The organism is Winogradskyella helgolandensis (assembly GCF_013404085.1).
Classification (GTDB): Bacteria; Bacteroidota; Bacteroidia; order Flavobacteriales; family Flavobacteriaceae; genus Winogradskyella; species Winogradskyella helgolandensis.
In genome coordinates this window covers 3,415,148-3,472,818 of record NZ_JABFHO010000001.1, presented here as the reverse complement: position 1 = coordinate 3,472,818, position 57,671 = coordinate 3,415,148, and the positions used below count along the sequence as shown (strand labels likewise).

Here is a 57,671-nt window from a genome sequence, read left to right as displayed (position 1 = left end):
GCCGTTCTTATCTTTAAGTTCTATTCCAATAATCCAAGCTCCATAAACATCAACACCTTCAACTCTAAAAACATCAAAAGAAAGTCCGTTTTTATCCAATTTTCCTTCCGTAATTTCAAGTTTAGGTTTTACAGATTTGTTGTGCAAAGTTCCCCAAAGTCCACCATGAAACACTTGATTTGTATAGAGGGTTAGTCCTAATATAAAAAATGAACCCACAATTACAACTTTACCAAATAGATTGTCTTTAATAGGATGTAAGCCAGAACCTAACCAAGCAAACCATTTCTTTTTAGTGAAAGCGACATTCTTATTCATTAAATAATTATCTAAAGAAAATCGTCCGCTTCCTGTTAGGAATAAAACAAAACCAGTGGCTATACCAAGCACTCCAATTTGCCATTCATCTAAGCACGTTGTGCCAATCCAACCCGAACCTAAAAGGATTCCCATGGCCAATCCAAAGACTCCAATACTCATTAATCTGGTGAATAATCCGAATATGATAAACAAACCAACAATACCTTCAATTATAGTAAAAGCCACCATATTATAATAGAGTATATCTGGATTTTCTACCAAATATTGAATAATAGGTTTTATGCCTAAAGCGTTGGGGAGGAAATGGTTAAATTTTTCTCCAATATAACCAGGTAATTCTGGATCTAATTTGTTGGCTAAAATGGTGCGTCTAAAAAATGCAGAAAAATACGTCCAACCAATGACCATTCTGACTGCAAGGGCTAAGAAACCCGAATCGTTTTTAATATGTAAATTCATGTTGTATATCTATAATTTGAGTAATAATTTTCTACTAGCTAGAATGCTAGACTTAGGTGTGAAGAAAATTAGTTATAGATATGCTTTATTATTTTGAAAGAGAATATAGTAAGGAGCTAAAGGCGGAATTTCGGCTCTAGCATTGTAATATTGTGTTATAGGTCTATCAGCAAGTGAAGCCGTTTTAATATTAAATTGCTTGTGCTTTATTAAAATAGCTTTCGAAAGTTGAAGGCTCTGATTAGCTGTTGAAATTATCGTTTCTGTATCTGTAGAAATATCACAACTGCCATTTTTTAGAGACGATATGCTTTTGTTTGAAACTTCTGTTTTGGGAGTTTCAAAAACCTCTTGAATAGAATTTCGGACTTTACAAGGGGAAAAAATCAATAGGACAACCAACCCAATTATGGATAGGATAGAGGTCAGCTGTTTTATGTAGTTTGAAATTTTCACTTCGCAAATATGCTATTTACAATTTTACAATTTTTAAAAAAAATGTTAATTGTTGGAAAAAGGGTATCAAGGTTCTCGATACAAATTTCTTTTGTACCTCTTGAAATTAACTCGAACTGACATAAGGTACTATTTAAACTATTGTTTAGGTAAATAAGCTTCAGGAATAGGAACTTCTTTAGATTCTTGTTTCCAATATAAATTAATAATCCACCAACGCGTGCCATCATTAAATAATTGAATACTATTAATACCGCGCATAAATGGTTGTTCGTCGTCTTTGTTTTTGTAAGATTCGTAAGTACTAAAAACGTGTGCAAAGTCTCCAAAAGTTTGTGTTTCTCGTTTTATTTCAACTTCATGAAAGCCATTATCGACTAACCATTGTCCAGAAGTTTTAATATAATCTTCTGTAGACATGTAACGCACCGTTATTTTTTTATCTTTTTTTCCTATTGGAATAAGTTTAGCATCTTCTCTGAATAAATGCTTAAATAGGTCCCAATTTCGCGCTTCTCCTTTGTTCCCGGAAATTACGGAGTATAAGGTCGCTATGGTACTATCTATGGTGGTGACTTTGCTAGAATAATCTATCTTTTCTTGAGCTGAAATACTTACCGTGATAAGAAATAAAAGTAGTGTGGTTTTTGTTTTCATATTAATTTTTTAGATTGGCTTATTTATTAATTTAGTCCCCAAGTTGCTCTTTTTGTACTAAATACCATTTTCCGTTTTTGCCTTCAAAATAGTATTTGGAATCACCTCCTGTTTCAACCCCATACCAATGAATAACACGTTCGTTTGTCGGTCGTAAAATTAAATCAAAGTTATCATATATTTGGGTTCTTTCACTAGCTGTATTTATATAAAATGAATTGTATTTCCATTTGTTTTTAGGTAATGATAGAGTATCAATAGGTCCACCTAAATCATCTTTCCATGTTATATAAGTGAGTGGAAACTTTATTCGATTCATTTGAAAAGTGGAGTCAGTCATAAAACTCCAAAAGAAAGAATCAAAATTTTCATTATTGTATTTAGGTTCTATTATTTTGTTAGCTTCTCCTTTAAGTGAATTTATAATATTATTAGCGTTTAAAAGTTCTACTTTAAGACTGTCTATTGTGTGATTTAAATTAGTCCTTTCATTAGTTGTTTTAGATTCGCAATTAAATATACAAATAACAAAAATTAGAAATAGGGATTTTTTCATCGCATTTTATTTCTTATAAAATTAAAAGAATTTCAAACCAAACACAATAGCATCACTCTGAAATCCGCTTTGGTAAGAGCGCAAATAATCAACTCTTAAGAATCTCCATTTTCCCCAACCGATATTATCAATACCAACGGAATATTCCTGATGCGGTTTAAAATCTGGTGTGGCTAATACATGTGCGCCAATGACTAAGTTAAAATTCAACTTATTTAATAATGGCATTTTCCCGAGTAAAAAGCCGTTAAAATCGTGTTCTACATGTGCTTCAAAATAGGAATCATTGGTGCTCGCCGCATAATAATCTAAATTGTTGAATACATTGGTATAATTCCCTACTGTGCTAACGTGCGTTTGGTTACCATTAAAATGTTGGTAATCCATAAAGGCCATATCATCGGCATTAAAAAAGGTGCCGGCCTTTAGATTGTACATCAATCGACCTTTGTCTTTTACATTAAACGATTGTATAAGGCTTGCTTTAATTTTATCAAAATTATAATCGCTATTGGTGGCGCCAAATCCTTTTTCGTAACCTAAGTACAGGGTTGGGTAATCGTCGTTACCAACATTGTATTTAGCATCAGGATAACTCAAATATTCTTGCCCAAAATTGATTCTGGCATCAATATTCGCTTTAATAATATTATGGGTTTGAAAAGGGGCAATTCCAAAAGCAGTTTCATCTAGTGGATTGTTACTCGTATATACATCGTTCTCTTCATTAATAAATGTTTGGTCTGTAGTGTTGAAAAGTGCTTTTCGTCTTTCGTAACTTACACCTGTATATAATCTGAAGCCGTTAAATAGTTCTTCCGAATAATTTAAAGCAACATAACTCTTGTCATATAGCTTCATGTAATTATCTTCAAAAAAGAGTGTGCTTACGGAGTTGATTAATGGAGAAATAGGATTGGATGGATTAAATTGTTCTGCAGAAACTCCACCAGAGACCCTTAAAAAGGAATTACTAATACTGTTGAATTTATACAATAACGCAACTGTTGCACGTAAACGTTCATCAGAAAATCCATATTGAATATTTCCACTAGCTCTAAAAAAGCGTTTAAAATCGTCATAATTCTTTGTGTAAAACACATTGGCATTAGCCGTATAACCTTGAACGGTATTAAATTGCACTCCTAGCAATGGAATGTCATAACCTAAGCGATAATCTTTATGAGAATTTTGATAGGTATAGCCTAAGATACTTCCTAGTTTGAATTTGTTTCTTACAGCATCTATAGAATCTAAGTATGGTTTAGACTCGCGTAGAATTTGAATACTATCTTTTTTTATATAATCGGTACGTTCCTCAGCAGTTAAAGGCACAGGTCTAATAGCATTCCAGAATATAGAATCTTTCTTGTTGGCTTCTTTTTCGAAAGCCACAATTTCGCGACTAAAATCTTTTCTAGTAAGGCCAGTATTAAATTCGTAATTACTGTAAACTGCCGTAAAACGACCTTCACCTTTAATGCCGAAAAGTGCATATTTAAAATTGATACTTTGCGAAATTTGAGCCCAGATATCATCTGATTCAGAATACGAAAAACTCTGTTGCAGAGAAATGACATCTACCATAGGAATACGTGCTTGAACACCAGTAATATCTAATTCAATAGCAAAAATATCCCACTGATCTTCCACAATATAAATGAAGCCAGAAAATACAGGGTCATTTTTACGTTTGGGTATAACTTTTACTTTGTTTATGAGGTTTCCTCTGTCGTCGTAAAAAATACCTTCAAGCTTGTAGCGGTAATAATTAAAAGCATTATTAGCAATAGGAGAAACAATTTCATTACCAAAACGAATGGTGTTATTATAAAAATTAAAGTCTACATCTAAAGCACTATTAAAGCTAAAGCCGTTGCTATCTCCACTAATTTTTGATGCTGTAATGTTTTCTTTAAGCTTATCAGGATTCAGAAACTGAATTTTAGAAATGGTTTCCGATAAATAGATGATTCCGCTTCTTGTGGAATCTAAGCCACCTCCTAAATCACCAACATCTTGACCCATTATTTTTTCGGGTGCATCCTTAATTTTAATTAAGCCTCTAGAATAGAAATCGGCCTTAAATGAATTAATCTTTTCAAGATTGGCTTTTCGTTGTTCAATGGCTTGGCGCATTATGGCTATTGCTGGATCGTTTTCAGAGTCGATTACAACTTCGTTGAGCGATACTGATTCTTCTACTAAAATGATATCTAATTCAAACGGGAATTTTTCTATCGTAATGGTCTTTTTTACCGTTTTATAGCCGAGATAACTATATACAATAGTATAAGTTTTTGGTGTTGAAATATTGAGTTCATAATAACCGTCATCATTGCTCGTAGTACCTTTGTAAGTATTCTCGATTAAGATATTTACAAATGGAAGCGGTTCGTTGTTATGGTCTGTAATATTTCCTTTGATTTGTGCAGAAACTAGCGTAGTGAAAACAATTAGGAAGATACTGAGTAGTTTTTTAGTCATATTGATTTGATTGATGATATATAAAGGCATAGATTCCAAAGATTAAATGAATCAAAAATAAAACGAATATTAATCGTTATTATTTATTTAGAAGCAAATAAAAATGAAATGGTTGCCTAGCTCATGTCAAACTTAGACTAAAATTTGTTGTAGAAAAGTTATAGCAATCTTAAAGTTATCGGAAATCTTTTTTGATACGATCTAAGTTTCGCTTATTGTCACGATCTTTAATGGTCTCGCGTTTATCGTAGAGTTTTTTACCTTTCCCTAATCCAATAATAAGCTTAGCCAAACCTCTGTCGTTAAGAAATAATTTTAAAGGAATGATAGCATTACCTTTTACATCCATTTCTTTCTTCAGTTTTTTAAGCTCTTTTTTATTAAGTAAAAGTTTACGTTCGGCTTTTGGTCTGTGGTTGTAATAGGTACCATATTTGTATTCTTCAACCGTCATATTAATAACAAACAATTCACCCTTGTCATTAAATTCACAAAAACTTTCAGCAATAGATGCTTGGCTAGATCTTATGGATTTAATCTCAGTTCCTGTAAGTACAATTCCAGCCGTATATTTATCTAATATTTCGTACTGAAATTTGGCCTTCTTGTTTAATATGTTAACCTTTTTTTGCATGGGAGGCAAAGATAACAAAGTAAGATAGAAGTTTGAGGGTCGAAGTACACAAAAAAGTTTAATGCTTATAGAACGCAGCACAACTATTGTATGTTTCGTTATACAGAGGCCATTTTAAGAAAGGGCATACGTGCGTAACGAAACATTTAATTTCTAAAAATAAATTGTATTTATTTGGAGAAGCTTATCCTTCAGCAGGAACAAACTTCAACGCATCTCCATTAATGCAATGACGTTTGCCTGTGGTTTCTCTTGGGCCATCATTAAATACATGTCCTAAATGTCCTCCACAAGTTGCACAGTGTTCTTCATCTCTAGTATAACCAATTTTGGTATCTGTTCCAAAGGCAACATTACCCTCAATTACACGGTCAAAACTTGGCCAACCTGTGCCAGAATCAAATTTGTGCTCACTTTTAAAAAGCGGTGTGTCGCAAGCGGCACAATGGTAAACACCTTTTTCGTAATTTTTATCTAAAGGGCTAGAAAAAGGACGTTCAGTTCCCGCTTCTCTTAAAACATGATATTGTTCTGCTGAGAGTTGCGCTTTCCATTCGGCTTCCGTTTTTGTAATATCAAAGGTTTCTTTAGTTTTAGTTTCCGTTTTTTGAGCTGAACTATTACAGCTGAAAAACAAACTAATAATCATTATTAATGCTATCTTTTTCAAAATCTAATTTTTTTAAATTATTCTTTATGGGTTTAGTCGATATGATGTATAATTCATTACAATGTATTGTCAATGTTATTTTTAAATTACATCCAAAATAATGCGTGAATTTATTTTAATTATTGTTAAATTTAACAGCAACAACAATAAGTTTATAAATGTCAATGAAAATATTTCATATAAGTGCAGAATGTTACCCAATTGCTAAAGTAGGTGGTTTGGCTGATGTTGTAGGCGCTTTACCTAAGTACCAAAATGAAATTGGTGCTAATAGTGCTGTGATAATGCCTTTTTATAACAATAAGTTTACGCAATCACATAAATTCACATCCGTTTACGAATCTAATTTGAGATTGGGTAATCAAGAATTACATTATAATATTTTAAAAATTGAAGATTCTAATATTTTAGAATTCGATATTTTCTTTATTCATATTGGTGATTTACTTTATACGGAAAGTGTTTACACTGATAATGATACTAATCGCTTTTTAGCATTTCAAATAGCCGTTTTAGATTGGATACTAACTTTGGAAGAGAAACCTAACTTTATTCATTGTCATGACCATCACACAGGCTTAATTCCGTTTATGGCTCAAGAAAGTTATAAGTACGAGTCTTTAAATAAAATTCCTGTTATTACGACTATTCATAATGCACAATATCAAGGATGGATGGCGTATGATAACTTGTATAAGATTCCACAATTTAATATTGAAAAGGTAGGCCTATTAATGTGGGAAGGTATGATTAACCCATTAGCAGCAGCTATAAAATGTGCTTGGCGTGTGACTACGGTTTCCCCAAGTTACATGGAAGAATTAAAATATAGCGCTAATGGACTAGAGTCATTGTTGTCTCATGAAAATTTTAAGGCTGTAGGTATTTTAAATGGTATAGATTCTGAAGTATGGAATCCAGAGACTGATAAATATATTATAAAGAATTATAAAAAAGCAACAGTTGAAGTTGGTAAAAAAGCGAATAAAAAATGGTTATGCTCACAATTTAATTTAGATGAAAGTAAACCTTTATTTGCCTTTATTGGGCGTTTAGTAGGTGAAAAAGGAGCCGAGCTTTTGCCTTATGCACTAGACTATGCGTTGCGTTCTAAAGATGTGTCAGTCATTGTTTTAGGATCTGGATCTAAGGATACAGAGCGCCAATTGTTTGAACTTATACCAAGGCATAGCGGACATTATAATGCCTACATCGGTTATGATGAAAAGCTTTCACATATCATTTATGCAGGAGCAGACTTTTTATTAATGCCATCGCGTGTAGAGCCGTGCGGACTAAACCAAATGTATTCTCTAAGATACGGAACAGTGCCTGTCGTAAGACGCATTGGAGGTTTAAAAGACACGGTAATAGATATAGGTGATCATGGTTTTGGTATTTGTCATAATGAAGTATCTATTCAAGATATTGTGTATTCAATAAATAGAGGAAAAGAGTTCTATAATAATCAAAAAGATTTTAAAGCCAACCGAAAACATATTATGAGTATCGACCACTCTTGGAAGGTCTCAGCGAAAGCCTATATTGACTTATATAATTCAATAACCTAAATAACTAAATAAAACGAAGCTAATTTTAATTAAACAAGAACTATGATAAACGATAAAGTATTGTCAATTATACTAGGAGGAGGCCAAGGGTCTCGATTATATCCATTAACAGAAAAACGTTCCAAACCTGCAGTGCCAATAGCTGGTAAATATAGATTAGTAGATATACCAATTTCAAACTGTATAAATTCTGATATGAAGCGTATGTATGTCTTAACGCAGTTTAATTCTGCCTCTCTAAATAGACATATTAAAAACACGTATCATTTTAGTTTTTTTAGTTCTGCATTTGTAGATGTACTTGCTGCGGAGCAAACTATTAAAAGTGATAAGTGGTTTCAAGGTACAGCTGATGCAGTGAGACAAAGTATGGATCATTTTCTGCAACACGAATTTGAATATGCCCTAATTTTATCCGGAGATCAATTGTATCAAATGGATTATAATGACATTATTCAAAAGCATATAGAAAGTAATGCAGATATTTCTGTGGCAACATATCCTGTAAACGCCAAAGATGCAACGTCATTTGGAATTTTAAAATCTAATGAGGAAAACGTCATCACGTCGTTTATTGAAAAACCATCTTCGGATTTATTAGTTGATTGGAAATCTGATGTTGGTGAAGAAATGCGAAATCAAGGTCGAGAATATTTAGGATCGATGGGCATATACGTTTTCAATAGAGAGTTGCTAATTAAGCTTATGGCAGATGAAAGCACTGTGGATTTTGGAAAAGAAATTATTCCACAGTCTATCTCTAAATATAAAACGGTGAGTTATCCGTTTGAAGGGTATTGGACAGATATTGGAAATATAGATTCATTTTTTGAAGCAAACATCGGTCTAACTGACGATATACCTCAATTCAATCTTTACGATTCTAAGCAACGTGTATATACAAATGCGCGTATACTTCCTACCTCTAAGATTTCAGGGACTAGTTTAGATAAAGCCGTAGTATCAGAAGGCTGTATAATTGGAGCAGCTAAAATAGAGAAATCTGTGATTGGTATTCGTTCTCGAATCGGTAAAGATTCTACGATTATTAATACCTATATGATGGGTAATGATGATTATGAATCATTAGAAGGTATCAATAAAAATAATACTGAAATTCTTGTAGGAATAGGTGAACGCTGCTTCATTAAAAATACCATTATCGATAAAAATGTTAGAATTGGAGATGATGTAAGAATCAATGGAGGTCCTCATCTTGAAGATACAGAAACAGAAAATTATGTTATTAAAGAAGGTATTGTAGTTATTAAAAAAGGTGCAGTTATTCCTAAAGGGTTTGTACTTTAATATATGGCAGAAGTTATAGCATATAGTCGTTTCACAGATTTTGATGTAGATCTTTTTAAGTCTGGAAAGCACTATCGTTTATATGAGAAATTTGGATCTCACATTACTACTATAGATGGAGTAGAAGGTGTTTACTTTGCTGTTTGGGCACCAAGTGCAAAAATGGTATCTGTAATTGGGGATTTTAATTATTGGACTGAAGGCGAGCATAAATTAAATGTTCGCTGGGATTCTAGCGGAATTTGGGAAGGTTTTATTCCTGGTGCAGGAAAAGGCAGCAAGTACAAGTACAAGATTCTTAGTAGCAACAATGATATAAAAACTGAAAAAGCAGATCCTTACGCAAGACGTGCAGAACATAATCCACAAACAGCATCAATTGTTTGGGATGATCACTATAAATGGAAGGATACCAAATGGATGAAAAAGCGTAAAAAGAACAACGCTTTAGACGCACCATTTTCTGTTTATGAAGTGCATTTAGGTTCTTGGAAAAAACAGGTTGAAGAGAATCGATTTATGTCTTATGTAGAGTTGGCTGATGACTTGGTCAATTATGTAAAAGAGATGAATTTTACGCATGTAGAGTTAATGCCAATTATGGAATTTCCTTATGATCCTTCTTGGGGTTACCAGGTGACGGGTTACTTTGCACCAACATCACGTTTTGGCTATCCTGAAGAATTCAAACTATTAGTCGATAAATTACACCAGAACGATATAGGGATTATTCTCGATTGGGTACCATCACATTTCCCTGAAGACGCACATGGACTTGGTTATTTTGATGGTTCTGCGCTTTACGAACATCCAGATAGAAGAAAAGGCTACCACCAAGATTGGAAGAGTTTAATTTTTAATTATGGACGTAACGAAGTCAAATCATTTTTAATCAGTAATGCCATTTTTTGGTTAGATCAATATCATGCTGATGGTTTCAGAGTAGATGCTGTGGCATCCATGTTATTTTTAGATTACAGTAGAGAAGAAGGAGAATGGGAGCCAAACATGTTTGGTGGACGAGAAAATCTGGAAGCCATGTCATTTTTAAGAGAAATGAATGAAGCTGTGTATTCGGCCTTTCCAGATGTACAAACTATTGCAGAAGAATCAACAGCATTTCCTCTAGTGTCTAAGCCTGTTTTTATGGGAGGTTTAGGATTCGGAATGAAATGGATGATGGGTTGGATGCATGATACACTAGATTATTTTAGTAAAGAACCAGTGTATAGGCAATTCCATCAAAATGATTTAACGTTCTCAATGACTTATGCGTTTACAGAGAATTTTATGTTGCCACTAAGTCATGATGAAGTTGTATACGGAAAAGCTTCTATCTTAGGAAAAATGCCAGGTGATGAATGGCAGCGTTTTGCTAACTTAAGATTGTTGTATAGTTATATGTTTACGCATCCTGGGACCAATTTATTGTTTCAAGGTTCTGAGTTTGGACAAAGTAGTGAGTGGAATTTTAAAACTAGTCTCGATTGGCATTTACTGCAATACGACCCACATAAAGGAGTACAAGAATTAGTTAAAGATTTGAATACACTTTATAAAAACGAACCAGCATTGTATGAAAAGCAGTTTGAAGCAGAAGGTTTTGAATGGATAGATTATGGTGATTCTCAGAATTCTGTTTTTACCTATATTAGAAAAGGAAATGATGAGAAGGACGATGTGATTATTGCTTGTAATATGACACCAAACCCTAAAGAAAATTACAAATTAGGTGTACCAAGAAAAGGGAAGCTTAAAGAAGTTTTTAATAGTGATTTAAAGAAATACTATGGATCTGGAGATTACAAGAATAAATTAAAAACCACGAAAGCTGAAGCTTGGCATTATAGAGATCATTCGGTAGATATTAATATTCCACCATTAGGAATGGTTGCTTTTAGGTATAATAAGGCAGTAAAACCTAAGACAAAAACGAAATCCGATACAAAAACAATTAAAACAAGAAAGACCAAGACAAGTTAGATTATCGTTGTCATATGAATACTTAGACCTGTTATTTTTTTTTAAAATTTATCAGGTCTTTTTTGTCGCTCAGTATCAGTATTTTAATACAAAATCAATAATATAATTGATTAAAGATTTCTATAATCGTAAAAACTGAACCCGAAAACGTAATAGTTAACAACAATTGTTATTATAGATGACTAACCCTTTCAAAAGTTTAAATTTTTCCGTTTTTTTGCGGGTAATTTTTGCTTAAAAATTAACTTATGATTATAAATACTGAATTAGAAAATAAAGGAAATTTATTTCCTTCAAAAATAATAGACTTTAAAAAAGATGTAGATAAACTGTATTTTACAGCAGACAATGATGTCATTTTAGAGTTGACAGTTGTTAGAGATAGTTTGTTACGCTTTAGATATACTACAGTTGGTAATTTTGATAATGATTTCTCTTATGCAATTACTAAATACGCTAGTATAGGATATAATAAGCTAGAAATAGAAGATAAAGAAGAGTATTATGAAGTCATTACAACTAAATTAGTTTGTAAGATTTTAAAGGAAGATATGAGAATATCAATCTATGATGCCATTGATGGAGTACTTATTAACCAAGATGAAGGTGGATTTCATTGGGAAGAAAGCTACGAATATGGTGGAAACATAGTTAAAATGAGTAAAGTCTCTAATGATGGAGAAAGTTACTATGGTCTTGGAGATAAACCAAATCATTTAAATCTTAAAGGTAAGCGTTATAATAATTGGGTAACTGATTCTTATGCATATGGAAAAGATACAGATCCTATTTATAAAACGATTCCATTTTACACAGGTTTACATCATGGAAAAGCCTATGGTATTTTCTTTGATAATACATTTAAATCATCTTTCGATTTTGCTCACGAACGAAGAAACGTTACTAGTTTCTGGTCTCAAGGGGGTGAAATGAATTATTACTTTTTCTACGGTCCTAAAATGAATGATGTTGTAGAGAGTTATACGGATTTAACAGGGAAACCACATCATTTACCACCACTTTGGGCCTTAGGTTTTCACCAATGTAAATGGAGTTATTATCCAGAAAGCAAAGTAAAGGAGATTACGTCAACTTTTAGAAAACTTCAGATTCCTTGTGATGCTATTTATTTAGATATCGATTACATGGAAGGGTTTCGTTGTTTCACTTGGAACAAAGAATATTTTCCAGATCCTAAACGAATGGTTAAGGAATTATTAGACGATGGGTTTAAAACCGTTGCGATTATAGATCCAGGTATTAAAATTGACAAAGAGTATTCTGTATTTAAAGAGGCTTTAGAAAAAGATTATTTCTGTAAACGTGCAGATGGTGATTATATGAAAGGTAAAGTATGGCCTGGTGAATGTTATTTTCCGGATTTTACAAATCCTGAAGTGAGAGATTGGTGGTCTGGATTATTTCAAGAACTTATTGAAGATATTGGCATCAAAGGTGTTTGGAATGACATGAATGAGCCAGCCGTTATGGAAGTGCCAAACAAAACATTTCCAGATGATGTACGTCACGATTATGATGGTAATCCTTGTAGCCACAGAAAAGCCCATAATATTTATGGTATGCAGATGGCAAGAGCAACGTACCAAGGTCTGAAAAAATATTCATATCCAAAACGTCCCTTTGTTATTACACGAGCCGCTTATTCTGGTACGCAGCGTTACACGTCTACTTGGACAGGAGATAACGTAGCAACGTGGGAGCACTTATGGATTGCAAATATCCAGGCTCAACGTATGGCTATGTCTGGTTTCTCTTTTGCTGGTAGTGATATCGGTGGATTTGCAGAACAACCACAAGGGGAATTATTTACACGATGGATTCAGTTAGGGATTTTTCATCCATTTTTTAGAGTCCATTCTTCAGGTGATCATGGAGACCAAGAACCTTGGGCTTTTGATGAAGATGTAACGGCAATAGTAAAGAAATTTATAGAAATTAGATATCAATTATTACCTTATTTATACACGGCTTTTTGGAATTATGTAGATCACGGAACACCATTATTAAAATCATTGGTGCTATACGATCAAGCAGATGTACAAACACATTACAGAACAGACGAGTTTATTTTTGGAGAGCAAATTTTAGCTTGTCCTGTATTAGAGCCAAATGCTAAAGGTCGTAGAATGTATATTCCTCAAGGGAATTGGTATAATTTCTGGACCGATGAGGTTGTAAAAGGAGGTAAAGAAATGTGGGTAGATGCTGATATTGATAGTGTACCATTTTTCGTAAAAGAAGGGGCTATTATTCCTAAATACCCAATCCAACAATATGTAGGTGAAAAGGAAATTACTGAAATTACGTTAGATGTTTATTATAAAGATGGTAAAGAAGAAAGCGAACTTTATAGTGATGCTAATGATGGCTTTGATTATACAAAAGGTCGTTACAGTTTAAGAAATTTTAAACTCACAGGAAAAGCTAACGAACTAATCATCAATCAACATAAAGAAGGGAAATTTACAACACCTTATGAAACTTTTAATATTCAATTCCATGGTCTACCTTTCGATATTGTTGAGGTTCAATTAGATAATGAAAAAATAATTCATAAAAGTTTAATAGCGAACGGAATAGAATCTATTGTTGTGGATAAGAATTTTTCTGAGTTACATATAAAAGGAATTAAGTCAAAGGCATAGTGACCATTTGCTTATTTTAGTGTCATATTATTTAGAAATGAAGATTTTCATTTCAATAATTTTAATTTATTATTACTTATGAAATTTAATAAAATAACCTTGAGTTTTTTAATTGTTGCTGTCATAGTTTCATGTGCAACAAATCCTTTCACAGGAAAAAAAACGATGGCATTTGTTGGTAACGACCAATTATTTCCATCTGCATTTGCTCAGTACGATCAAGTATTAGCTGAAAGTAAAGTCATTACTGGTACATCTGATGCCGAAATGATTAAGCGTGTTGGCGAACGTATATCAGTTGCTGCAGAGCGTTGGTTAGTGGCTAATGGTCATCATGGCTATTTAGATGATTACAAATGGGAATATAACCTTATAGAGTCAGAACAAGTTAATGCATGGTGTATGCCAGGCGGAAAAATTGCTTTTTATACAGGTATTTTACCAATTGCAGAAAATGAAACTGCGATAGCAGCTATTATGGGCCATGAGGTTGTACATGCGTTAGCTAATCATGGACAACAACGAATGAGTGCAGCTTATGTACAACAGGGATTAGCTGTTGTTGGGAATGTTGCTTTATCTAATGATGAGCAATCATTAGGGATTTTTAATCAATCTTTTGGTATTGCTTCTAATGTTGTTGGAATGTTACCATTTAGTAGAGCTCATGAAACTGAAGCAGATAAAGTAGGTATAATTATTATGGCAATAGCAGGATATAATCCCGATGAGGCAGCCGAATTATGGAAACGTATGGAAGCGAACAGTGGTGGGCAATCTACACCAGAATTTTTGAGTTCTCACCCAGCTAATGATACAAGGATTCAGAATTTACAAGCGATGGCACCAGAAGCAAAAGCTGAAGCGAAAAAGTTTGGAGTGACATCATTTAGACCAATAAACTAAGATTATAAATATATTTGTTTACTTTAGAAGCTGCTCAATTTGAGCAGCTTTTTTTATGAATTTTTATATATATATACGAGATAACTAATCAGCATTTATGAGTGAAATTAAAAAAGGAAGTAAAAAACTTCTCAACGCATGGGCATTTTATGATTGGGCAAATTCAGTGTATACCTTAACGATTGCTTCGTCCATATTTCCTCTGTTTTATTCTTCATTATTTGACTCTAAAGAGACATTAGTGTCTGCCTTTGGATTTACAATGAAACAAGAAACATTAATTACAATTGTTACAGCTTTTACGTTTTTAGTGGTTGCAGTATTATCTCCAATTCTTTCTGGTATTGCGGATTATGTTGGTAACAAAAAGAACTTCATGAAGTTCTTTTGTTATGTAGGGTCAATTGGCTGTATTGGATTATATTGGTTTAATCTAAGTTTTATTCACTTCAGTTTATTGTTCTATTTTATGGGGCTGATAGGCTATTGGGGAAGTTTAGTTTTTTATAATTCTTACCTTCCAGATATTGCCTTTGAGGATCAGCAAGACAGTATTAGTGCCAAAGGATTTTCAATGGGATATATAGGAAGTGTTCTTTTACTAATTGCAAATTTAATTATGGTAATGACCCAAGAAGAAGATGCTGATAAAATTGAAATGATGCGTTATTCGTTTATTACTGTAGGAATATGGTGGGCATTATTTAGTCAATACACATTTAGAATTTTACCAAATGGAGTGTCTTCTGGTCATAAAGTTACAAAAGATATTGTATTTAATGGTTTTAAAGAATTAAAGGCTGTTTGGGTTCAGTTGAAGCAAAATTTAAGATTAAAACGCTACTTAAATGCCTTTTTTGTGTTTAGCATGGCTGTGCAAACCATTATGTTAATGGCAGTTTATTTTGGGGAAAAAGAAATTAATTGGGCTTCGGATGGTGAAAAAACTATTGGACTAATTGTTAGTATTTTAGTTATTCAGTTGGTTGCTATTCTTGGAGCTATTTTAACATCTCGAGCAGCTTCAAAATTCGGTAATATAAATTCACTTATTGTAATTAATTTTATGTGGATGTGTCTTTGTGTATATGCCTATTTTATGGTCTCTCCAATGCAATTTTATATAGCAGCTGGTTTAGTTGGTTTGGTAATGGGAGGGGTTCAGTCTTTGGGCCGTTCTACCTATTCTAAATATTTGCCTGAAACAGACGATACAACTTCTTACTTTAGTTTTTATGATGTAGCAGAAAAAATAGGCATTGTTATCGGTATGTTTATTTTTGCTTTTGTTTCTGAATATTCCTCAATGCGATATGCTATTTTATTCTTATTTGTTTTCTTTTTAATAGGTATTATCCTTCTCTTTAGAGTGCCAAAAGAAGAATAGGTGATGTTGTCTTCAATCGTTTGATGCGTTATGATTATAAATCATTTCAATAATCAATTATATTATGCGTCTTGTTTTTATTACATAACATTAGAATATTAATTACAGTCACTTAAGAAAGGAAGTCATTAGATCATTTGTAAGAATGAATTATAAAAAAAAGGACAAGCAAATTGCTCGTCCTTTTCTTAGATATATGTAATTATAAAATTTAATTACTAACACTGCCAGAACCTGAAATCTTAGTGTCTTTATGAATTGGTTTTCCTGAGTATTTAACATCTCCAGAACCTGAAATTCTTACTTTTAATTCACCGCTACAATGCACACTAATATCTCCTGAGCCAGAAATTGTAGCATCGACATTAGTGCTCTTTAAATCATCTCCATCAAAATCACCAGATCCTGCGATTGTCGTTTTTAAGTTTGTTGTTTTTCCTTTTAGTTCAATATCGCCAGAGCCAGCAATGCTACTCTCTATTGATTTAGATTCAATTTGTAAATCAATATCGCCAGAGCCAGCTAACGTTACTTTAAAATGATTGGCCTTTATAGTGCCCGTGTTTTCTACATCACCAGATCCTGCAAGAGATACTACGTTTATGGATTCATAAGGAATCGTTATTACAATGGTTTGTGTAGGCTTTAAATTGTAACCCTTTTTTATTTTGACTAATAAGGTGTTGTCCTTTACTTCTGTAACAATGTAAGACATTAGATTAGAGTCTCCTTTAATTGAAATGTCCCCTTCTTTGCCTTTAATAAGTCTAAAGTCCATAGAGCCAGCAGTACTTATAGCGTCGTAATCTGTTGTGGAGATGGTTGTAGTTGTAATATGACCATCACCTTTAATCTTTTTAGACTTTCCCCATTGCGCAGATACTAATGTTGTGCTTAAAAGAAAAATTAATACTGTAATTGATTTTAATAGTTTCATGTTTTTGATTTTAATTGATTGATTTAATTATTTTTAAAAGTGATGCTTCCATATTCCGACTTTATAAACACAAGATTGTCTGAATTTGGCTGACCATGATAACCTATGTATTTCTTTCCAAAATTATCTATGTTTTTTTCTGTAAAATGAAACCCATCAGATTCTCTTAAGGATCCAAAGTCAATATCGATATTAAAATCAAAGTTGTATTCATTATCAATTCCGATAGTGATACCAACAAATTCAGTATCAATATCTAATTTTTTAGTGTTTGGAGCTAAACGATCAATTTTTATCGAGCCATAATCGGCTTTTATAGTTGCAGTTTTAAAAATTGTACCAAGCCGTAGCGCTAAATAATCGCCTTCTCCATCTAAATTATTCACATTGTCTATTTTGAGTGAACCGTAATCACATTCATACACTACATTTTCAGCAATTTCAATTACAGAGGTTGTATAATCGGCTTCTACGTTCAAATCTTTGGCTTTAGCGACAGTAAATTCGCTATAATCGGCTTCAATTGTACCGTTGTTGATGTATTCAAAATAACTGTTTCTAGTATAATCTAATCGTAGTGTGTTAGATTTGCCCATAAGCTCTTTGGTAGTCACTTTGCCATAATCACATTTGATATAGGCATTGCCTTCTAGCTTATCTAAATTGATATAACCATAATCATTAAATAACCGTACATTATTTGTAATGGGCATTTTTACGACATAATTGACTTCCATTTTTATAGTGTTACCTATTTTTTTATTCCACCAAGAAGTATCCGAACTATTACCATCAATGGCAGTAATTGCTGAAACTTTAGAAGGTGATGCTTGGAAAGCAACATCTAATTCGTTTAGTTTTTCGTTTACCTTATTTTCACTATTACCTTCAACTTTTATAGTGACTTCGATGTCAATACGGTTTTCATTCCATGTGATGATATCAATATTTCCGTAGCGATTGGTAATATTAAATGTAGCATCAGCATTTACATTAAAGGATTTTTTAATGGTTTTCTTTTTTTCGTGTTTTGGGATTTCAGGCTTCTCATTGGATGCTAGCATAGGCACTGGCATCATTATTAAGAAGAAACACACTTTATAAAATATTTTCATTTGAGTTGGATTTGAATTGTTTAACAGTTTCAATTTGTTCTAAAACCGTATTTAAAATATCTATTCTAGTTTGAAAGTTGGTAATCATCGCATAAATAACGCGTTGGTTTTTTCCGCTTTCGGTTAAATCTGTTTTTAATTTTTGGTAATCGGTTTCTAAAAGTTGAATTTGAATTAAAGCATCCGAAATAATTTGTTCTGTTAAAGGGGAACGTTCTTTATTCAGTTTCTTCAGTTCATTTTCAATAGTTACGGTAAAAAAGTTTTGTGTTTCTGACATTTCAGCTGATACACTTGCTAAATCGAATTCTTCAGGCGGTTGTTGTAATGTTGTAAACAACCCAAAACAAATTACTATAGTCGCTGCAATTGCTAAATAAGGTTTCCAGTTAAAACCAGATTGCTTTTTAATTTTGGTGGAAGTGGTATCATTTGCTTTCAGCTTTTCTAAAAAGCGTTGCTCATGATTATTTTGAGGTGTTTCAACATCAAATTGATCCTTCAAATTATCAAATAAGCTTTCTAAACTATCTTTTTTCATAATTAATTCAATACTAGTTTCTTACGTAAACTCTCTTTTGCTCGTGAAATTAACGTTCTGCAATTGGCATAAGACAAATTCATAATTTCACCGATTTCTTCATAATCGTAACCTTCAATTAAATGTAATGATAAGCTTAAACTATAGTTGGGTTTTAAGGTTTTCATGGCGTCTAAAATCAGTTTTACTTTTTCACTGTGTTGCTCTGTTTCATTAATGCCGTTGTCGTCTTCAACTTTATAGATAACGTTATCTAAAGGGACTTCATTTTGCTTCACCGCTTTGTTATAATACCCAATGCTGTTATTCACAACAATACGTTTTAACCATGCGCCAAATAAATTGGTGTCTTGTAGCGTGTTCAATTTTGTAAAAGCCGTTAAAAAAGACTCTTGCATAATGTCTTCAGCCTTAAAAGAATCTTTTACAATTCTAATGGCTGTGTTATACATGGCTTTGTTATATCTGTTGTAAATTTCCAACTGTGCACGTTGGTTTCCAGACTGACAAAGCTGTAATAACTGTTCGATATTTTGATTGGTTGATGTCAAAAAAACAATTGCTTTTACTTATAGAGTGCTACTTTTTTAAAGTGTTACAGTTTATTTAGATAAAAAATGTTTTAAAAATTGAAAACCTTTTCTGTCAATCAAAGGTAATGGCATAACAATTGAAATTACAGTAGTGTGAATAACTTTGAATATCTTATAACGTTTTGATATTCAGTATGAAGTTAATTATTAATACATTTAAAATAATATTGTTCTGTTGTAGTTAATGACAGAATGGCTCAAATATATATATGGCAAAATCAAATTTTTTAAACTTAGACAATCTGTCATTTCAGGATTTTGATGAGAATTCAGAATTAATTCCATTAATGACACCTGAAGATGAAGAATTAATAAACAACGAATCTTTACCAGAATCGTTACCAATTTTACCGTTGCGAAATACGGTTTTATTTCCTGGCGTCGTCATTCCGATTACAGCGGGTAGAGATGCTTCAATTAAGCTGATTAATGATGCTAACAAAGGCGGAAAAGTAATTGGTGTTGTGTCTCAAAAGGACGAAGCAGTAGAAAATCCAACAGCTAAAGATATTTACAAAACAGGTACTGTTGCACGAATCTTAAAAGTGCTTAAAATGCCAGATGGTAACACAACGGTTGTTATTCAGGGTAAAAAGCGTTTTGCAATTAACGAAGTGATTACAGAAAAGCCTTATTTAACGGCTACAATTTCTGATATTCCTGAAGCTAAACCGGCAAAAGAGAATGAAGAATTCAGAGCTATTATAGACTCTATTAAGGATTTGTCTTTAGACATTATTAAAGAAAGTCCAAACATTCCATCTGAAGCGAGTTTTGCGATTAAGAATATTGAAAGTGATTCATTCTTAGTGAACTTTGTGTCGTCTAACATGAATCTTAAAGTAGAGGAGAAGCAAGAATTGTTGAAGATTAATGATCTTAAAGAACGAGCGCTTCAAACCTTGAAATTTATGAATCTCGAGTTTCAAAAGCTTGAGCTTAAAAATGATATTCAGAGTAAGGTTCAAAGTGATATGAACCAACAGCAACGTGAGTATTTCTTACACCAACAAATGAAAACCATTCAGGAAGAATTGGGTGGCGGTGTCTCTTCTGGTGAGGAAATAGAAGACATGAAAGCACGTGCTAAGAAAAAGAAATGGGACGATAAAGTAAAAGAACATTTTGAGAAAGAATTAGCTAAAATGCAACGAATGAATCCTCAGGTAGCTGAGTATTCTATTCAACGTAACTATTTAGATCTATTTTTAGATTTACCATGGAATGAATTTAGCAAGGATAAATTCGATCTAAAACGTGCAGTGAAAATCTTAGATCGTGATCATTTTGGATTGGAAGATGTAAAGAAACGAATCATAGAATACTTAGCAGTTTTAAAGCTTCGTAATGATATGAAGTCACCAATCTTGTGTCTTTACGGACCTCCTGGAGTTGGTAAAACATCTTTAGGAAAATCTATTGCTGAAGCTTTAGGTAGAGAATATGTTCGAATTTCATTAGGTGGTTTACGTGACGAGGCGGAAATCCGTGGTCATAGAAAAACTTATATTGGGGCGATGCCTGGACGAATTATTCAGAGTTTAAAGAAAGCCGGCTCGTCAAACCCTGTATTTGTATTAGATGAAATAGATAAATTGTCAACAGGCAATCAAGGTGATCCATCTTCTGCAATGCTTGAGGTCTTAGATCCAGAGCAAAACAATGAATTTTACGATAATTTCCTAGAAATGGGATATGATTTATCTAAAGTAATGTTTATTGCAACGTCTAACAGTATGAATACTATTCAGCCAGCATTAAGAGACCGAATGGAAATCATTAATGTTACGGGTTATACTATTGAAGAAAAAGTAGAAATTGCTAAGCGTCATTTGTTGCCAAAGCAACTAAAAGAACATGGTTTAGATGATAAAGCTTTAAAAATAGCAAAACCTCAATTAGAAAAAATTGTTGAAGGTTATACACGAGAATCTGGAGTTAGAGGCTTAGAAAAACAAATTGCAAAAATGGTGCGTTATGCTGCCAAGAATATTGCAATGGAAGAAGCGTATAATATTAAGGTTTCTAATGATGATGTGATTGAAATTCTAGGAAGTCCTAGAATGGAACGCGATAAATACGAAAACAATGATGTTGCAGGAGTCGTTACAGGTTTAGCATGGACGAGTGTAGGAGGTGATATTTTGTTTATTGAATCTATTTTATCTAAAGGAAAAGGGACTTTATCTATTACTGGTAACTTAGGAAAAGTAATGAAGGAATCTGCCACTATTGCTATGGAATACATTAAGGCAAATGCAGATGAATTTGGTATTGATCCAGAAGTTTTTGGAAAATATAATGTACACATTCACGTGCCAGAAGGAGCAACACCAAAAGATGGTCCAAGTGCAGGTGTTACTATGTTAACATCTTTAGTATCTTTGTTTACACAACGTAAAGTTAAAAAGAGCTTAGCGATGACAGGTGAAATTACGTTAAGAGGTAAAGTGTTACCTGTAGGTGGTATCAAAGAAAAAATCTTAGCAGCCAAGCGTGCTCGTATTAAAGAGATTTTACTTTGTGAAGATAACCGCAGAGATATTGAGGAAATTAAACCAGAATATTTAAAAGGTTTAACCTTCCATTATGTGAAAGATATGAGTGATGTTTTAAAACTAGCACTGACAAAGCAAAAAGTAAATAATGCAAAAAAGCTTTAAACTAATATTGACATTTTTAATAAGTTTTACTTCGTTCATGGGTATCAATGCTCAAGACGAAGTAAAATTTAAAGATGTTATATTAGATGGAAAGCCTGCTAAATTAAATATAGTTACAGGGGAAATTACCCTTGTGAAATTAAAAGATAAAGTTGTTGAGACCAAAATAGATTCAGTCGAAACAAAACCGATATTAGTAACTGATTCTAACGTTATTAATGCGTCAACTAATACAGAGGTTAGTACGGATTATAGTTCCGATTTTCATATTGTGAAGGAAGGTGACAATTTATTCAAATTATCCGTAAAGTATAAGGCGAGTTTAGGTGAATTAAAAAAAGCGAATAATTTAGAGACCACACTTATAAAAACAGGACAAAAATTAAGAGTGCGAAACTTTGATAAGGTTAGTGAAGATGAAAACGCTTTAGTTTGGGTTGTAAAAAAAGGTGATAATTTATATAGAATTGCTCTAGAAAAAGGAACAACAGTCAAGGAACTTAAACGTATTAACGGTTTAAAGTCTGATGTCATTAAAATTGGTCAAAAATTACAATTGAAATAAAAAAAACAAAATTCAAAAAAGCATTGAATATTTAAAAATATTTTATGAATTACACTTTTAAGGTAAGGACAGAAGTAATGAAATAAATTAAAATGTTTAACGGAATAAAAAATAAAAAAATCATATCCTCGTTTTAAGATAGATTTAGTTATTTTGCAAAATCTATGATTAAGAGGATTACTACCTTATTTTTAATGCTTTTGACACTGCCATTGTTTGCACAATTGGGTGGTGAGGCGACCTATCAGTTTTTGAATTTAGTATCTTCTCCAAGACAAGCTGCTTTAGGAGGAAAAATAATTACCAACTTTGATCATGATGTAACGGAAGCGCTTTATAATCCTGCGTCTATAAATTACAAAATGGGCAATCAATTAGCCGTAAATTATTCTAGCTATTTAGGCGGTATCAGCTACGGAACTGCTGCTTATGCTTATACTTGGGATAGACATGTGCAAACCTTTCATTTTGGAGTCACCTATATAAATTATGGATCATTTGATGGTTATGATTTAAGTGGAAACTCCACAGGAACTTTTACAGGTAATGAAACCGCTATATCTGCGGGTTATAATTATAAAATCCCATACACTGATTTTTATGTTGGAGCTAATGTTAAAGTCATTACATCGGCATTAGAACAATACAATTCCATAGGTGGAGCATTAGATTTTGGTGCGATGTATATTAATGAAAAACTCGATTTTCATGCTGCATTAACGATTAGAAATCTAGGAACACAGTTTTCAACTTACGCAGGACAAAAAGAGCCATTACCGCTCGAGGTTAATTTTGGAATGTCCCAAACTCTAGAAAACGTGCCATTACGTTGGCATGTCACTTTAGAGAACTTACAAAAATGGCCAATAGGAGTATCCAATCCAGCAAGAGCTACAACGGATTTAGATGGAAACCAAACCGAAGAAAAAGTTAGTTTTTTTAATAAAGGATTACGTCATTTAATTTTAGGAGCAGAATTATTTCCCGAAGGCGGTTTTAATGTACGATTTGGTTATAATTTTAGACGTGCCGAAGAATTAAGAATAGAGGATCAAAGAAACTTTTCTGGACTCTCTGTTGGTATCGGAATTAAATTAAATAAGATGCGTTTTAATTATACACATGCGAGATATACGGGAGCTTCTAATACTAGTTTTTTCGGAATTCAAATAGACTTAGAAGGTCGAAGACGATAAATGTTTAGAACTGAATATTTAAAGTCAATTAAAAAAAAATCCCATTTTTACAGTAATAGTTACTGAATTAAATTCAGCATAAAATGAATAAAATAATCATTGCCATAGATGGATTTTCATCAACAGGAAAAAGTACAGTAGCGAAACAACTCGCCAAAAACCTAAACTATATTTATGTAGATACAGGTGCGATGTATAGAGCTGTGGCGTATTTTGCTTTGGAACACGATTTAATAGGTGATGATTTTTTTAAAGAAGAAGCCTTAGTAAATCGACTTGAAGATATTAGTATCAATTTCAAGTTTAATAAAGAAGCTGGTTTTGCGGAAGTGTACTTAAACGGAGAAAATATTGAATCTGCTATTAGAACCCTTAGAGTTTCAAAGTTTGTGAGTCCTGTGGCAACCTTATCAGCAGTACGCCGAAAATTAGTTGAGCAACAACAACTCATGGGAAAAGACAAAGGCATTGTAATGGATGGTCGCGATATTGGGACTGTTGTTTTTCCTGATGCTGAATTAAAAATCTTTATGACTGCTTCTGCAGAAACGAGAGCTAAACGTCGTTACAAAGAATTGATAGATCGTGGGCATAATCTCAGTTATGATGATGTCTTAGAAAATGTAACGACACGAGATCACATAGATTCTACACGAGAAGATTCTCCGTTAGTAAAAGCAGAGGATGCTATTGAAATTGATAATTCAGATTTGACGATAGAGGAGCAGTTGGAAACTATTGTTGGTTTGGCTGAAGATCTTATTTTGAATTAGTTAGTAGTAATTAGTTGAAAGTAGAATTGCTTTTTGAATTAATTATTGGTAGTTTACTAAGGCAACAAAATGAATAGAATTCTACATCAAAAACATAATAAACAGACCTTTTATTACAGTTTATCAAGATTGTTTGAAAGAGCATCTTATTATGGATTGCGTACACTTCTCATCATATATATGACAGGTGAAATTCTGAAAATGGATAGAGATGAAGCTTTATCCATTTATGGGTGGTTTATTTTGGGATTCACTATATTTCAGATTATAGGTGCATTACTTGGCGATTTAGTTATCGGAAATAGAAAAACCATAATCATTGGAGGCGTACTTCAAGCCATTGGATCATTTACTCTTTGTTTACCTTCTGCAATGGGATTATATGTTGGATTGGCTCTGGTTGTTTTAGGTAGTGGGTTTTATTCTCCAAATATGGTTTCAAATTTTGGAAAATTATATTTGAATAAAACCAAACTATTAGATTCAGGATTTACCTTATTATATTTAGCTGTGAATTTAGGTTCGTTTTTAGGTATTTTATTGATAGGTTATTTGGGTGAAAAATTCGGTTATAATATTGGGTTTATTACAGCAGGTCTACTTATGTTAATCTCTATAATTCCCATAGTAATATCAAAAGAAGAAGTTACTATTATAACCTCAAATAGTGAATGGTCTCTAAATAAGAGAATCTTAAAAATTTCTATAGTCTTTATATTAGTAGGTCTATATTGGGGTATTTACCAAATTACTGGCTTTCGACATTATGATTTACAACATGATTTTCGTGAAATGACCATATTAAATATGTCAGATAATATTTGGTCTTCAATTAATACCATTTTCATTTTACCTATTGGTATAATCGCTGTAATTGTATGGACGTATTTCTATAGCTCGCAATACTTTAAGCTCATGATAGGTTTTATTTCAGGAGCTATTTCATTTGGTATTTTATACCTAATACCAGAAATACCTACCGAAAAGCATGTAACACTTTATTTCTTGTTCTTATTTTTTCTTGGAATAGCTGAAATACATATTGCTCCAATAATACATTCAAAACTTACAAAATATTCTAACCCAAAATATCTATCAATTTTAGTGAGTCTCATTTTTTTACCTACAGGGTTGATTTCGTTATTTTTTGGTTGGTTTAATGAGCGATTTTATGACCATCCTATTTATGGTTTAAAGTTCGGAATTATTGCCATGGCAATTTTAAGTATTGTACTTGTTGGATTGGTTTTATGGAATAAAAAAACTTTTAATAAAGAAGTCGCTAATTAATCGCTAGCGCGTAATCTTGTTTAGATAATAACTTCAAAGTAGAAAACAAAAAAAGCGATAAACATAATGTTTATCGCTTTAATAATTTTAGAAGTCTTTTGAGTCATTTAAGAAGTCACTCTTTATGACATCTAATATAATTAAAATTTCCTAATTACAAATTAGGAATAATTAATTCCTGACCAGGATGAATTACATCCGGATTCTTTAAGATATCAGTATTTGCTTGGAAGATTTTCTGATATTTACCAGGCTCTCCATAATACTGCTTAGCAATTTTTCCCAAAGTTTCACCAGAAGCAACGGTATGTCTTGCATACACAGATTCGTCTGCTACTTTAATGTCTGCCATAATATCAGAAGGTGAATCACCACCTGCTTCTTTAATCTTATCCCAGATTAGGTTTTTATCATATTGTGTAGCAGCAGTACCTTTTACTTGTAGCACTCCATCTTTTTCACTTACTTCACCATTCTGAATGTTTAATTGTTCTCCTAAGTCAAGAACATCTTGATATTTTGCTTTTACCATAATTGTATAATTTAAATTGTTAATAGTTTATTGTAAAGATACCAAATAATGTACTATTGTTTATGACTCAAAGCATCAAATTGTTACCCTATTATATAAGACACTAAAATAAAAGTAAAGTCACATTATTTAGTGTTTGGTTATCAGAATAATATATAGTACTTTTGCACTCCTTTTTAGCGACGTTAAGAAAGTAGAAAAGGAAGAAAAACAAATTTAATAATAACTTCTGTAGATTTTTCGCTAATCTTTCATAAAATACAGAATACAAATTTTAATTCAGCACATGTCTGAAAAAGAAACAAATCAAGCTGAAGTTGAAGCAACTGAAGCAGTAACAGTAGAAGCTCCTGTAGTATCTGAAGCTCAAGCAAATCCAGAAAAATTCTTAGCAGAGTTCGATTGGCACAATTACGAAGAAGGAATTGAGCAAGTTGCAGACACTAAATTAGAAGAGTTCGAAAAATTAGTATCAGAAAATTTCGTTGACACTTTAGATGACGAAGTTGTAGAAGGTACTGTTATCACAATCACAGATCGTGATGCAATTATTGACATTAACGCAAAGTCTGAAGGTGTAATTTCTCTTAATGAGTTCCGTTACAACCCTAACTTAGCTGTTGGTGACAAAGTTGAAGTATTAATTGATGTGCGTGAAGATGCAACTGGTCAATTAGTATTATCTCACAGAAAAGCGAGAGTAATCAAAGCATGGGATCGTGTAAACAATGCACATGATACTGGCGAAATCGTTAACGGTTTTGTAAAATGTAGAACTAAAGGTGGTATGATCGTAGATGTATTTGGTATAGAAGCTTTCTTACCAGGTTCTCAAATCGATGTGAAACCTATTAGAGATTACGATCAGTATGTAAATAAAACTATGGAATTTAAAGTTGTGAAAATCAACCACGAATTCAAAAACATAGTTGTTTCTCATAAAGCTTTAATTGAAGCTGATATCGAAGAACAAAAGAAAGAAATCATTGGTCAACTAGAAAAAGGACAAGTATTAGAAGGTATTGTAAAAAATATTACTTCTTATGGTGTGTTTATCGATTTAGGTGGTGTAGATGGTTTAGTTCACATTACAGATTTATCTTGGTCACGTATCAACCATCCAAATGAGATTGTTGAGTTAGATCAGAAATTAAATGTTGTAATCCTTGATTTTGATGAAAACAAATCAAGAATCCAATTAGGTCTTAAACAATTATCTAAGCATCCTTGGGAAGCTTTAGGTGAAACTGTAAAAGTTGGAGATAAAGTAAAAGGTAAAGTAGTAGTTATCGCTGATTACGGTGCTTTTGTTGAAGTAGAAGAAGGTGTAGAAGGCTTAGTTCACGTAAGTGAAATGTCTTGGTCAACACATTTACGTTCAGCTCAAGATTTCGTATCTGTAGGAGATGAAATCGATGCTGTTATCTTAACTTTAGATAGAGAAGATAGAAAAATGTCTCTTGGTATTAAGCAATTAACGCCAGATCCATGGACTGATATCACAACGAAGTATCCAGTAGGTTCTAAACATTCTGGTATTGTACGTAACTTTACAAACTTTGGTGTTTTTGTTGAATTAGAAGAAGGAATTGATGGATTAATTTACATCTCAGATTTATCTTGGACTAAGAAAATTAAGCATCCATCTGAGTTCTGTAACGTAGGTGATACTTTAGATGTCGTAGTATTAGAATTAGATGTTGAAGGTCGTAAATTATCTTTAGGTCATAAACAAACTACTGATAACCCTTGGGATAAGTACGAAACTGAATTCGCTTTAGGTACAGTGCACAAAGCTGCTATTACTGAAATGGTAGATAAAGGAGCAACAATTGATTTTAACGAAGATATCGTTGCCTTTGTACCAGCACGTCATTTAGAAAAAGAAGATGGTTCTAAAGTCGCTAAAGGTGAAGAAGCAGAATTCAAGATCATTGAATTTAATAAAGAATTCAAACGTGTTGTAGCATCTCATACAGCAGTATTTAGAGAAGAAGAAGCGAAAATCGTTAAGCAAGCTGTTAGAAAACAGGAAGCTCAAGCGGCAGAAGCTAAACCAACTTTAGGTGATGCAAATGATGCTTTACAAGCGCTTAAAGATAAAATGGACGGGAAGAAATAATTTCCTTTATTCCTGCGGAAGCAGGAATTTCATTAATCTATAATATAAAGCCTCTCGATTTTCGAGAGGCTTTTTTTTATTCAATATTTGATTTTATGAAAGCAGTATTTTCTTTAATGGTTACAATAGTGTTATTCAAAAAGTAAGCTTTTAAACTTAGTTTTTATGATTGAGATTATTCAAGCCCAGTTTAGTCATAACATTTCTCTTCATAGTTTTCTTATCGTATTTCCATCTTCAATTTCATAAATAATATAATGCTGTAGTTGTGTTTTAATCATGATATTGATGAAACTAAGAAAGGCTTCCGTTATGGAAACCTTTATATGTTTACGATCAAGAACTCGTTTTTAAATCATCAGTAAATGATGGGAAGTCTTACTTAATATTTCGCTGATTTCCCTTTAGAAAGTGAATTGGCAATAAATTCACGTAAATCGTCATTAGCTTTAATTAAGTCTTCATTTCTTAAGTACATCATGTGGCCACTTCTGTAACCTTTAAATGAAAAGCGATCTTTCATTTTACCACTAGGATCAACTTGCCATTGCGAATATTTTGCAGAAAAATAGGTCGTTGCACCATCATAATAACCAGATTGGGTCAATACTTTTAAATAGGGGTTTTGAGCCATAGCTTGACGTAAATCGTCTCTGGTCGTATCATTAGAATCATCCCAACGTCCTGTGTTACCAAAAACGTTATATTTTACATCGGTTTTAAAGCCTAATTCATTCTGAATATAATAATTAATAGCAGGAGTAAAGGAATGTAACCAAGAGGTGAGCTCTGCACTATAATCCGGACTTGACCCTGTTTCAACTTTATCTATGCCGATATATCTTGAATCTAATCGTCCTATAGTTTCACCCGTTTTATCGCGCAATAATTCTTTCCAGAAAAAACGTGTAGGGACATTTAGATTTTGTTGTAAAATTACGTTTTCAGATAAACCAGAATAGTAACTTACCTGCTTTGCAATCGCATTCTTTTCGGCATCTAAAATAAAACCACCTTTAGCCATGGCTGGCATTAAATCGTTGACTGCAAAATGTTCTACTTCTGGTAATATGTCTAATAAATCTTTGTCTTGAAGTGCAGGTGGAAGCATTTTATGATACCACGCAGCAGCTGTAAAGTAAGGTAAATTCAAACTTGAAGCCAATGGACCACCAACACGAAGCACTTTATAATCTGCAGGTGATACCATAATAACACCATTAAGATACATCCATTGGCTATTTTGAAGTTCTAAGGATAATCCCATAACACGTGTGCCACCATAACTTTCTCCAATAATATATTTTGGTGATTGCCATTTATTATGTCTAGTGGTAAACGTATTCATCCAACTAGCGAGGTATTTAATGTCAGCATTAACGCCAAAGAATAATTTATCGTCTGGCATTTTTCCATCTTTATCAGCTACTTTTTTAGAATAGCCTGTGTTTACTGGATTTATAAATACAATATCAGCAACATCTAAAATAGAATTTGGATTGTCTTTTACACCATAAGGTTGCGTTGGATAACCTTCATCATCAATATTTAGAACCTTTGGTCCAGTATAAGCAATATGCATCCAAAGGGATGCTGAACCTGGTCCACCATTAAAAGAATAGACAATTGGTCTGTTGTTGTCTTTGGTATCGTTAGTGCGTTTATAATAGGTATAATAAAGTGAAGCAATCATTTTACCTTCAGCATCCCAAACCGGTTGAAATCCAGTTTCAGCTTTGTAATTAATTTGTTTGCCTTTAATGGTCACAGAATGATTGGTGACATAAGCTGTATCAACAGGAATTTTTAAATCTTGAGAAAAACTAAAGGTAAAACTAAGACACAAAAGAATAATAAGTCGATTTTTCATATGGATTGGATTTTGTTTGAAAAACTTAAAGATACTAAAATGAAATCTGAATTTAGCTACCATAAAAAGGCCTAAATTAACAGTATATATTGATTGTCAATTTTATACCACAACCACATTAACCATTATAAACCTGATTTTCTTGTTCAGCCACACGAATAAACGTTGTGCGTTTGGTTAATTCTTTTAAACGTGCTGCACCAACATACGTACATGTACTTCGTAAACCGCCTAAAATATCTTGTAATGTGTTTCTAACATCACCTTTGTATGGTACATCAACAGTTTTGCCTTCACTAGCTCTGTATTCTGCAACACCACCTACATATTTATCCATAGCAGTAGCAGAGCTCATGCCGTAAAATTGTTTGTATTGTTCTCCATCTCGTGTTATAAGTTCTCCTCCACTTTCTGTGTGCCCAGCAAACATGCCACCAAGCATTACAAAGTCTGCTCCGGCACCAAAGGCTTTAGCCACATCACCTGGAGTAGAACAACCACCATCACTAATAATTTGTCCACCTAAGCCATGAGCTGCATCCGCACATTCTATTATAGCGGATAATTGTGGATAACCTACACCAGTTTTTACGCGTGTTGTACAAACACTACCAGGACCAATACCAACTTTTACGATGTCTGCACCAGAGAGCAATAATTGTTCTACCATTTCTCCTGTAACCACATTGCCGGCGATGATAACCTTATCTGGATATTGTGCTCGTGTTTGTTGCAAAAATTCTACAAAATGTTCAGAGTAGCCATTAGCAACATCAATACAGATAAATTTCAATTCAGGATGACTTTTAAAAACAGCTTTAAGTTTTTCTGAATCTTCCGTTCCTGTACCACTACTAATAGCAATATAGTTTATAACATCTTTTGGTGCTGTATTTAAAAAGGTGTTCCATTGTTCGGTAGAATAGTGCTTATGAATGGCTGTAAATAGTTTCTGTTGTGATAAAACTAACGCCATTTCAAAAGTACCAACAGTATCCATATTGGCAGCCATTATTGGTATACCTGTCCAAGTTGCTGTACTATTTAAAAACGTAAAATTACGTTCTAAAGTCACTTGAGATCTGCTTTTTAGTGTCGACCGTTTTGGACGAATCATGACATCTTTAAAGCCTAATTTTATTTCATGTTCTATATACATCTTTGGAGTGAATTTGGTGTTATCCAAAAATACAAGTTCTTTGAAAGAAGGATGTTTACAATTGCATTTGTCTTAAAATGTTTTATTAACAATTGTTTATAGTTGAATTCCGAAACAACCATAAAGTTAAGTGTGAGTTGTTTTGTGAATTTATTATAGAATGTCGATGTGGTTAATTTGTGTTAAATGAATACTGATGATTAACAAGAGAGATGAACATAAAGTTGATGTATTGAAAAAAACATTCCGCATCATGACTACAAATTTATGATGCGGAATGGTTGAATGTGCTTATTATGTAATAGTAATTAGCGTATAAAATAAACGTTTTGGCTATTTTGAGGTTTATTACTTTCTGCTCGAAAATAAGCAGCTGCAATTTGTTTTATGGCCTCAATTCTTGATAATTCTATTTCCTTTTTATTGTTTCTTATTTCATTTCGTTCTGCAATTCTTTGTTTTATAGCTTGCTGTTTGTCATCATAATCTCGTTGTTCAATTCTAGAAATTTCTTTATCAATTTCAGAAATTAAAACTTCTGCGTTTGTAAAACATTTTGATTCACTGTCTACATTTGTTAATGTATTTAGAGCTTTTGTATAGGCTTTTTTTGCAATTTCAGATTTAGCTTGTAACATTGTAGCGTCGCAAATGTTATTCTGATAAGCTAGATAAGCATTTACGGTTTCGTCTTGAATTTTTTGATAACAATTTTGAACCTCTTCTGGCACACTCATTAATAAACCAATAGCTTCTTGGTATTGTTGTTTTTTTACTAAAGATTTGGCTTTACTAGCTATTAATTCACAATTGCTTTCGTAATAGCTAATAATTTTTGATTTAGATTCTTTAAAAAAAGGAGCAAGTTTATCGTCTCTAGTATCAATACGGCTGATAGCATTTAAAATAGCTTTATCTTTTTTTTCTCCTATTCCCATTATATTTAGGGAAACAGTGTTAAAGATTAAGTTATTACTAGCTTGACTTACATAGAGACTTAGTTCTCCTTTAACATAAGTTTTGGGCGTTAAGCCGGCATCAATTGTTTCTTCCTCAAAAATTTCGAATTTTGGATAGATTACAAAATTTGAATAATATCCATTTCCAGAAATTCCGTTAGCAGCGGTCATTTGTTGGATTTTAGATTTTAATTTTTCAAATTCTTTATAGTCTATACTATCCGTATTAGTTGACATAACAACAGATAGGGCTATTTTTCCTACATCGTCTGCTGTTTGCGAAAATGTTGAATAACAAATAAAAGTAAAAATAAATAATAGATTAATTTTTCTCATTTTGAACGATTTTAAGGTAATACTATTTTAATGGTTCCTTCTTGAACTATAGAGGTGAATTTTGCGCCTTTACCATCTTTTTTAGCAATAATTCGGCGGATAGATTTCCTTAATGACTTTTCATAATCATTGATACTATAATTATTACCATATTCATCTCGTAATGGGATTTTAACTTCATCAAAATAAAGTGTTTGTTCACTGGTTCTCCCTATTTTGAATTGATTTTTATAAGCCGATTTTTTAACCCATTCTATTATTAAATCGGAAACGGTATCAAAATCGTCAGTTACTTCATCGTCTAGTTTATACAGACCCTCGTTAGGGGATTCTATGCTTATTGTTATTGATAAACCATTTGCTACAGTATCACCAAAGCCTCTATTAACATCATTAAGAAAACCTTCTAACGCGTTATCTGTATCTAATAAACGTTTTACAAGATAACCGTAGTCATCTGTTTTAAAATGTGGAGAACTTATTTGTGGTAGTGTGGCTAAAACACCTCGACTAGATACTTCTATAGCATTAAGGATAATTTGAACACTGATCCCGGAACTAGTATCATGTAAGTTTATTTGAGCTTTTATTAATATATCGGGTCTAGCTTCTTGTAAAAGCTCTTCTTCAATATTAAAACTTGCCATTTTTAACGTATTAATACCTTTATTCTTTTTGACCTGATTAATTGTTTCTTGAAGATCTTTGGGTTTAAACCCTCTATCTTGTATGCCTTTATTTATAGTAGCAACTATAGATTTCCATTCTTGTTTTTCTTCGTAAAAGTTTATTGCACTTTCTCCGGTATCGGTATATGGTAAAACCATTATAGAGGGTTGCACTTGCACCACTTCTTCCTGAGAAAAGCTAATGGCGGTAAAACATAGAAATAATAGTAGTATTTTTTTCATTTTAATATCCAAATTTTCTGATTATACCATTACTTTCCAAATCACGTTTTAAAGCCTCAATATTGACTTTAATGGTCGCTTTTATACCCTTATTTCCGTTCTCTAATTTTTTAATTGGTGTATTACTTACCGATTGTGTTATAAAAGAGGTATATCTTTTATTAGCATAAAATTCTTCAAAGTAACTTTGATGGGTTTGTTTGGCATTGCTTTCGTTAGTGCCAACCAAAGGTGTATTTAGACTTGAGTTAGGCACTCCACGAAACAAAATGACATCGATAGCATTTTTTTGCGCATTTTCTAAGGCAGTTTCAAGTTTTGACCCATAACCAATAGAGGCTACACTCATTATTTGTTTTTCGTAAGACTTGTAGGTTACGTCAGCAACTAATGGGGTTGGGGTTGCTTTGCATGCTATGAGCATGAGAACAGCGCATGCTACTATAATTGTGTTTTTCATGTTTAATTTTCTAATTCGTTAATAATTTTGTCACTAGCTGTAAAATGTTTTAAAATTTCTTCTCCACCTTTTATAACTTTTGCTTTTGAAAATTTTTCATTGACTACCTCAGTGATTTTTACTTTACCAATTGATACAGGATAAGGGCTACCCATAGAATAATCTATGAATTTAGAGGTGTAAACTTGTCCTTTTTTAATACCATTTTCAGTGCCACCATTGAGAATTATAATTAAGGCTTTTCCCTTTTTTTCTTCTTCAATTTTGGCAATTGAAACTTTAATAGGAAATGAGTTTTTTATATAAGTTTTAAATTCCTCACTTGTTGTGTCAATAGCATTTTGTAAAGCTGTTTCTGGAGTTAGTTTAATGTCGCTTTCTGATGAGGACAAGGTTAGGGTACCATTGTTTATATATTTACCACTTTCGGTGTTTAAAATTTTTATAGTATAAGTAATGGTGGCTTTATAGCCCTTCCCTCCATTTAATTTAAGAAACTTAATATTTCCTATAAATGCAGTTAGCGTATGCTCTGCATTTATAGATTTATTACCTTCAATCCAATTTGACTTATAATTTTCAGCAGCTTTATCTATAGACTGTTGTCTAGCGGAACCTTCAATGTCTACTAATTTAAATCTTCCGGTTTGGTTTAATAGGTCAATTACACGTTCTTTTAAAACACCGGCGAATTGTTCTTGCTGTTCTGTGTTTGCAGTAAAGTCCGCAATACCAAGAATAAGTTGTGTTTCACTTTGTGCAAAAGAAAGACCAAAACAGAATAGGAAGCACAGGTGTATATAGGGTCTATTCATTTTCCAGTTGTTTTAAAATTTCTTTTGTTTTATTAGCATTTGCGCTTACTTTAGGTATTTCTAAAATTAAAGCAGCGGAAACAAGTTTCGCATTAAGATAATTTTTTTGAGCTGTAAGTACTGTTAAGCCCGTTAGGGTTTCTAACTCAGTATTTGCACTAGCCGAAAGTACGCTTAGTTGGGTTTGATAATCTGTTAATTCTACTATAACGTTCATTGTTTTTCCTAAACTAGAAAGTGCTTTAGGTTTTAATGCTAATAACTCTTCCTCGTTTAGTTCTTTACATTTGCTGTCATAGTAAGTGTATTCTGTTACGGTACCTAAGGTAGCATCTTCTACTTCTTCAGTGGATACTTTAATATAATTGGCATCTTCTGCCGCTACTTTTAATCTTTTATAGGCCTCAAAAACAGCATTAACGTAATTATCAACATGAGTAGCTCCAGAATCCTTTTTAGGGGCTTTAAATGGTGTTTTTATTTTTTTTACTTCGATAATGTCGTCATTAAAAGTACCTACAACTGTAACACCTTCTACAATGTTATCATTTCTTTTTAGTTTTTTTGTCCATTTTTTTAATCCTTTTTTATCGAACTCAAGTTTTATAATGTTATTTCCTGAAAATTCACAGCTGGAAGTTTCAAGGGAAATATCGTCTCCATTCATAACCACATTTCCCGAATATTTTTCTATGGATGAATCTTCCAAGATGATATCGTTATTAACATCGATTTCTTCTTGAGCAAATAAAGTAGCGTTAACACTTAATAATAGAATTAGTAAAGATTTTTTCATTGTAATATAGATTTGATTTAAAGCAAATATTAGAAATTCAAACTTTTCTTTTTAGACCGATTAGTTAACGTTTATATATGACTGTGATAGTGCACTTTTTCAATTTTAACGTTTAGCTAAATTCATGTTTTTTAATAAAATTTTAACATTGCTAGGTTGGGCTTATGTGTCTATATTTGAAATAAGCTGTATTAATTTGTAGCTTATTATGAAAGTTGCTACAAGTAAATGTATAGTGTTATAAGTGTAATTTAGGTAGTTTATCCTTAGTGAAAATAGTGAAGTTAGAAAGCATTAAAATTAATGCTATCTAAATATAAAAGGATTGGAGATTGGTAATACAGCATTTTTTAAATGCACTTCTGCTCTTTAAGCGGGCTTAGAAAGCGGTATATTGAATAATGATAGTGTGCTATTGCAATTTTTGAGAAATAGTTGTTGTAATTAAAATTAATTATCAAAAGGGATAAATAAGGTTGTAATGGTCCCTTTATCTGTAGATGTTATAGTGATTAATTTATGGATAGGCACATTACTAATTAACGATAAGCGTTCTTTAATGATACCTATAGCTTTAGGAGTATGATGTGGTATTTGTGTTGTTTTTTTTATGCTAGTGCCATTGTCTTTAACTTCACATTTTAAGAAATCATTTTCTTTACTAAAAGTAATGGTAAGCTTATAGGGGTGATGTGCTATGTTGAAGGCGTGGTGAAATGAATTTTCTATTAGCGGTTGAATAAGCATTGGAGGAATATACTCATCAAAGGTATCTAAGTCTTTATGATTAATTTCTACTTTTATAGCATCTTCAAATCGCATGTTTTCTATGGTAACATAGGTGTTAATATAGTCTATTTCTTCTTGTAACGTTATTCTTGTTTCACTAGAATTATCTAATGTTTTTCTCATTAATTTAGAAAATTTACCGATATACATCAAAGCCTTATCAATATCGTTGTCTATAACATAATTTTGAATAGAATTCATAGCATTAAAAGTAAAATGAGGATTCATTTGACTTTGTAAGGCTTCTAATTTGGTTTCGGCGATGCGTTTATTTAATTTGGTTTTTAAGGCTTCTTGCTTTTTTATTTTTTTGATGCTTAACTTATACTTTACATATAGCGCACCGAGAATTAATAAAATGCTAATAGATATAAACCACCAAGTTTTCCAAAAGGGAGGTTTAATATGAAGTGTAATTATTTTTTTACAATAAATTTCAGCATTATTATGGTCTCTAACCTCTATGAGTATAGGATATATTCCGCTGGCTAAATAAGAAAAATTAAGTTGTTTTTTTGTACTCCATTGGCTCCATTTGTCACTGTCTAAGCCCTCTATTTTATAACGATATTCTAAATTTTCAGCATAAGGATGATTATTAACTTTAAACGATATAGAGAGGTTGTTCTTTTGATATGGTAAAACGACCATTTTGTCTTGGTAAGTATACCAATGGAAATTTTTAGAAGCTATACTCTCATAGTTAGCCTGAATATCTGTAATATTAATATTATAATTAGGTGTAGTGGTCTTTAAAATTTTATTTAAATCTAATCTATAATACCCTTTTTCTGACCCAACAATTAAATTGTCTTTATCTAATGCAGCACTTGTTAGATATTCGCTTTTAATCCCATGCGCTTTATTGATAATTTTTATTTTGTTTGAGCGATAAAAATTAATACCCTTCTCAGTTCCAATAATAATATAGTCTTTGTAAGTTTTTAAGAATTTTATGGAGTTACCATGGAGTTGGTCTCTGCATATTTTAGTGATGACTCTAAAGCCGTTTTTAACGTCAATGATAAATACTTCTCCTTTAGTATTGGCAATGACTAAATTATTCTTAGGACTAACAGTGGCTAATATTAATTCCTTTTCTGACCATATACCCTTATCTTTAAACGATGTAAAAACACCATTTTTTAATTTGTATAGTCCAATAAATTGACTTAAAAAATAGAGTTCGTTATCAATTTTAATTATAGAATTAACATCGGAAGGAGCGTTGATAATGAATTTTTTAATTGACTTTTTGAGTGTAAGAGCGTCATATATATTGTTTATATATACTAAATTTCTGTATGGATATTGAAAATACCCTGAGTTATCGTTGAATAGGATGAATCCATTCGTTATTATGTGGTGAAATTCTAAGGTATTAGTTTTTATATTCATACTGAATATTCCAATAGTGGTACTTATCCAAACCGTATCATTGAAAAGTTTAATATTTTTAAATTCTAAGTCCGATAGTCGAGTATTGTTAAAACGGTCTTCACTAGCCAAATTTAATTTCTTTTTAAATTCTGAAATCTTTTTAAAAAAATCGTGTTTAGTAATGTCGATAGTATCATCGCTCGCTTTTATTTTTAAGCCCTCTTGCGTTAAAAAATAGGTGTGTTCGTTTTGGATTTTTACATCGATAATATTGGTGATATCTTCATTAAATAACACTTTATTATCTAGTTTTACTTCAAATAATCCCTGGTCTAAAGTTCCAATATAGAGTAGCTCATTATTAGTGTTATAGGCTATAGACCAACATTTTGTACTATTTATGTTAAAATTTGAATTCTCATTTTTCACCCTATTTTGTTCAATTTTAAAAACACCTCCTGTTGGATAGTTTATGCCATCGGCAACCGCATAAATGTTATTATTTTTATCAATATTATAGTCCCAAACTACACTATTACCAAAAGCTTTAGCAGGTGATTTATTGGATAAATAATCATTAATATGAAATGTTTTAATGGCCTTGTTCTTTTGGTAATAACCGTCAAAACTAACTAAAATCGAATCTTTATGCTTAAGTACAGAAAACACACTAGAGTGTTTATCTGTAATTAACGATAAGTTATTTTCATTGGTGTTATGTTTCCAAACACCATTCTTATAGCTTTGAATATAAACCGTGTTGTTATATTCAAAAAAACCCATGATTTGTAATTCTAAATCCTTGGCAGTTTGTAGGTTTTGGATTTTTTTAGTGCTTGTATTAATAATAGAAACGCCTTTCTTTGTACCTACATACAACTTGTCTTTATAAACAAATAATTTCCTAACTCTATCGTTTATTAAACCATTCGTATTATTTATAATTTTAAAAGTATTACCGTCGTAATATGTAACACCTCCACCATAACTGCCAAACCATAAGTTGTTGTTGCTATCTTCTACAATTGCCCAGCAGTTATTGTAAGCAATGCCATCACTTTCATAATAATTGGTAGTGCTACCATTTTCTACTTTTGAGATTCCTTTATCGGTACCAGCCCATATAATGTTTCTACTATCAATGAATACAGAATAGATAGCATTGCTAGGTAAGCCATCTATGACAGAATAATTTTTTGTAATTGCCTTTTGAGAAAAACAGAACTGAATTACAAAGAGTAGCAGTAATTGAAAACAGAAGTTATTCTTTTTGAAGTATCGCATTTATAAACTGTTCGTTTTTTCTAACAGAAACGGGTAATTGTTCGTTAGTATTTAGCATTAAAACATGGTCAGCTCTAGAGTAAGACGCTATGTAATTTAAGTTCACTAGAAAAGATTTATGTGTTCTACAAAAAATCTGTTTTGGTAAAATTTCTTCGATATGCTTTAAGGTTTTAGAAAGTAAAATTTCTCGGTTGTCGTTAGTTTTAATTAAAGCATAATTATTTTGAGCTTTACAATACACAATATCTCCAATTTTTTCTAATACGAATCCATCTAATGTTGGGAAAGCAATTTTATTATAGGCCAAAGAATCGGTGCCTATATTATTCATTAGGGTGTTTATTTTTAGTTTATTATTGTTGGTTTCTGTCCTGTTTTCTAAGCGTTTTAAGGTAGAGTTAAGGTCAATAAAATTGATAGGTTTTAATAAGTAATCGAAAGCAGAAAATTTAATAGCATTAATAGCATAATCTTTGTATGCTGTTGTGAAAATGACATCAGGCGTAATATCTCTTATATGTTTAAATAATTCAAAGCCATTTTCTTGGGGCATATGTATATCTAAAAACACAATGTTTAAAGCCGATTTATATTTCTTAATAGCTTCCACACCTTTAGCGACAGAATTGACAGCGTCAAGCACAACAAGTTTGTCAGAGAAATTTCGGACAATTAATTTTTCTAAAAACTCTCTGGAGTTTTTTTCATCTTCAATTATTAAGGCTGTAAGCATGCTGTTATGGATTCAGATTAAATAAGTTATAAAAATAAATGATTATGTTTCTTATTTTGAATCCAAATATTTAAAGTTCTGATTTAGTTATTAACGTATAATCTTACAAAGTTAGCGTTAGTGTTGTGAGTTGTTTTTGATGTGAAACAGAGTGGGGAAGTGGTCGTTTTTTAGTACTTTGAGCTATGAAATACTTTAAATAGTATTAATATCTAATATTGGTGTTAAAAACTCTCAAAAACGCCGAGTCCGAATAAAGCAAAATCGTATTTTACAGGATCAGTAGGATCTAGTTTTCTTAAGGCTTTATCTAATTCGGCTAAAGCTTTTCCATCATTTTGCTTTCGGGTTAGTAAACCTAATTTACGTGCTACATTGCCAGAATGCACATCCAAAGGACAACTTAATTGAGAAGGTGAAAGTGATTTCCATATTCCAAAATCAACACCATTATTATCGTTTCGTATCATCCAACGTAAATACATATTAATCCGCTTCGCAGCAGAATTTTTAAGTGGATCACTCACATGTTTTTGTGTTCGCTTCAAATGTGGAATTTCAAAAAATACGTTTTTGAACTGATGAATACTTTTTTGAAGGGAATCCTTTTCAGCATATTTAGAAAATACAGCTTCTAAGCCATTATGGTTTTTGTAAAGGTGTTGTAAACTTTCAACAAACTGCATAAAATCATTTCCATTAAATGTACGATGCACAAAAGGACTTAGTTTTTCTAAATCAGATTCTTCGTGTTGCATAATAAACTCAAAAGGGGAGTGGTCTAACAATTCCATCATTCTATTGGCATTTTTAATAATACTCTTTCTATTTCCCCATGCAATGGTGGCCGCTAAAAAGGCAGCAATCTCAATATCTTCTTTTTTAGAGAATTGATGTGGAATTTGAATAGGGTCGCTTTCAATAAATTTTGGATTATTGTAGAGGTTAACCTTTTCGTCTAAGAAATCTTTAAGTTCTGATGTTTTGAGTTTCAATTTTATGGAATGATTTGAATGTAAAAATACAGCTTCTTTATAAATCGGGTTTAATAAGAGTAAATGATGTTTACTATTAAAATGTTAACTTCGTTTTTGAGTAAGTCGGAAAATCTCCTTTAAGACGTTTATGAACGAAAAAGACATTAGGAAACAAATAACAAAAGATATTAGCGACGGAGCTATAAAGTCAGCGCTATATAATCAGTACAAAGACAAAATAGATGATAAAAATCTTAGAAACATTCTAGCATCTCGCCCTTCTTATGAACTTTGGAAAAAATTTAAAAATAGTCATGTAGTGTTGTCTTTAATTTGGGGGTTTTATCTCTTATTTGAGTTAATCGGCATATTTGAATTAATGATTGAATTTAATGTTATTCAACTCATTTCAATTTTACTTTCTATTTATATCACACTAAGTATTTGGAAATTTGATGGCCGTTTTTTCTTGCCAGGAATAGTTTGGTTCTCTGTAACAATAATACGATCGTTTAGCGAATTAAATTCAGTCTTTAATAGTGATATTGATTATAAGGCTGCTTTCATATTCGTTGTGATATATGGTTCGATTCTTGCATTAGGAATATATCTAATGGTTTATATAAGAAAGCGTGTGTTTTATTATATGAAGTGGTTTAAGCCTATTTTAAATGATGATGGTGATATTCAATATGAATAAAAAGTTTAAACAATCAGGCAAATTCATTAGTAAATGAATATAAATTTAGATTCAGCATGAAATTAGTTTTCACAACTTTCCTTATTTGTTTATTTCAAATTGGTTTTTGTCAACAAGGTAAAAACTATTTAAAATTAATGAATGACTTAAACTTGATAGATTCCATTCAGATACAAGAATGTTATAAAGATGGGAAACCTAAACAACGTGGCCTTATAAAAATTTATAAGCATGGGGATTTCTATTATGAAATGAATGTAGAGAAACATACACGTTTTTTCAAAAGTGGCTCAAAAACGGTATCAATTTATGATGATTGGGGAACAAATTTATCGAATAATTATTATGATTCAGGAGGCTATTTGATAATGGAACAATTAACTACTAAAATAGAAACGAATGCGTCTAACTTAGATGTTTTTCTAGATTCTAATAATCATATGACATTCAATGTTTATTTTAATAATTATAGTTATGATTTTAAATTATGTAAATATTATTTAAGAAAAGAAGGTCAGTATTCTAACGGGAAGAAGGTTGGAGTTTGGAAATTCTATCTACCAACAGGTCGTCTTAAAAAGGAAAAATCATATAACTAGTAAAAGTTAAACTCAAGATCAACTGTTATATCTTTTAGTGAATTTCTGTTGTTTAAATAATGCAATCAGTTAAAGCTAAATATCAATAATTCAGAAAGAGACGCCATATAAGAGATGGATTTTATGGGTGCGCGATATGCAGGAAAATATCCAATATCAAGTTCATGGTCTTCTAATTCGGTATTAAGATGATTTTCTGTTAATGTTTTATAAGCATTTCTATCAACTATGTATTTCCAGATTTTAAAGACTTTGTAGTTTTTTGAGAATTTGCTTTTAAATCTATAAAGGGAGTCTTCTTTACTGCCTTTTCCTCCACCTAAATTTAAATATTGATATCCTTTTTTGGTAGAATAAATGGACATTTCATCAATTATGAGTTTAATAGGTTGGAGACTAAAGTAGTCTTCATTAATTCCGGATAAATGATACTGAACAATATTACCCTTTTTTGTAAAAATGGCTCCTGCAATAATCTCTTGTGTTTCATTATGCTTACAAAGCATTAGTTTCGACTCATAGTCCTTACTCGATAGAAGTTTATAAAAATACTCAGAGTTAAAGAGGTAACTCTCATCAGCACCAATACGCTTCATATTCTTTATATATAGTTGAATGAAAGTTTGAATGTGTTCATCAGTATGGCCTTCTATAACCGTGCAAAGTTTTCGTGCTTTATTTAGGTATGTTTTTAAACGTCTGTTGTAAGTTGCTCTCTGATCTACTAGTGTTTTACTTAGATCAATATAAACCACTTTACCAAGCGAAACGATTTTTCCTAACCCTTCGAGAGCTGTCTCCCGTGCTTCTATAAATGGATGCAATCTTGAAAATACAGCGATAATTTTATTTTTATTAAAAAAGGCATTTAATGATTTATGGAAATTTTTAATTTTGAAATTATCGTCAATATTAATAGATAATAATCCTGAATAACCATACACAGAAGTAATATCTTTATAATCAGAGTTATCTATGTTTCTTATAAGAAAAGGTAAGGCAATAGTTGTGCTACCATCAGTATATTTTAAGAGTATAGGTAATTCTCCTTCTTTTTTTGAAAGCTGATGGTAGTCATAAGTATGGTAAAAATCGGTATGCTCTACTTTAGATAGTAAAGTTCTCCATTCATTCTTATCCTTTATAACTTCAATCAATTTATTAAAAAATTATGACTAAAGTTACTATAATAATTGCACTTAATATAGTAATGTTAATAAGTTAAGTTCCTTATTTAGTGTGTACTATAATGATTTTGAATCAGATGCACTCCATTAATTATTGCTTAGACTGTGGATTACGATATGTGACTATATAGAATAGTAATAGTTTTAATTAATTAAAATATGATGAATCAAATCAGATTAATGAATTTATACGGTATGCTATTTTTTATATAGCGTTTTTTGCTCTGGTTTCACAGCAATCATACTAATTTCAACATTCACAAATTTAGGTAAGTTGGCAACTTCAACTGTTTCTCTAGCAGGTGCGGTAGCTTCGTTAAAATACTTTCCGTACACGTCGTTGATTTGCTTAAAGTTATTCATATCACTAATAAAAATGGAAGATTTAATAACATTTTCAAACGTCATATTTGCCGCTTCTAAAACCGCTTTCATGTTTTCCATAACTTGCTTGGTTTCGGTTTTTATATCGTCTATCACTAATTCCATAGTTTTAGGATCTAACGCTATTTGTCCTGAAGTATATAGTGTGTTTCCTGATAAAACAGCTTGATTGTATGGTCCTATTGGAGCAGGTGCCTTGGAAGTATTTATTATTTTTTTCATCTTTTAATACCCATGAAAATGGTACTTTTTTTTAGTTATACTTAAGACAAATTTAGTAATACAATTTCATTTCAACAAGTTCAATGGTAGGTGTTATTAACAAAATAAAAAGTTTATTGAGCGTTAAGTAAGATAAATAAAACTTTAGTGTTGGTTGCTTGCTTAAGGTTTAAATGTATACTCGAAAACCGGTCGATTAGAATACTATTTAATTTCCAACTTGTTGGTCTGCTTGCTTACGTTTATCGTATTTTAAATCCTTAAGCAAGTTAGATTTTATTCCGATAAAGAAGTTCCAAGAGGTACGGTCACTAAATGGTATCCAAGAAAAATTCATACGCCAACTTAATAAGTCGCGCTCAAAGCGCAATTGCGTATAGGTAAATCCTTTATTAAGAAAATCGTATCCAGAAGAAGCACCAAGGCTCCATTTAGGAGAAATATCAACATCACCAGAAAACATTAGAGAATTTGAAGATATGGTATTATCACGTTTTGTGTTTGTATAATTTGCAGAATACGCTAATCTTAAACTCCAAGGCATTTTGTAATTATAAAATTCATTATTTTCTTCTTTCTCATCTCCTGCCTCTCTATCGGAAAGCCGTTTGTCTGCGTAGTCTTCGGACCTTCCAAATAGGTCATCGGTTCTCCCTCCTGAACGTGCTGATTCTTTTGCGGATGCTTCCTTTTCTGAAGACTCTTCGCCAGAAAAACTTTCGTTAGATAAGGTGTAGCTCATACTTACGTTAGCAGAGGTTAATCTAAAAAGACTTCCTCCATTATTTATATTAAAAGTATTAACGACACTATTATTACTATCTAAAGCATAAGGGTTAAGCGTCATTCCAAAGTTAATACTCATCTTATTATTCAAAATTTGTGTACCACCACTCACGCGTAAAGGACTCCATTGTAATGAATCGGCAGCAATATCATAAGCCGTAGAAAAATTTAGATTGTTTAATATTGTTATTTTTTCAGGTTCTGTATTTGTAGAATCTTTAGCTCGAATTTTTGCTTCAAGATTATTTCCTAAAGTCATCCCTATACTACTAGAGTAGTTGTTGCCTGGACTTCCGTATAAGGAATTTTCGAACCGCGTATATTCTACTTGGTCTGAAGTTGTTCCGTCTGCATCAATAACATCGTAGGTTTCATAATACTGATCAAAGGCAGGACTAATAGAATAGCTCAATGAAGGCCTCATAACATGTCTTATCGCTTTTACCTTAGCTGTTTTTTCTTCATTCTCTAAATCATACATACCATATATTGTCGTACCAATACTTGCTCCTACATTATAAGTTAAGAAGCGGTCAAAACCACTTTGGTCTATGGAAACGACTTCTTCTAAGGTTTGGTCGTAGAATTTTTTTACGGTTTCAAGTGTCCAAGATTCTTCTAAATTAGCACTTGCGCTCACACTAAAATAATCAAAGACTTTAAAATTGGTCGTTAATGGGATACTATGTTTCATTCCAGTTATAGCATCGTCAAACATTTCAGCTTTACCAAAAATAGAATCATTTGTTTCTATTCTATATTCTGCCCTAGAGGTCACCTGGAAGTTTATATTATCAATAGCGCCTTGTTTTGTTCCCGTTTTTGGAGCGAATGGATAAATTCTACCCATAGACGCCTGCATTGTAGGTAAGGTTAAATTAATGTCACCTGTATTTGTGTTTTGGCTATGTGTTGCCGTTAAGCTTAGATTGACTTGTGGTTCGCCTGAAAATGTTTTAGAATAAGAAACCGAAGATGCTAAGGTGTTATTTAAGAAATTAGATTGGTTAGATTGATTAATTGATTCTTGAAAATATGAACTACTACCTAAGTTAACAGAGGCTGAAAATCGTGAATTAGGACTTGCCTTGGTATCTTGGCTATGTGACCACCTAAGATTGTAAATAGTACTTTGTGAGAAATCGGGAAATCCACGTTCTTGATTTAATAAATTTTCATATCTAAAACTTAAATTACCTCTAAATTTATAGCGTACCGCATAATTGTTTTCTATACGTAATCCATAACTACCATTAGTATAGTAATCTCCAAGAACTGCCAAATCTAAGTAATCATTTATAGCAAAATAATAACCACCATTTTGTAAATTATAACCTTTGTTACTGTCTTCTCCAAACGTTGGAAAAATAATACCAGAGGTTTGCGTTTGTGTCATAGGAAAAAATGCAAATGGTAAAGCGATTGGAGTGGGAATCCCATAAATTTCCATGTATGTTGGACCAACGACGACCTTTTTGTTAGGAACCATTTTCATTTTGGTCGTTACAAATTGATATTCCGGATCGTCTTCATCTTCAGCCGTTGTAAATCGACCGTTTTTCATAAAATAAACGGAATCGTTTTCTTTTTTAGTTATTGGAGAATATACTTTAAAACCTTGTTGTTCAGTTCTAGAATTAAAAACTAATGCTTTTTTAGTTTCAGTATTAAAAACAATAGAATCGGGCTCAATAACATTCTCTCCTTGTGTGAAAACAGGACGTTGAGAATATCCTGTAGAGTCTTTTAATCGACCAGCATACACTAAGTTTTTGCTGTAATCAATAACAATAACTCCGGCCCTAATTTCCATGTCTTGGTATAACACTTCGGCTTCATTATATAGATATATTTTTTTCTTTTTCTGACTTAAGGATACGTAATCCGAAGCTTTGTATTTTACAGTTCCTTCTAATAACCCTTTTTGCTTAACGGAATCTTTTTTTGTGGAATCAATTTCCTTTGAGTTTATAGGAGGTTTAATAATTGTATCGATAGCAATAGTGGCAGAATCCTTGAGTTGTTCTACAGGAATTGTTCCGTTCTTTTTTGGTAATTCTTGGGCGAAGCTAAAAGTGTTGATAAACACTGTAAAACTCAAGAGAAAAAGTATGTATAAGCTTTTTGTATGCAATGCTTTTAAATGTATTTTTGTAAAAGTATGGCTCGGTTTTTGAATCGCCAAAAGTACAGCTATTTTTTTGTGATTAATTTATAATAATTAGAAATTAAAAAATACTGTTTTACTAAAGGGCTCAATGTAATAAACCGAATTGATAAACCGTTAAATTCTATATGCAAACGACACTAAAACCTACAATAGTATTTTTAAGCTTTTTATTTATAAGTACTTTAACATCTTATACAACCTTGCATGCGCAAGAAGATAAATTTGTTGTGGTCTTGGATGCAGGACATGGAGGACATGATTCAGGTAACGTGGGTAATGGACACAGTGAAAAAAATATTGCGCTAAAAGTTACTTTAGAAGTTGGAAAAGAGCTAGAGAAAAACCCAGATATAAAGGTAATATATACACGTAAAACCGATGTTTTCATAGAGTTGCATGAACGTGCCAATATTGCAAATAGAGCCGATGCCGATTTATTTGTATCTATTCATTGTAATGCTCACAGTTCACAAGCTAGCGGAACAGAAACTTTTGTTTTAGGTGAAAAAAATACAGGCCGTAATTTTGAAGTTGCTAAGAAAGAGAATGAAGTGATTTTTTTAGAGGATAATTATGAAGAGAATTATGCCGGTTTTGATCCAAGCTCACCAGAGTCTACAGTCGCTATTACTATTGAACAAGAAGTCTATGTGGAGCAAAGTATTGTTTTAGCTAGAAAAATTGAAGACAATTTTATTAATAAGGCTAAGCGTAAGAGTAGAGGATTAAAACAAGCGAGTTTATTAGTTATTAGAAATACGTATATGCCAAGTGTATTGGTTGAAGTTGGATTTTTAACTAACAATAGTGAAGGTAATTACCTTAATACTAAAGCCGGACAATCTAAAATGGCAAGCGCTATTAAAACAGCAATACTCGATTACAAAAAAGAACTCGATCAGAACGTTGGAAGTCATATCCTTAATGTGGATGCTGAAACCATGGTAGAAACTGAAGAATCACCAAGAATTATAGAGGGAGTTACCTTTAAAGTTCAAATCGCGGCAAGTTCTCGAGAATTGGAAGCTAAATCCTATAATTTTAAAGGTCTTTCTGATATTTCAAGAGAAAAATCGGGAACAATTTATAAATATTATTGTGGAAATACCTCTGATTATAATAAAGTAAAACAACTTCAAAACGAAGCTAAATTAGCAGGCTATTCAGGTGCTTTTATTGTAGCTTACCAGGGAAATAAAAAAATTGACGTCGCAGATGCGTTAAAAACAGAATCAAATTAGAAACATTATTAGTATATTTATTCCTAATTTTGTTAGCAAACTAAATTAAAGCCCATTGAAAATTTCAAGAGAAGTTAAAACAGCAATATTAGTCATAGCTGGTATCACCTTTTGTATATACCTATTTACATTCCTTAAAGGTGAGGACTTGTTTGATAATACAAATACTTATTATACAGAGTTCGATTATAATGCGTTAAAAATGTCGTCTCCTGTAACGATTAAAGGCAATAAGGTTGGTGAAATCGATGACATAAAATACGATTTCGATTCTGGTAAAACACGTGTTTCATTTACGGTAACTCCTGAATTAAAATTTTCTAAAAACAGTACAGTTCGTCTATATCAAGATGGTTTAATGGGCGGAAATGCCTTATCGATTGTTGAGGCTAGCGATAATGAAATAGCAAAATCTGGTGATTTTATTAAATCAGAAGTAAAGCCAGGAATGATTTCCACATTAGAAAAGAATTTCTCTGGTATTAGTGAAGACTTAGGAACTACGCTTCGTTCTTCAGATACATTAATTACAAATTTAAATGCATTGGTTGTTGATGAGTCGGATGATGGCTTAAAACAAACCATTGCAGAATTAAACGCTACTTTAAAAACATTTAAAGGTGTCGGTTTTAAGGCGAATAATCTTCTTAGTAAAAACGATGAAAAAATAGCTTCCGTATTAGAGAATTTTGATAAAACAAGTGCAGAATTGGCCATTTTAATTAAAGATCTAAACGACGCAAATCTTTCTAATACCGTTAAGAATTTGGATGACATGATACTAAAGCTTAACCAATTAGTAACTGGTCTTGCTGCAGGTGAAGGCTCTATGGGTAAATTATTAACTGACGACGCACTTTATAATAATTTAGATAATGCATCAAAAGAACTTCAACTCTTACTTTTAGATATAAAATTGCATCCTGCGAGATACAGACGTATTTTGTCTAAAAAAGAGATTCCTTATGAGGAACCAACACAAGAGCAATTAAACAATAATTAGATCCATCCAATCATGGAATACTTACCAAATATCATTTTTGCTATTCTCTTAATTGCAGGTATTGGCTATTTTGCTAGTAATGTCAAAAAGCTAATCCGTAATATTAAATTAGGTCATAAGGTTAATGCCAGTGATCACAAACCAGAACGTTGGAAAAACGTTGTTAACATCGCGTTAGGTCAAAGCAAATTGGTAAAACGACCAGTTTCTGGTTTCCTACATGCTATTGTTTACGTAGGTTTTATAATTATTAATATCGAAGTCCTAGAGATTATTGTCGATGGACTTTTTGGAACACACAGAGTAGGACAAGAACTTTTACCAACAGCTTTATATGGTTTTTTAATTGGATCATTTGAAGTTTTAGCTGTTTTAGTTTTAGTGTCAGTTATTATATTTTGGATTAGGAGAAATATCATTAAAGTGAAGCGTTTCTTAAGTTCAGAAATGAAAGGATGGCCAAAGAGTGATGGTAATATTATTCTTTATTTTGAAGTCGTTTTAATGTGTTTATTTTTGGTAATGAATGCAACGGATACTGTTTTTCAGACGGCAGGATCTGGTAATATAATTTCACAATTTATCGCACCATGGTTTAGTGGTTTTGAATTAGAGACTTTACATACTATTGAAAGAGCTGCTTGGTGGCTTCATATTGTCGGAATTCTTATTTTCTTGAATTATTTATACTTCTCAAAACATTTACATATTCTTTTAGCATTTCCAAATGTGTATTTTGGAAAAGTGGAGCCGAAAGGAAAATTAAATAATCTTGAAGCTGTTACAGCTGAAGTAAAATTAATGATGGATCCTGATGCCGATCCTTATGCTACACCTCCTGAAACGTCAGAAGATGAAGTGCCTGCTAAATTTGGTGCAAGTGATGTCATGGATTTAAGTCAAGTGCAATTGCTTAATGCCTATACATGTACGGAGTGTGGGCGTTGTACAAGTGAATGTCCTGCAAATCTTACAGGCAAAAAGTTATCGCCGCGTAAGATTATGATGGATACGAGAGATCGATTAGAAGAAGTCGGGAAAAATATAGACCTTAATAAAGGGAAGTTTGTAGATGATGGCAAACAACTTTTAGGGGATTATGTCACAAACGAAGAACTTTGGGCTTGTACCACATGTAATGCGTGTGTAGAAGCATGTCCTGTGAGTATAGATCCATTATCAATTATTATAGAAATGCGTCGTTATTTAGTGATGGAGCAAAGTGCGGCTCCAATGGAATTAAATAATATGATGACCAATATAGAAAATAACGGTGCACCATGGCCTTATAACCAAATGGATCGTTTGAATTGGAAAGATGAATAATTTATTAGAACAATTAAGTCCTAGAAAGAAGTTAACTATAGGAATTATAGCAGCTATTGTAGCTTTAATTTTGTTGTATATAATGAATGAAAATGAAAGTGGATTTTTAGTCGGTGCTATTTGTGGCATATTTACGGCAATGGCTTTCTTTTTTCTGGTCACTTACAAGAACAATAGTAATTAGATTTACATAATCATTATTTTGATTAATGTTGAAAAACCTTGAATCTTAAACTAAAAGTATGAGCGAGCAATTAACAGTGCCAACTATGGCAGAAATGATGGCAGAAGGCAAACAACCAGAAATTTTATTTTGGGTAGGTTCTGCTGGTAGTTATGATGATAGAGCAAAGAAAATCACCAAAGCTTTTGTGAAGATTTTAAATAAAGCAAATGTCAATTTTGCTGTTTTAGGGACTGAAGAAAGTAATACAGGAGATGTGGCAAAACGCGCAGGCAATGAATTCTTATTTCAAATGCAAGCCGTTATGAATATTGAAGTGCTTAATGCTTATGAAATAAAACGAATTGTGACATGCGACCCTCACTCTTTTAATTGTATTAAAAATGAGTATCCTGGTTTGGGTGGAAACTATGACGTTATCCATCACACACAATATATAAAAGAACTGATGAGTTCTGGACGTTTAACTTTAGAAGAGAATACGTATAAAGGCAAACGGATCACATTCCACGATCCGTGTTATTTAGGAAGAGGAAATGGAGTTTACGATGCACCACGAGATGTCCTTAAAAAAACAAATGCCACATTAGTAGAAATGAAACGCCATAAAGGAACGGCTTTATGTTGTGGTGCTGGTGGTGCGCAAATGTTTAAAGATGCAGAACCAGGAAACAAGGAAATCAATGTGCTTAGGACCGAAGATGCACTAGAGACACAACCAGAAATCATTGCTACAGGTTGTCCTTATTGTAATACCATGATGACCGATGGTGTAAAATTCAAAGAAAAAGAAGCTGACATTAAAGTCATGGATATTGCAGAGCTCATTGCCGACGCATAATAGCTACTACGATGGATAATTATTTTAAGAAAATATCATTGCGAAAGCGAATTATTATTGGCATTTTTAGTGGTGTTTTCTTTGCCGTTTTTATGGCTTCTTTTGATTATTTTGACCATACTGCATTTTCATTACCTAAATTTATTTTCCATAGTTTCTATTTTGGACTGTTTATGAGTATTGCATTGCGATATAGGGTTCCTAGAAATAAGGTGTAAAGTCAGAGTAAAAACAGCAGTTGTTCTCTTATGTAAATGCTGTTCGTAATTTAAACCAATGCAAAAAACGAAAAATCTTTTTAAATGGATTATAATATTTGCAATCCTAATTTTCTCACAAAATAGTTTTGCAAGTCCTCAGGTGCCAGATTATATAATTTATAAAGGGGATACAATTCCGATTTATAATTTAATACTTGAAAAATATTTTCAGAAAATAGAAAAGTCAGATAAGGGAAGTTTATTCGGTCTAAAATTTAGAGAAGGAGCTACTTTAAATTGTTGGAGAGGTTACCAAGCCATTTATTTAATTGAAAATGACAGTTTGTTTCTAAAAAATATTATCGATTGTGGAGAAAGAAAAATTGACCAATTAGCATCATCAAAAAGAATTTTAGAAATTTTTGGCCACAATGAAAATAACGAAAAAGTATTTATTGATTGGTTTTCAGGTTATTTCAATATACCCAATGGAGATTTATTACGATGGGATGGAGTTTTTCACAAATCATTCGAAAACGAAATATTAGTTAAAGTGCAAAAGGGGAAAGTGTGTAAGATTTCCGAAATCCAAAATTATGTTGATGACCCAAAACGAATTAATAGAAAATATGGAGACACAATTTCTAAAGTGATATTCAATGAGTTGTCTAAACTAAATTGGAAAAATAAAAATGATTTTGATTGCTCAGAAAAATATCTTGTGACGATTGGAAAAAACGGCGAAGTGACTAAGGTAATTATGCCAGAATATCGAACCAAGGAGGAAATAAAGAGGTTTTGGGAACCAAAAGAATACAAGCATTGTATTAAAACAGTACAGAAAGGTCTAAAAGATTTGAAATTTGACATTTTAAAAGTCAATAGAAAAGCTATTGAGGAACGTTATTATGTTGATATTTGGATTGAAGATGATGGAACACTTGAAGATTGGACGGAATAAAAAATTACAAACAAAACAGCATGTAATTCGTTGTTTACGAAAGCCCAATTATTAAAATCCTATAAGATTCTATTTAGTTTTTAATTGCTAAATTAGAGGTTAATCATTCATCCAATACATATAAACACTTTAAAATTAATTTGGAAAAACAGAATAGTGTTAAAAAGGATAGTTTACAAAATGATTTTAATACTGCCATTACATGGTGGGAACGAAAAAGATTAGTTTATAATATTATAACGCTTTTTGGAGCATTGTTAGTCATTTTTGGTAGAGGTGAGGTGCCCAATGGAATTTCATCATATAAGGATTTAGTTATCGTGTTCTATTGGCTTTTTGGGGCGAATGTTTTTTATACATTCGGTTGGGGCTTCGAGGCAATTTTAAACTACTATTTCAAAACTCCTTTTTTTGGAAAAACCACTCGCACTTTATGCTTTGTTTAGGTGCCTTTTTCTCTCTTGTCTGGATGTTTATTTTAGCAAGTCAAATAAATTAAAATATCTATAATGAAAATTGTAAAACCATATACAGAAATTAATCAAGCTATTTTATCACTAGACAATGGCGGTCGGTTTTATAACTTACTTACCAAAGCCGAAGATGGAGTAATTAGTCAGGCGGAATTAGCTAAGACAGGTGGAATTTTTAACGATAAACAGAAAATGATACTTTTTTTAGAATTATCAATTTCAAAATTAAAACCTACTGAAAAAGAAATGATTATTTCAAAATTAGATGAGAATTTAAAAGCAGATTATATCAAGTACCAACCGCAAACACTACTCCCTTCCGAAGTGAATGATAAAGGTAAATTATCCTCTAATATGATTTTAAATGGAGTGCCTAAATTAATAGATTCCAAATCTGATTTTAACGGTTTTATTATGATTCCTATTATGACAGGGAAAGTGATGACCTTTTCCTTAATTCCTTTAATTGACAATTACGATGTTTATGAGTTGAGAGATGAAAAAACTTCTGAAACCTTTATAATTGCTCATTCTAAAAGTTCAGAAAAACTACCAAATGAAAAAATGATTGTTGCAGGAGTATTAAAAGAACTAAAAGAGAATGAAAGTGGTGTTAAAAAAAAATTCTTAGAGGCCATTTATTATATGAAAAATGAATAGAAGTAGAGTTCTTGGTTAGAACTCTTTTCTATTACTTAATAATAGCAAACTGTTAAAATAAAGCAACTATCATATTTGCTATAGCGTTTAAAGCTATGTGTTATTGGTGCTTCTTCGTGAGTCGTTAAGCTGTTGTTATAATGAAAATATGGAATAATATCGCGTATGAATAATGGTTAGTTTCTCAACTAGTTAAGATATTTATTCAGAATTTTATCAGATTGGATTTATTTAATTGCTAGTTCTTGTCTACTTACGTATATTTCATCTGAATATAGTATTCGGTTTTTAATTACTAAATATGTAGCTTTACAATGTAATTCTGCGGAAGAATATGTTTCTAAAGACGCATGCCTAATGAATAATTTCAGCATTAAAACACCTAATTAGATTATTATAAAAATGACTTTCACAAACCCTCAAATACAGGTAGAAGACTTACCAAATATTGAAGATGTTGCATTAAAACCTATTTCAAAATCGTATTTAAAGATCATTGCTTTAAATAGTTTGGCGTTATACAGTCTAGTTTTAGGTGGTGTATTTGGACTAAAGTACCTCATTAAGGAAGATGGTTATCAAGCTAATTTCTGGTATGTGTTTTTAGGAGTATTGATCATCTGTATCATCAATTTTATCATTTCTATTCTTGCCTTTAAAAAACGAAAGTATGCGGTTCGTGGTTTTGATGTCATCTATGCAAAGGGCTTAATTGTACATTCTGTAACCACAGTGCCTATTTCTAGAATTCAGCATGTGGAGGAATCTCGTAGCTGGTTAGCAAGACATTTTGGTTTGTCAACGCTCAAAATATATACTGCTGGTGAAGCTGGTAGTGACCTAAGTATAAAAGGTCTTCCTCACTTAGAAGCGAAAGGTATCAATGATTTTATAAGCTCTCAGGTTAATGGAAATAACTGATTTCTCACAACCCATAAGGCAATCTATTAAGGGCATTATTGTAATTTTTGCATTTAATGTTGTTACGTTTGTTAAAAAGTTTTTCGTCCTTTTTATAGCATTTGGAGTTTCAATTCTTAGAAGTAAAACCATCGGAAATGTGACACCAACGATGATGATATTGGCTTTAATAGGAGTTTTAATAAGTCTTCTCTTCATTGCTATTTTAAAATATCTCAATTTTAAATTTTATATAAGTAATGAGGATTTTCATTTAGCCACAGGAATTATTAATAAAGACAATACCATTATTCCAAAATCTAAAATTCAGAACGTCTATATCAAACAAAACTTTCTACAACAAATTATAAATGTGGTTTCCGTTAAAATAGAAACAGCAGGAGATAAGAAATCTGAAATTGAAATCAGTGCTTTAGATAAACCAACGGCTTTATTATTAAAGAAAAAACTATTCAGTAAAACAGCTATTGTAACAGGAGAAACAGAGCAGCTGGAAGCCATTGAAGAACCAGAAGTGTTTTTTAAGGTGACACCAAAGCGTTTGCTATTAGAAGGTTTGTCTCAAAATCATTTTAAGAGTTTTCTATTAATATTTACGTTTGCTTTTGGCCTTTACAGTGAATTCAAGGATTTTTTACAAGAATTAGAGTTAGAACAACATGTTGAAGGTTTGGTAGAATTAGATGAGGCCACTATTTTAAATTTAATTATCACTAACGTTATAATTGTAATTGGAGTGGTGTTGATTTCATTTTTGTTTTCAATTGTAAAAACCTTTATCATCAATTTTAATCTTGAAGTTGTTGAGCATCAAAAAACAATAGAGATTAATAAAGGACTTTTTAATAAAGTGTCATTGAGTTTAACACCAAGCCGTATTCAGAATTTAGTGATTACGACCAATCGTGTGAAGCAGTATTTTGGTTTGCACACCTTAGCTGTTAAACAAGCCATGGTGAATGTAAAGCAGCAAAAGAACTTCAATATTGTTGCGTTAGAGAAAGAGCAGCTCAATTATTTGGTAAATAAACTCGTATCTAATTATAATGAAGATCAAGGGGAAATGGCAAAGCCAAGACCTTATTATATGCGAATTTTATCTTTAGAAATGTTGCTTTTGGGGAGTTTTATCAATGGATTTGCATTAGCTATTTTCGGCATAGAAATGTTGTGGGTTAATGCCATCTTTATACCATTAGCTGCGCTGTATGTTTGTTTTGCCTATAAAAAAGCGTATTATAGAATTTCGGAAAATTTTGTAACTATTGGAAGTGGTGTGATTGAAACCACAACGAATATCCTCGAAATTCATAAAATTCAAAGCGTAAAGCTAAAACAGACCATTTTCCAAAAGCCTCGAGATATTGCTTCTATAGTAATTTCAACAGCTTCTAAATCGGTAACTATTCCGTATGCATCAAAATCTGAAGCCACAATAATTTACAATTTCTTGTTATATAAGGTGGAATCTCAAGAGCGAGATTGGATGTAAATCCGTACTTTTACAGTCAGAAAAAAGATTAATTTATGTTAGTGGATTTTAATACGTTGCCAGAGGAATCTAGAGTTTGGATATACCAAGCTAACCGTTCATTTTCGGATGAAGAAATAGAACAGTTAAAAGGACAGCTCGATACCTTTATTGAAGCATGGACAGCGCACGGAAAAGATTTGAAGGCAGGTTATAAGATTGTTTATAAGCGCTTTATTGTTATTGCAATGGACCAAAGCTTGAATAGTGCAACAGGTTGTTCTATAGACTCGTCGGTTGCTTTTATTCAACAATTAGAGCAACAATATGATGTAGATTTAATGGATAAAATGAATGTGTCTTACAAGCAAGGTGAATTCATTGCATACAAACCATTGATCGACTTCAAAAAAATGGCACAACAAAAAGCAGTGTCTAAAAACACCATTGTTTTTAATAATCTTGTCACCAATATTTCGGAATTCAATGAAAATTGGGAAGTTCCTGCAAGTGAAAGCTGGCACAACCGATTTATTAAATAATTTAGATTTTTCTCATTTTAACTTCTTACAACAAATTACAAACCCTTTACAAGTGGCTACAGACATTTTTTTATTAAATATTTCAGGACAAGATAAACCAGGATTAACATCATCACTTACTAGTGTTTTAGCAGAATACGATGCTAAAATATTAGATATAGGTCAGGCTAACATTCATGATACCTTATCTTTAGGAATTATGTTTGAAATTAAAAAAGGTAAAAAATCGTCGGCTGTGCTTAAGGATTTGTTATTTAAAGCCTATGAATTGGGGATTAAAGCCAAATTTACACCTATTTCGCTTGAAGACTACGAAAACTGGGTCAACGAGCAAGGTAAAGATCGCTACATCGTTACTATTTTGGGCGAAAAATTAGCAGCAGAACAAATATCTGAAGTCACTAAAATAATTTCGGAAAAGAATTTAAACATCGATTCTATAAAACGATTAACAGGACGATTATCACTTGTTAAAAAAACAGAATATCCTAGAGCCTCTATTCAATTATCAATTAGAGGGGAAATAGGAGATAAGTCTGATTTCACTAAGAAATTCATGGAGATTTCAAGAGAATTAGATGCAGATATTGCTTTTCAAGAAGATAATATTTTTAGGCGTAACAGACGTTTGGTTTGTTTTGATATGGACTCAACACTAATTCAAACGGAAGTTATTGATGAACTTGCAGAATTAGCAGGAGTAGGAGCGCAAGTAAAAGCTATTACAGAATCTGCCATGCAAGGTGAAATAGATTTCAACGAAAGTTTTAAGCAACGTATGAAACTCCTAGAAGGTTTAAGTGAATCTGTATTACAAGAAGTTGCAGAGCGCTTACCAATTACCAAAGGTGCCAAACGATTAATCGATACGCTTCATTATTACGGATTTAAAACCGCTATTTTATCTGGTGGATTTACGTATTTCGGACATTATCTTCAG

52 protein-coding genes (2 of these 52 running past the window's edge) are annotated in these 57,671 nt (G+C 32.1%); 27 read left to right on the top strand and 25 right to left on the bottom strand.

The window, feature by feature from the left end; all coding sequences use genetic code 11:
* The 7 genes from HM992_RS14670 to msrB form a co-directional block, all read right to left on the bottom strand.
* On the bottom strand, positions 1-780 hold the 5' portion of the coding sequence (locus tag HM992_RS14670; RefSeq protein WP_179320213.1) for a TQO small subunit DoxD. Its footprint begins 234 nt before the window's first position; 780 of the gene's 1,014 nt are visible here — the first part of the coding sequence; it begins with the start codon at positions 778-780; its stop codon lies beyond the left edge, outside the window.
* A 72-nt stretch (positions 781-852) separates the two neighbouring features.
* The gene (locus HM992_RS14665; protein WP_179320212.1) at positions 853-1,236 is read right to left on the bottom strand and encodes a hypothetical protein; all 384 of its coding nucleotides are present in this window, start codon (positions 1,234-1,236) and stop codon (positions 853-855) included.
* Positions 1,237-1,374: 138 nt separating this feature from the next.
* Entirely contained in the window at positions 1,375-1,893 is a 519-nt protein-coding gene (locus HM992_RS14660; protein WP_179320211.1) for a hypothetical protein, read from the bottom strand.
* Positions 1,894-1,924: 31 nt separating this feature from the next.
* The gene (locus tag HM992_RS14655; protein WP_179320210.1) at positions 1,925-2,449 is read right to left on the bottom strand and encodes a DUF4348 domain-containing protein; all 525 of its coding nucleotides are present in this window, start codon (positions 2,447-2,449) and stop codon (positions 1,925-1,927) included.
* Positions 2,450-2,470: 21 nt separating this feature from the next.
* Positions 2,471-4,966 (bottom strand): DUF5686 and carboxypeptidase regulatory-like domain-containing protein, encoded by a 2,496-nt coding sequence (locus HM992_RS14650; protein WP_229720506.1) that lies wholly within the window; start codon positions 4,964-4,966, stop codon positions 2,471-2,473.
* A 145-nt stretch (positions 4,967-5,111) separates the two neighbouring features.
* Positions 5,112-5,570, bottom strand: coding sequence for an SsrA-binding protein SmpB (gene smpB / locus HM992_RS14645; RefSeq protein WP_178985704.1), 459 nt, complete (start codon positions 5,568-5,570; stop codon positions 5,112-5,114).
* A gap of 184 nt (positions 5,571-5,754) precedes the next feature.
* Entirely contained in the window at positions 5,755-6,240 is a 486-nt protein-coding gene (gene msrB / locus HM992_RS14640) for a peptide-methionine (R)-S-oxide reductase MsrB (RefSeq protein WP_229720505.1), read from the bottom strand.
* A gap of 164 nt (positions 6,241-6,404) precedes the next feature.
* Here msrB and HM992_RS14635 point away from each other — a divergent pair, with 164 nt between their 5' ends.
* The 6 genes from HM992_RS14635 to HM992_RS14610 all read left to right on the top strand — a co-directional run bounded on the left by HM992_RS14635 (position 6,405) and on the right by HM992_RS14610 (position 16,061).
* Positions 6,405-7,811: a glycogen synthase gene (locus HM992_RS14635; protein ID WP_179320209.1), complete on the top strand. Its 1,407-nt coding sequence runs from the start codon at positions 6,405-6,407 to the stop codon at positions 7,809-7,811.
* A gap of 42 nt (positions 7,812-7,853) precedes the next feature.
* On the top strand, positions 7,854-9,119 hold the full coding sequence (locus HM992_RS14630; protein ID WP_178985702.1) for a glucose-1-phosphate adenylyltransferase: 1,266 nt from the start codon (positions 7,854-7,856) through the stop codon (positions 9,117-9,119).
* Positions 9,120-9,122: 3 nt separating this feature from the next.
* Positions 9,123-11,102, top strand: coding sequence for a 1,4-alpha-glucan branching protein GlgB (gene glgB / locus HM992_RS14625; RefSeq protein ID WP_179320208.1), 1,980 nt, complete (start codon positions 9,123-9,125; stop codon positions 11,100-11,102).
* Between the two features lie 248 nt (positions 11,103-11,350).
* Positions 11,351-13,768 (top strand): glycoside hydrolase family 31 protein, encoded by a 2,418-nt coding sequence (locus tag HM992_RS14620; protein ID WP_179320207.1) that lies wholly within the window; start codon positions 11,351-11,353, stop codon positions 13,766-13,768.
* Positions 13,769-13,846: 78 nt separating this feature from the next.
* Complete coding sequence (locus HM992_RS14615; protein ID WP_178985699.1) at positions 13,847-14,674, top strand: M48 family metallopeptidase; 828 nt, start codon at positions 13,847-13,849, stop codon at positions 14,672-14,674.
* Positions 14,675-14,771: 97 nt separating this feature from the next.
* Entirely contained in the window at positions 14,772-16,061 is a 1,290-nt protein-coding gene (locus HM992_RS14610) for an MFS transporter (protein ID WP_178985698.1), read from the top strand.
* A gap of 211 nt (positions 16,062-16,272) precedes the next feature.
* Here HM992_RS14610 and HM992_RS14605 read toward each other — a convergent pair whose 3' ends face one another.
* The 4 genes from HM992_RS14605 to HM992_RS14590 are packed head-to-tail and all read right to left on the bottom strand — an operon-like array spanning position 16,273 to position 19,205.
* Positions 16,273-16,998, bottom strand: a complete 726-nt coding sequence (locus tag HM992_RS14605) for a head GIN domain-containing protein (protein ID WP_179320206.1) — start codon at positions 16,996-16,998, stop codon at positions 16,273-16,275.
* A gap of 23 nt (positions 16,999-17,021) precedes the next feature.
* Positions 17,022-18,113, bottom strand: coding sequence for a hypothetical protein (locus HM992_RS14600; RefSeq protein WP_229720504.1), 1,092 nt, complete (start codon positions 18,111-18,113; stop codon positions 17,022-17,024).
* Entirely contained in the window at positions 18,097-18,654 is a 558-nt protein-coding gene (locus tag HM992_RS14595) for a hypothetical protein (RefSeq protein ID WP_179320205.1), read from the bottom strand. Before HM992_RS14595 ends, HM992_RS14600 begins: the two co-directional genes overlap by 17 nt.
* Before the next feature lie 2 nt (positions 18,655-18,656).
* Positions 18,657-19,205, bottom strand: a complete 549-nt coding sequence (locus HM992_RS14590; protein ID WP_179320204.1) for an RNA polymerase sigma factor — start codon at positions 19,203-19,205, stop codon at positions 18,657-18,659.
* Positions 19,206-19,456: 251 nt separating this feature from the next.
* Between HM992_RS14590 and lon the strand changes: the two genes are divergently transcribed.
* The 5 genes from lon (at position 19,457) to HM992_RS14565 (ending at position 25,734) form a co-directional block, all read left to right on the top strand.
* Entirely contained in the window at positions 19,457-21,910 is a 2,454-nt protein-coding gene (gene lon, locus HM992_RS14585; protein ID WP_179320203.1) for an endopeptidase La, read from the top strand.
* Positions 21,894-22,475 (top strand): LysM peptidoglycan-binding domain-containing protein, encoded by a 582-nt coding sequence (locus tag HM992_RS14580; RefSeq protein ID WP_178985693.1) that lies wholly within the window; start codon positions 21,894-21,896, stop codon positions 22,473-22,475. Before lon ends, HM992_RS14580 begins: the two co-directional genes overlap by 17 nt.
* Positions 22,476-22,639: 164 nt before the next feature.
* Positions 22,640-23,671, top strand: coding sequence for a type IX secretion system protein PorQ (porQ, locus tag HM992_RS14575; RefSeq protein ID WP_179320202.1), 1,032 nt, complete (start codon positions 22,640-22,642; stop codon positions 23,669-23,671).
* Positions 23,672-23,754: 83 nt separating this feature from the next.
* The gene (gene cmk, locus HM992_RS14570) at positions 23,755-24,444 is read left to right on the top strand and encodes a (d)CMP kinase (protein WP_179320201.1); all 690 of its coding nucleotides are present in this window, start codon (positions 23,755-23,757) and stop codon (positions 24,442-24,444) included.
* A 69-nt stretch (positions 24,445-24,513) separates the two neighbouring features.
* On the top strand, positions 24,514-25,734 hold the full coding sequence (locus HM992_RS14565; protein ID WP_179320200.1) for an MFS transporter: 1,221 nt from the start codon (positions 24,514-24,516) through the stop codon (positions 25,732-25,734).
* A 154-nt stretch (positions 25,735-25,888) separates the two neighbouring features.
* Here the strand turns inward: HM992_RS14565 and HM992_RS14560 are convergent, their stop codons facing one another.
* Positions 25,889-26,266, bottom strand: a complete 378-nt coding sequence (locus HM992_RS14560) for a LysM peptidoglycan-binding domain-containing protein (protein ID WP_178985689.1) — start codon at positions 26,264-26,266, stop codon at positions 25,889-25,891.
* 286 nt (positions 26,267-26,552) lie between these two features.
* On the opposite strand from HM992_RS14560, the gene rpsA reads away from it, so the two are divergent.
* The gene (rpsA, locus tag HM992_RS14555; protein WP_178985688.1) at positions 26,553-28,388 is read left to right on the top strand and encodes a 30S ribosomal protein S1; all 1,836 of its coding nucleotides are present in this window, start codon (positions 26,553-26,555) and stop codon (positions 28,386-28,388) included.
* A 382-nt stretch (positions 28,389-28,770) separates the two neighbouring features.
* Here the strand turns inward: rpsA and HM992_RS14550 are convergent, their stop codons facing one another.
* From HM992_RS14550 to HM992_RS14505, 10 genes are all read right to left on the bottom strand, one after another.
* Positions 28,771-30,258 (bottom strand): S10 family peptidase, encoded by a 1,488-nt coding sequence (locus HM992_RS14550; RefSeq protein ID WP_179320199.1) that lies wholly within the window; start codon positions 30,256-30,258, stop codon positions 28,771-28,773.
* 118 nt (positions 30,259-30,376) lie between these two features.
* On the bottom strand, positions 30,377-31,417 hold the full coding sequence (locus HM992_RS14545) for a GMP reductase (protein ID WP_179321099.1): 1,041 nt from the start codon (positions 31,415-31,417) through the stop codon (positions 30,377-30,379).
* Positions 31,418-31,725: 308 nt separating this feature from the next.
* Positions 31,726-32,712 (bottom strand): SPFH domain-containing protein, encoded by a 987-nt coding sequence (locus HM992_RS14540; protein WP_179320198.1) that lies wholly within the window; start codon positions 32,710-32,712, stop codon positions 31,726-31,728.
* 11 nt (positions 32,713-32,723) lie between these two features.
* Positions 32,724-33,623 carry a DUF6175 family protein gene (locus HM992_RS14535; RefSeq protein WP_179320197.1) on the bottom strand — a complete coding sequence of 300 codons (900 nt, stop codon included), beginning with the start codon at positions 33,621-33,623 and terminating at the stop codon, positions 32,724-32,726.
* 1 nt (position 33,624) lies between these two features.
* Entirely contained in the window at positions 33,625-34,083 is a 459-nt protein-coding gene (locus HM992_RS14530; RefSeq protein WP_179320196.1) for a hypothetical protein, read from the bottom strand.
* A gap of 2 nt (positions 34,084-34,085) precedes the next feature.
* Positions 34,086-34,898, bottom strand: coding sequence for a hypothetical protein (locus HM992_RS14525; RefSeq protein WP_179320195.1), 813 nt, complete (start codon positions 34,896-34,898; stop codon positions 34,086-34,088).
* Entirely contained in the window at positions 34,891-35,694 is an 804-nt protein-coding gene (locus tag HM992_RS14520) for a hypothetical protein (protein ID WP_179320194.1), read from the bottom strand. The genes HM992_RS14525 and HM992_RS14520 overlap by 8 nt, the downstream gene beginning before the upstream one ends.
* Before the next feature lie 450 nt (positions 35,695-36,144).
* On the bottom strand, positions 36,145-39,147 hold the full coding sequence (locus tag HM992_RS14515; RefSeq protein WP_179320193.1) for a sensor histidine kinase: 3,003 nt from the start codon (positions 39,145-39,147) through the stop codon (positions 36,145-36,147).
* Positions 39,125-39,883: a LytR/AlgR family response regulator transcription factor gene (locus tag HM992_RS14510; protein WP_179320192.1), complete on the bottom strand. Its 759-nt coding sequence runs from the start codon at positions 39,881-39,883 to the stop codon at positions 39,125-39,127. Before HM992_RS14510 ends, HM992_RS14515 begins: the two co-directional genes overlap by 23 nt.
* Before the next feature lie 224 nt (positions 39,884-40,107).
* Positions 40,108-40,884, bottom strand: a complete 777-nt coding sequence (locus HM992_RS14505; RefSeq protein WP_179321098.1) for a TIGR02757 family protein — start codon at positions 40,882-40,884, stop codon at positions 40,108-40,110.
* A gap of 124 nt (positions 40,885-41,008) precedes the next feature.
* Between HM992_RS14505 and HM992_RS14500 the strand changes: the two genes are divergently transcribed.
* Together HM992_RS14500 and HM992_RS14495 are read left to right on the top strand one after the other, a co-directional pair.
* Positions 41,009-41,560, top strand: coding sequence for a hypothetical protein (locus tag HM992_RS14500; RefSeq protein ID WP_178985685.1), 552 nt, complete (start codon positions 41,009-41,011; stop codon positions 41,558-41,560).
* A 137-nt stretch (positions 41,561-41,697) separates the two neighbouring features.
* The gene (locus HM992_RS14495) at positions 41,698-42,159 is read left to right on the top strand and encodes a hypothetical protein (RefSeq protein ID WP_179320191.1); all 462 of its coding nucleotides are present in this window, start codon (positions 41,698-41,700) and stop codon (positions 42,157-42,159) included.
* 65 nt (positions 42,160-42,224) lie between these two features.
* On the opposite strand, the gene HM992_RS14490 is transcribed toward HM992_RS14495, so the two are convergent.
* From HM992_RS14490 to HM992_RS14480, 3 genes are all read right to left on the bottom strand, one after another.
* On the bottom strand, positions 42,225-43,316 hold the full coding sequence (locus HM992_RS14490) for a peptidoglycan bridge formation glycyltransferase FemA/FemB family protein (RefSeq protein WP_179320190.1): 1,092 nt from the start codon (positions 43,314-43,316) through the stop codon (positions 42,225-42,227).
* Between the two features lie 228 nt (positions 43,317-43,544).
* Positions 43,545-43,952: a RidA family protein gene (locus tag HM992_RS14485; protein WP_179320189.1), complete on the bottom strand. Its 408-nt coding sequence runs from the start codon at positions 43,950-43,952 to the stop codon at positions 43,545-43,547.
* Positions 43,953-44,160: 208 nt separating this feature from the next.
* The gene (locus HM992_RS14480) at positions 44,161-46,923 is read right to left on the bottom strand and encodes a putative LPS assembly protein LptD (RefSeq protein ID WP_179320188.1); all 2,763 of its coding nucleotides are present in this window, start codon (positions 46,921-46,923) and stop codon (positions 44,161-44,163) included.
* 110 nt (positions 46,924-47,033) lie between these two features.
* On the opposite strand from HM992_RS14480, the gene HM992_RS14475 reads away from it, so the two are divergent.
* The 13 genes from HM992_RS14475 to serB all read left to right on the top strand — a co-directional run.
* Positions 47,034-48,149: an N-acetylmuramoyl-L-alanine amidase gene (locus tag HM992_RS14475; RefSeq protein ID WP_179320187.1), complete on the top strand. Its 1,116-nt coding sequence runs from the start codon at positions 47,034-47,036 to the stop codon at positions 48,147-48,149.
* A gap of 55 nt (positions 48,150-48,204) precedes the next feature.
* The gene (locus HM992_RS14470) at positions 48,205-49,152 is read left to right on the top strand and encodes an MlaD family protein (RefSeq protein ID WP_179320186.1); all 948 of its coding nucleotides are present in this window, start codon (positions 48,205-48,207) and stop codon (positions 49,150-49,152) included.
* A 12-nt stretch (positions 49,153-49,164) separates the two neighbouring features.
* A complete protein-coding gene (locus HM992_RS14465) occupies positions 49,165-50,478 on the top strand; it encodes a (Fe-S)-binding protein (RefSeq protein ID WP_179320185.1) in 1,314 nt (437 codons plus the stop codon).
* Complete coding sequence (locus HM992_RS14460; RefSeq protein WP_179320184.1) at positions 50,471-50,662, top strand: hypothetical protein; 192 nt, start codon at positions 50,471-50,473, stop codon at positions 50,660-50,662. Before HM992_RS14465 ends, HM992_RS14460 begins: the two co-directional genes overlap by 8 nt.
* A gap of 58 nt (positions 50,663-50,720) precedes the next feature.
* A complete protein-coding gene (locus tag HM992_RS14455) occupies positions 50,721-51,503 on the top strand; it encodes a (Fe-S)-binding protein (RefSeq protein WP_178985676.1) in 783 nt (260 codons plus the stop codon).
* Between the two features lie 11 nt (positions 51,504-51,514).
* Positions 51,515-51,721, top strand: a complete 207-nt coding sequence (locus HM992_RS14450; RefSeq protein ID WP_179320183.1) for a hypothetical protein — start codon at positions 51,515-51,517, stop codon at positions 51,719-51,721.
* 58 nt (positions 51,722-51,779) lie between these two features.
* Positions 51,780-52,664 carry a hypothetical protein gene (locus HM992_RS14445; protein ID WP_179320182.1) on the top strand — a complete coding sequence of 295 codons (885 nt, stop codon included), beginning with the start codon at positions 51,780-51,782 and terminating at the stop codon, positions 52,662-52,664.
* 140 nt (positions 52,665-52,804) lie between these two features.
* The gene (locus HM992_RS14440) at positions 52,805-53,110 is read left to right on the top strand and encodes a hypothetical protein (protein WP_179320181.1); all 306 of its coding nucleotides are present in this window, start codon (positions 52,805-52,807) and stop codon (positions 53,108-53,110) included.
* Positions 53,111-53,173: 63 nt separating this feature from the next.
* Entirely contained in the window at positions 53,174-53,797 is a 624-nt protein-coding gene (locus HM992_RS14435; protein WP_178985672.1) for a hypothetical protein, read from the top strand.
* Between the two features lie 402 nt (positions 53,798-54,199).
* On the top strand, positions 54,200-54,718 hold the full coding sequence (locus tag HM992_RS14430; RefSeq protein WP_179320180.1) for a PH domain-containing protein: 519 nt from the start codon (positions 54,200-54,202) through the stop codon (positions 54,716-54,718).
* Entirely contained in the window at positions 54,705-56,210 is a 1,506-nt protein-coding gene (locus HM992_RS14425) for a PH domain-containing protein (protein WP_179320179.1), read from the top strand. Before HM992_RS14430 ends, HM992_RS14425 begins: the two co-directional genes overlap by 14 nt.
* A gap of 35 nt (positions 56,211-56,245) precedes the next feature.
* Positions 56,246-56,731: an ABC transporter ATPase gene (locus HM992_RS14420; RefSeq protein ID WP_179320178.1), complete on the top strand. Its 486-nt coding sequence runs from the start codon at positions 56,246-56,248 to the stop codon at positions 56,729-56,731.
* 52 nt (positions 56,732-56,783) lie between these two features.
* Positions 56,784-57,671, top strand: partial view of a phosphoserine phosphatase SerB gene (serB, locus tag HM992_RS14415; protein WP_317167554.1) — the 5' portion only. The gene runs 336 nt beyond the window's last position; only the first 888 of its 1,224 coding nucleotides appear in the window; its start codon is at positions 56,784-56,786; its stop codon lies beyond the right edge, outside the window.

Bases quoted from the DNA above. Each gene is read 5' to 3' on its own strand.
- HM992_RS14445 (WP_179320182.1), top strand. From the start codon at position 51,780: ATGCAAAAAACGAAAAATCTTTTTAAATGGATTATAATATTTGCAATC.
- HM992_RS14435 (WP_178985672.1), top strand. From the start codon at position 53,174: ATGAAAATTGTAAAACCATATACAGAAATTAATCAAGCTATTTTATCA.
- HM992_RS14560 (WP_178985689.1), bottom strand. From the start codon at position 26,266: ATGGTAAAAGCAAAATATCAAGATGTTCTTGACTTAGGAGAACAATTA.
- HM992_RS14510 (WP_179320192.1), bottom strand. From the start codon at position 39,883: ATGCTTACAGCCTTAATAATTGAAGATGAAAAAAACTCCAGAGAGTTT.
- HM992_RS14615 (WP_178985699.1), top strand. From the start codon at position 13,847: ATGAAATTTAATAAAATAACCTTGAGTTTTTTAATTGTTGCTGTCATA.
- HM992_RS14540 (WP_179320198.1), bottom strand. From the start codon at position 32,712: ATGAGAAAAATTAATCTATTATTTATTTTTACTTTTATTTGTTATTCA.
- HM992_RS14500 (WP_178985685.1), top strand. From the start codon at position 41,009: ATGAACGAAAAAGACATTAGGAAACAAATAACAAAAGATATTAGCGAC.
- HM992_RS14460 (WP_179320184.1), top strand. From the start codon at position 50,471: ATGAATAATTTATTAGAACAATTAAGTCCTAGAAAGAAGTTAACTATA.
- HM992_RS14495 (WP_179320191.1), top strand. From the start codon at position 41,698: ATGAATGACTTAAACTTGATAGATTCCATTCAGATACAAGAATGTTAT.
- HM992_RS14550 (WP_179320199.1), bottom strand. From the start codon at position 30,258: ATGAAAAATCGACTTATTATTCTTTTGTGTCTTAGTTTTACCTTTAGT.
- HM992_RS14450 (WP_179320183.1), top strand. From the start codon at position 51,515: ATGGATAATTATTTTAAGAAAATATCATTGCGAAAGCGAATTATTATT.
- HM992_RS14535 (WP_179320197.1), bottom strand. From the start codon at position 33,623: ATGAAAAAAATACTACTATTATTTCTATGTTTTACCGCCATTAGCTTT.
- HM992_RS14630 (WP_178985702.1), top strand. From the start codon at position 7,854: ATGATAAACGATAAAGTATTGTCAATTATACTAGGAGGAGGCCAAGGG.
- HM992_RS14515 (WP_179320193.1), bottom strand. From the start codon at position 39,147: ATGCGATACTTCAAAAAGAATAACTTCTGTTTTCAATTACTGCTACTC.
- HM992_RS14530 (WP_179320196.1), bottom strand. From the start codon at position 34,083: ATGAAAAACACAATTATAGTAGCATGCGCTGTTCTCATGCTCATAGCA.
- HM992_RS14580 (WP_178985693.1), top strand. From the start codon at position 21,894: ATGCAAAAAAGCTTTAAACTAATATTGACATTTTTAATAAGTTTTACT.
- HM992_RS14545 (WP_179321099.1), bottom strand. From the start codon at position 31,417: ATGTATATAGAACATGAAATAAAATTAGGCTTTAAAGATGTCATGATT.
- HM992_RS14635 (WP_179320209.1), top strand. From the start codon at position 6,405: ATGAAAATATTTCATATAAGTGCAGAATGTTACCCAATTGCTAAAGTA.
- rpsA (WP_178985688.1), top strand. From the start codon at position 26,553: ATGTCTGAAAAAGAAACAAATCAAGCTGAAGTTGAAGCAACTGAAGCA.
- HM992_RS14485 (WP_179320189.1), bottom strand. From the start codon at position 43,952: ATGAAAAAAATAATAAATACTTCCAAGGCACCTGCTCCAATAGGACCA.
- HM992_RS14475 (WP_179320187.1), top strand. From the start codon at position 47,034: ATGCAAACGACACTAAAACCTACAATAGTATTTTTAAGCTTTTTATTT.
- HM992_RS14660 (WP_179320211.1), bottom strand. From the start codon at position 1,893: ATGAAAACAAAAACCACACTACTTTTATTTCTTATCACGGTAAGTATT.
- HM992_RS14610 (WP_178985698.1), top strand. From the start codon at position 14,772: ATGAGTGAAATTAAAAAAGGAAGTAAAAAACTTCTCAACGCATGGGCA.
- glgB (WP_179320208.1), top strand. From the start codon at position 9,123: ATGGCAGAAGTTATAGCATATAGTCGTTTCACAGATTTTGATGTAGAT.
- cmk (WP_179320201.1), top strand. From the start codon at position 23,755: ATGAATAAAATAATCATTGCCATAGATGGATTTTCATCAACAGGAAAA.
- HM992_RS14455 (WP_178985676.1), top strand. From the start codon at position 50,721: ATGAGCGAGCAATTAACAGTGCCAACTATGGCAGAAATGATGGCAGAA.
- HM992_RS14425 (WP_179320179.1), top strand. From the start codon at position 54,705: ATGGAAATAACTGATTTCTCACAACCCATAAGGCAATCTATTAAGGGC.
- HM992_RS14655 (WP_179320210.1), bottom strand. From the start codon at position 2,449: ATGAAAAAATCCCTATTTCTAATTTTTGTTATTTGTATATTTAATTGC.
- HM992_RS14430 (WP_179320180.1), top strand. From the start codon at position 54,200: ATGACTTTCACAAACCCTCAAATACAGGTAGAAGACTTACCAAATATT.
- HM992_RS14650 (WP_229720506.1), bottom strand. From the start codon at position 4,966: ATGCCTTTATATATCATCAATCAAATCAATATGACTAAAAAACTACTC.
- HM992_RS14595 (WP_179320205.1), bottom strand. From the start codon at position 18,654: ATGAAAAAAGATAGTTTAGAAAGCTTATTTGATAATTTGAAGGATCAA.
- lon (WP_179320203.1), top strand. From the start codon at position 19,457: ATGGCAAAATCAAATTTTTTAAACTTAGACAATCTGTCATTTCAGGAT.
- HM992_RS14620 (WP_179320207.1), top strand. From the start codon at position 11,351: ATGATTATAAATACTGAATTAGAAAATAAAGGAAATTTATTTCCTTCA.
- HM992_RS14525 (WP_179320195.1), bottom strand. From the start codon at position 34,898: ATGAATAGACCCTATATACACCTGTGCTTCCTATTCTGTTTTGGTCTT.
- HM992_RS14465 (WP_179320185.1), top strand. From the start codon at position 49,165: ATGGAATACTTACCAAATATCATTTTTGCTATTCTCTTAATTGCAGGT.
- HM992_RS14520 (WP_179320194.1), bottom strand. From the start codon at position 35,694: ATGAAAAAATCTTTACTAATTCTATTATTAAGTGTTAACGCTACTTTA.
- HM992_RS14565 (WP_179320200.1), top strand. From the start codon at position 24,514: ATGAATAGAATTCTACATCAAAAACATAATAAACAGACCTTTTATTAC.
- HM992_RS14600 (WP_229720504.1), bottom strand. From the start codon at position 18,113: ATGAAAATATTTTATAAAGTGTGTTTCTTCTTAATAATGATGCCAGTG.
- smpB (WP_178985704.1), bottom strand. From the start codon at position 5,570: ATGCAAAAAAAGGTTAACATATTAAACAAGAAGGCCAAATTTCAGTAC.
- HM992_RS14605 (WP_179320206.1), bottom strand. From the start codon at position 16,998: ATGAAACTATTAAAATCAATTACAGTATTAATTTTTCTTTTAAGCACA.
- porQ (WP_179320202.1), top strand. From the start codon at position 22,640: ATGATTAAGAGGATTACTACCTTATTTTTAATGCTTTTGACACTGCCA.
- HM992_RS14420 (WP_179320178.1), top strand. From the start codon at position 56,246: ATGTTAGTGGATTTTAATACGTTGCCAGAGGAATCTAGAGTTTGGATA.